The 44,967-nt window shown below is 54.2% G+C and carries 60 protein-coding genes; 21 read left to right on the forward strand and 39 right to left on the reverse strand.

The window, feature by feature from the left end; genetic code table 11:
- The coding region (locus tag VMC84_RS03840; RefSeq protein WP_325378312.1) for a DEAD/DEAH box helicase at window positions 1-989 on the forward strand (989 nt) is incomplete at its 5' end.
- A gap of 153 nt (window positions 990-1,142) precedes the next feature.
- Here VMC84_RS03840 and VMC84_RS03845 read toward each other — a convergent pair.
- From VMC84_RS03845 to VMC84_RS03865, 5 genes are read right to left on the reverse strand one after another with little or no spacing between them, the layout of a single operon-like run.
- Window positions 1,143-1,274 (reverse strand): hypothetical protein, encoded by a 132-nt coding sequence (locus VMC84_RS03845; RefSeq protein WP_325378314.1) that lies wholly within the window; start codon window positions 1,272-1,274, stop codon window positions 1,143-1,145.
- 40 nt (window positions 1,275-1,314) lie between these two features.
- Window positions 1,315-1,725 carry a GIY-YIG nuclease family protein gene (locus VMC84_RS03850; RefSeq protein ID WP_325378316.1) on the reverse strand — a complete coding sequence of 137 codons (411 nt, stop codon included), beginning with the start codon at window positions 1,723-1,725 and terminating at the stop codon, window positions 1,315-1,317.
- A gap of 12 nt (window positions 1,726-1,737) precedes the next feature.
- Window positions 1,738-2,235 (reverse strand): peptidase, encoded by a 498-nt coding sequence (locus VMC84_RS03855; RefSeq protein ID WP_325378318.1) that lies wholly within the window; start codon window positions 2,233-2,235, stop codon window positions 1,738-1,740.
- 57 nt (window positions 2,236-2,292) lie between these two features.
- Window positions 2,293-2,901: a protein-L-isoaspartate(D-aspartate) O-methyltransferase gene (locus VMC84_RS03860; RefSeq protein WP_349256738.1), complete on the reverse strand. Its 609-nt coding sequence runs from the start codon at window positions 2,899-2,901 to the stop codon at window positions 2,293-2,295.
- Window positions 2,898-3,557, reverse strand: coding sequence for an HVO_0476 family zinc finger protein (locus tag VMC84_RS03865; RefSeq protein WP_325378320.1), 660 nt, complete (start codon window positions 3,555-3,557; stop codon window positions 2,898-2,900). The genes VMC84_RS03860 and VMC84_RS03865 overlap by 4 nt, the downstream gene beginning before the upstream one ends.
- A 51-nt stretch (window positions 3,558-3,608) precedes the next feature.
- Between VMC84_RS03865 and VMC84_RS03870 the strand changes: the two genes are divergently transcribed.
- Together VMC84_RS03870 and VMC84_RS03875 are read left to right on the forward strand one after the other, a co-directional pair.
- Window positions 3,609-4,082 carry a DUF371 domain-containing protein gene (locus VMC84_RS03870; RefSeq protein WP_325378322.1) on the forward strand — a complete coding sequence of 158 codons (474 nt, stop codon included), beginning with the start codon at window positions 3,609-3,611 and terminating at the stop codon, window positions 4,080-4,082.
- Entirely contained in the window at window positions 4,076-4,477 is a 402-nt protein-coding gene (locus tag VMC84_RS03875; RefSeq protein WP_325378324.1) for a hypothetical protein, read from the forward strand. Before VMC84_RS03870 ends, VMC84_RS03875 begins: the two co-directional genes overlap by 7 nt.
- On the opposite strand, the gene VMC84_RS03880 is transcribed toward VMC84_RS03875, so the two are convergent.
- Window positions 4,458-5,882 (reverse strand): PAS domain-containing sensor histidine kinase, encoded by a 1,425-nt coding sequence (locus tag VMC84_RS03880; RefSeq protein WP_325378326.1) that lies wholly within the window; start codon window positions 5,880-5,882, stop codon window positions 4,458-4,460. The genes VMC84_RS03875 and VMC84_RS03880 overlap by 20 nt on opposite strands.
- Before the next feature lie 325 nt (window positions 5,883-6,207).
- Here VMC84_RS03880 and VMC84_RS03885 point away from each other — a divergent pair, with 325 nt between their 5' ends.
- On the forward strand, window positions 6,208-8,472 hold the full coding sequence (locus tag VMC84_RS03885) for a S8 family serine peptidase (protein WP_325378419.1): 2,265 nt from the start codon (window positions 6,208-6,210) through the stop codon (window positions 8,470-8,472).
- Window positions 8,473-8,563: 91 nt separating this feature from the next.
- Window positions 8,564-8,734 carry a hypothetical protein gene (locus VMC84_RS03890; RefSeq protein ID WP_325378328.1) on the forward strand — a complete coding sequence of 57 codons (171 nt, stop codon included), beginning with the start codon at window positions 8,564-8,566 and terminating at the stop codon, window positions 8,732-8,734.
- 6 nt (window positions 8,735-8,740) lie between these two features.
- Here VMC84_RS03890 and VMC84_RS03895 read toward each other — a convergent pair whose 3' ends face one another.
- The 5 genes from VMC84_RS03895 to VMC84_RS03915 all read right to left on the reverse strand — a co-directional run bounded on the left by VMC84_RS03895 (window position 8,741) and on the right by VMC84_RS03915 (window position 12,210).
- Complete coding sequence (locus VMC84_RS03895; RefSeq protein WP_325378330.1) at window positions 8,741-9,607, reverse strand: NAD(P)-dependent oxidoreductase; 867 nt, start codon at window positions 9,605-9,607, stop codon at window positions 8,741-8,743.
- A 163-nt stretch (window positions 9,608-9,770) separates the two neighbouring features.
- Window positions 9,771-10,079 carry a 50S ribosomal protein P1 gene (gene rpl12p, locus VMC84_RS03900; protein WP_325378332.1) on the reverse strand — a complete coding sequence of 103 codons (309 nt, stop codon included), beginning with the start codon at window positions 10,077-10,079 and terminating at the stop codon, window positions 9,771-9,773.
- 18 nt (window positions 10,080-10,097) lie between these two features.
- The gene (locus tag VMC84_RS03905) at window positions 10,098-11,009 is read right to left on the reverse strand and encodes a 50S ribosomal protein L10 (RefSeq protein ID WP_325378334.1); all 912 of its coding nucleotides are present in this window, start codon (window positions 11,007-11,009) and stop codon (window positions 10,098-10,100) included.
- A 2-nt stretch (window positions 11,010-11,011) separates the two neighbouring features.
- Complete coding sequence (locus VMC84_RS03910) at window positions 11,012-11,653, reverse strand: 50S ribosomal protein L1 (protein ID WP_325378336.1); 642 nt, start codon at window positions 11,651-11,653, stop codon at window positions 11,012-11,014.
- A 74-nt stretch (window positions 11,654-11,727) separates the two neighbouring features.
- Entirely contained in the window at window positions 11,728-12,210 is a 483-nt protein-coding gene (locus tag VMC84_RS03915; protein ID WP_325378338.1) for a 50S ribosomal protein L11, read from the reverse strand.
- A 684-nt stretch (window positions 12,211-12,894) separates the two neighbouring features.
- Here VMC84_RS03915 and VMC84_RS03920 point away from each other — a divergent pair.
- The 3 genes from VMC84_RS03920 to VMC84_RS03930 are packed head-to-tail and all read left to right on the forward strand — an operon-like array spanning window position 12,895 to window position 14,033.
- Window positions 12,895-13,251, forward strand: coding sequence for a hypothetical protein (locus VMC84_RS03920; RefSeq protein ID WP_325378340.1), 357 nt, complete (start codon window positions 12,895-12,897; stop codon window positions 13,249-13,251).
- Window positions 13,248-13,466: a hypothetical protein gene (locus tag VMC84_RS03925; protein WP_325378342.1), complete on the forward strand. Its 219-nt coding sequence runs from the start codon at window positions 13,248-13,250 to the stop codon at window positions 13,464-13,466. Before VMC84_RS03920 ends, VMC84_RS03925 begins: the two co-directional genes overlap by 4 nt.
- A gap of 60 nt (window positions 13,467-13,526) precedes the next feature.
- Window positions 13,527-14,033, forward strand: a complete 507-nt coding sequence (locus tag VMC84_RS03930; RefSeq protein ID WP_325378344.1) for a hypothetical protein — start codon at window positions 13,527-13,529, stop codon at window positions 14,031-14,033.
- Window positions 14,034-14,697: 664 nt separating this feature from the next.
- Here the strand turns inward: VMC84_RS03930 and VMC84_RS03935 are convergent.
- The 7 genes from VMC84_RS03935 to VMC84_RS03965 form a co-directional block, all read right to left on the reverse strand.
- Window positions 14,698-14,904, reverse strand: coding sequence for a hypothetical protein (locus VMC84_RS03935; RefSeq protein WP_325378346.1), 207 nt, complete (start codon window positions 14,902-14,904; stop codon window positions 14,698-14,700).
- A gap of 27 nt (window positions 14,905-14,931) precedes the next feature.
- Entirely contained in the window at window positions 14,932-15,279 is a 348-nt protein-coding gene (eif1A, locus tag VMC84_RS03940) for a translation initiation factor eIF-1A (protein WP_325378421.1), read from the reverse strand.
- A 109-nt stretch (window positions 15,280-15,388) separates the two neighbouring features.
- The gene (locus tag VMC84_RS03945; RefSeq protein WP_325378348.1) at window positions 15,389-15,559 is read right to left on the reverse strand and encodes a CxxC-x17-CxxC domain-containing protein; all 171 of its coding nucleotides are present in this window, start codon (window positions 15,557-15,559) and stop codon (window positions 15,389-15,391) included.
- A gap of 154 nt (window positions 15,560-15,713) precedes the next feature.
- Window positions 15,714-15,947, reverse strand: a complete 234-nt coding sequence (locus VMC84_RS03950; protein ID WP_325378350.1) for a hypothetical protein — start codon at window positions 15,945-15,947, stop codon at window positions 15,714-15,716.
- Window positions 15,948-16,234: 287 nt separating this feature from the next.
- Entirely contained in the window at window positions 16,235-16,753 is a 519-nt protein-coding gene (locus VMC84_RS03955) for a hypothetical protein (protein ID WP_325378352.1), read from the reverse strand.
- A gap of 211 nt (window positions 16,754-16,964) precedes the next feature.
- Window positions 16,965-17,486, reverse strand: a complete 522-nt coding sequence (locus VMC84_RS03960; protein ID WP_325378354.1) for a hypothetical protein — start codon at window positions 17,484-17,486, stop codon at window positions 16,965-16,967.
- Between the two features lie 158 nt (window positions 17,487-17,644).
- Window positions 17,645-18,316 carry a hypothetical protein gene (locus tag VMC84_RS03965; protein ID WP_325378356.1) on the reverse strand — a complete coding sequence of 224 codons (672 nt, stop codon included), beginning with the start codon at window positions 18,314-18,316 and terminating at the stop codon, window positions 17,645-17,647.
- A 479-nt stretch (window positions 18,317-18,795) separates the two neighbouring features.
- On the opposite strand from VMC84_RS03965, the gene VMC84_RS03970 reads away from it, so the two are divergent.
- Window positions 18,796-19,230, forward strand: coding sequence for a hypothetical protein (locus tag VMC84_RS03970; RefSeq protein ID WP_325378361.1), 435 nt, complete (start codon window positions 18,796-18,798; stop codon window positions 19,228-19,230).
- A gap of 74 nt (window positions 19,231-19,304) precedes the next feature.
- Here the strand turns inward: VMC84_RS03970 and VMC84_RS03975 are convergent, their stop codons facing one another.
- From VMC84_RS03975 to VMC84_RS03990, 4 genes are all read right to left on the reverse strand, one after another.
- Window positions 19,305-19,643: a hypothetical protein gene (locus VMC84_RS03975; RefSeq protein WP_325378363.1), complete on the reverse strand. Its 339-nt coding sequence runs from the start codon at window positions 19,641-19,643 to the stop codon at window positions 19,305-19,307.
- A 119-nt stretch (window positions 19,644-19,762) separates the two neighbouring features.
- Window positions 19,763-20,182, reverse strand: coding sequence for a ferritin-like domain-containing protein (locus VMC84_RS03980; RefSeq protein ID WP_325378365.1), 420 nt, complete (start codon window positions 20,180-20,182; stop codon window positions 19,763-19,765).
- 51 nt (window positions 20,183-20,233) lie between these two features.
- Window positions 20,234-20,878, reverse strand: a complete 645-nt coding sequence (locus VMC84_RS03985) for a heme-binding protein (protein WP_325378367.1) — start codon at window positions 20,876-20,878, stop codon at window positions 20,234-20,236.
- 276 nt (window positions 20,879-21,154) lie between these two features.
- On the reverse strand, window positions 21,155-21,709 hold the full coding sequence (locus tag VMC84_RS03990; RefSeq protein ID WP_325378369.1) for a peptidylprolyl isomerase: 555 nt from the start codon (window positions 21,707-21,709) through the stop codon (window positions 21,155-21,157).
- Between the two features lie 180 nt (window positions 21,710-21,889).
- Here VMC84_RS03990 and VMC84_RS03995 point away from each other — a divergent pair, with 180 nt between their 5' ends.
- Complete coding sequence (locus VMC84_RS03995; RefSeq protein ID WP_325378371.1) at window positions 21,890-22,441, forward strand: hypothetical protein; 552 nt, start codon at window positions 21,890-21,892, stop codon at window positions 22,439-22,441.
- 30 nt (window positions 22,442-22,471) lie between these two features.
- Here VMC84_RS03995 and VMC84_RS04000 read toward each other — a convergent pair whose 3' ends face one another.
- On the reverse strand, window positions 22,472-22,714 hold the full coding sequence (locus tag VMC84_RS04000) for a hypothetical protein (protein WP_325378373.1): 243 nt from the start codon (window positions 22,712-22,714) through the stop codon (window positions 22,472-22,474).
- 116 nt (window positions 22,715-22,830) lie between these two features.
- Window positions 22,831-23,661 (reverse strand): alpha/beta hydrolase, encoded by an 831-nt coding sequence (locus VMC84_RS04005; protein WP_325378375.1) that lies wholly within the window; start codon window positions 23,659-23,661, stop codon window positions 22,831-22,833.
- A gap of 178 nt (window positions 23,662-23,839) precedes the next feature.
- On the opposite strand from VMC84_RS04005, the gene VMC84_RS04010 reads away from it, so the two are divergent.
- The gene (locus VMC84_RS04010) at window positions 23,840-24,286 is read left to right on the forward strand and encodes a zinc ribbon domain-containing protein (RefSeq protein ID WP_325378377.1); all 447 of its coding nucleotides are present in this window, start codon (window positions 23,840-23,842) and stop codon (window positions 24,284-24,286) included.
- Between the two features lie 655 nt (window positions 24,287-24,941).
- On the opposite strand, the gene VMC84_RS04015 is transcribed toward VMC84_RS04010, so the two are convergent.
- From VMC84_RS04015 to VMC84_RS04025, 3 genes are read right to left on the reverse strand one after another with little or no spacing between them, the layout of a single operon-like run.
- On the reverse strand, window positions 24,942-25,313 hold the full coding sequence (locus tag VMC84_RS04015; protein ID WP_325378379.1) for a response regulator: 372 nt from the start codon (window positions 25,311-25,313) through the stop codon (window positions 24,942-24,944).
- A 54-nt stretch (window positions 25,314-25,367) separates the two neighbouring features.
- Window positions 25,368-25,739, reverse strand: a complete 372-nt coding sequence (locus tag VMC84_RS04020; RefSeq protein ID WP_325378381.1) for a response regulator — start codon at window positions 25,737-25,739, stop codon at window positions 25,368-25,370.
- Window positions 25,740-28,457 (reverse strand): PAS domain-containing protein, encoded by a 2,718-nt coding sequence (locus VMC84_RS04025; RefSeq protein WP_325378423.1) that lies wholly within the window; start codon window positions 28,455-28,457, stop codon window positions 25,740-25,742.
- Here VMC84_RS04025 and VMC84_RS04030 point away from each other — a divergent pair.
- Window positions 28,425-28,553: a hypothetical protein gene (locus VMC84_RS04030; protein WP_325378425.1), complete on the forward strand. Its 129-nt coding sequence runs from the start codon at window positions 28,425-28,427 to the stop codon at window positions 28,551-28,553. The two genes, VMC84_RS04025 and VMC84_RS04030, sit on opposite strands and share 33 nt — an antisense overlap.
- Before the next feature lie 229 nt (window positions 28,554-28,782).
- Here the strand turns inward: VMC84_RS04030 and VMC84_RS04035 are convergent, their stop codons facing one another.
- Window positions 28,783-28,965 carry a hypothetical protein gene (locus VMC84_RS04035; RefSeq protein WP_325378383.1) on the reverse strand — a complete coding sequence of 61 codons (183 nt, stop codon included), beginning with the start codon at window positions 28,963-28,965 and terminating at the stop codon, window positions 28,783-28,785.
- Between the two features lie 565 nt (window positions 28,966-29,530).
- On the opposite strand from VMC84_RS04035, the gene VMC84_RS04040 reads away from it, so the two are divergent.
- Window positions 29,531-29,953 (forward strand): hypothetical protein, encoded by a 423-nt coding sequence (locus VMC84_RS04040; RefSeq protein WP_325378385.1) that lies wholly within the window; start codon window positions 29,531-29,533, stop codon window positions 29,951-29,953.
- A 408-nt stretch (window positions 29,954-30,361) separates the two neighbouring features.
- On the opposite strand, the gene VMC84_RS04045 is transcribed toward VMC84_RS04040, so the two are convergent.
- Entirely contained in the window at window positions 30,362-31,045 is a 684-nt protein-coding gene (locus tag VMC84_RS04045; RefSeq protein WP_325378387.1) for a hypothetical protein, read from the reverse strand.
- A 111-nt stretch (window positions 31,046-31,156) separates the two neighbouring features.
- On the opposite strand from VMC84_RS04045, the gene VMC84_RS04050 reads away from it, so the two are divergent.
- From VMC84_RS04050 to VMC84_RS04065, 4 genes are all read left to right on the forward strand, one after another.
- Window positions 31,157-31,555, forward strand: a complete 399-nt coding sequence (locus tag VMC84_RS04050; RefSeq protein ID WP_325378389.1) for a zinc ribbon domain-containing protein — start codon at window positions 31,157-31,159, stop codon at window positions 31,553-31,555.
- A 292-nt stretch (window positions 31,556-31,847) separates the two neighbouring features.
- Window positions 31,848-32,054, forward strand: coding sequence for a hypothetical protein (locus VMC84_RS04055; protein ID WP_325378391.1), 207 nt, complete (start codon window positions 31,848-31,850; stop codon window positions 32,052-32,054).
- A 38-nt stretch (window positions 32,055-32,092) separates the two neighbouring features.
- Window positions 32,093-32,497: a ferritin-like domain-containing protein gene (locus VMC84_RS04060; protein WP_325378393.1), complete on the forward strand. Its 405-nt coding sequence runs from the start codon at window positions 32,093-32,095 to the stop codon at window positions 32,495-32,497.
- A 235-nt stretch (window positions 32,498-32,732) separates the two neighbouring features.
- Complete coding sequence (locus VMC84_RS04065; protein WP_325378395.1) at window positions 32,733-32,960, forward strand: hypothetical protein; 228 nt, start codon at window positions 32,733-32,735, stop codon at window positions 32,958-32,960.
- Between the two features lie 70 nt (window positions 32,961-33,030).
- Here the strand turns inward: VMC84_RS04065 and VMC84_RS04070 are convergent, their stop codons facing one another.
- A complete protein-coding gene (locus tag VMC84_RS04070) occupies window positions 33,031-33,705 on the reverse strand; it encodes a hypothetical protein (RefSeq protein WP_325378396.1) in 675 nt (224 codons plus the stop codon).
- Between the two features lie 77 nt (window positions 33,706-33,782).
- On the opposite strand from VMC84_RS04070, the gene VMC84_RS04075 reads away from it, so the two are divergent.
- Window positions 33,783-34,121 (forward strand): hypothetical protein, encoded by a 339-nt coding sequence (locus tag VMC84_RS04075; protein WP_325378397.1) that lies wholly within the window; start codon window positions 33,783-33,785, stop codon window positions 34,119-34,121.
- Here the strand turns inward: VMC84_RS04075 and VMC84_RS04080 are convergent.
- The 3 genes from VMC84_RS04080 to VMC84_RS04090 all read right to left on the reverse strand — a co-directional run bounded on the left by VMC84_RS04080 (window position 34,118) and on the right by VMC84_RS04090 (window position 38,180).
- Window positions 34,118-35,239, reverse strand: coding sequence for an aldo/keto reductase (locus VMC84_RS04080; RefSeq protein WP_325378399.1), 1,122 nt, complete (start codon window positions 35,237-35,239; stop codon window positions 34,118-34,120). The genes VMC84_RS04075 and VMC84_RS04080 overlap by 4 nt on opposite strands.
- Before the next feature lie 783 nt (window positions 35,240-36,022).
- Complete coding sequence (gene glmM, locus VMC84_RS04085) at window positions 36,023-37,360, reverse strand: phosphoglucosamine mutase (RefSeq protein WP_325378401.1); 1,338 nt, start codon at window positions 37,358-37,360, stop codon at window positions 36,023-36,025.
- Window positions 37,361-37,370: 10 nt separating this feature from the next.
- Window positions 37,371-38,180 carry a molybdopterin synthase gene (locus VMC84_RS04090; protein WP_325378402.1) on the reverse strand — a complete coding sequence of 270 codons (810 nt, stop codon included), beginning with the start codon at window positions 38,178-38,180 and terminating at the stop codon, window positions 37,371-37,373.
- Between the two features lie 111 nt (window positions 38,181-38,291).
- Here VMC84_RS04090 and VMC84_RS04095 point away from each other — a divergent pair, with 111 nt between their 5' ends.
- A complete protein-coding gene (locus VMC84_RS04095) occupies window positions 38,292-39,140 on the forward strand; it encodes a ribose-phosphate diphosphokinase (protein ID WP_349256739.1) in 849 nt (282 codons plus the stop codon).
- A 2-nt stretch (window positions 39,141-39,142) separates the two neighbouring features.
- Here the strand turns inward: VMC84_RS04095 and VMC84_RS04100 are convergent, their stop codons facing one another.
- From VMC84_RS04100 to VMC84_RS04115, 4 genes are all read right to left on the reverse strand, one after another.
- Window positions 39,143-39,574, reverse strand: a complete 432-nt coding sequence (locus VMC84_RS04100; RefSeq protein WP_325378406.1) for a hypothetical protein — start codon at window positions 39,572-39,574, stop codon at window positions 39,143-39,145.
- Window positions 39,575-39,662: 88 nt separating this feature from the next.
- Window positions 39,663-40,262 (reverse strand): LysE family transporter, encoded by a 600-nt coding sequence (locus tag VMC84_RS04105; RefSeq protein ID WP_325378407.1) that lies wholly within the window; start codon window positions 40,260-40,262, stop codon window positions 39,663-39,665.
- Window positions 40,263-40,411: 149 nt separating this feature from the next.
- A complete protein-coding gene (locus VMC84_RS04110; RefSeq protein ID WP_325378409.1) occupies window positions 40,412-41,698 on the reverse strand; it encodes a UDP-glucose/GDP-mannose dehydrogenase family protein in 1,287 nt (428 codons plus the stop codon).
- 42 nt (window positions 41,699-41,740) lie between these two features.
- Window positions 41,741-42,034, reverse strand: a complete 294-nt coding sequence (locus VMC84_RS04115) for a hypothetical protein (RefSeq protein WP_325378410.1) — start codon at window positions 42,032-42,034, stop codon at window positions 41,741-41,743.
- A gap of 75 nt (window positions 42,035-42,109) precedes the next feature.
- Here VMC84_RS04115 and VMC84_RS04120 point away from each other — a divergent pair, with 75 nt between their 5' ends.
- Window positions 42,110-42,496, forward strand: a complete 387-nt coding sequence (locus tag VMC84_RS04120; protein ID WP_325378411.1) for a NifB/NifX family molybdenum-iron cluster-binding protein — start codon at window positions 42,110-42,112, stop codon at window positions 42,494-42,496.
- A gap of 1 nt (window position 42,497) precedes the next feature.
- On the forward strand, window positions 42,498-42,851 hold the full coding sequence (locus VMC84_RS04125) for a NifB/NifX family molybdenum-iron cluster-binding protein (protein WP_325378413.1): 354 nt from the start codon (window positions 42,498-42,500) through the stop codon (window positions 42,849-42,851).
- A 711-nt stretch (window positions 42,852-43,562) separates the two neighbouring features.
- Here the strand turns inward: VMC84_RS04125 and frhB are convergent.
- A complete protein-coding gene (frhB, locus tag VMC84_RS04130) occupies window positions 43,563-44,465 on the reverse strand; it encodes a coenzyme F420 hydrogenase subunit beta (protein WP_325378415.1) in 903 nt (300 codons plus the stop codon).
- 13 nt (window positions 44,466-44,478) lie between these two features.
- On the reverse strand, window positions 44,479-44,967 hold a 489-nt coding region (locus VMC84_RS04135), incomplete at its 5' end, for a 4Fe-4S binding protein (protein ID WP_325378416.1).

Raw genomic sequence — 44,967 nt, forward strand, 5'->3', positions numbered from 1 at the left:
TTAAGAATATCAGGACCGTCGTGCTGGATGAGGCGGACGAGATGCTCGACATGGGCTTCATCGACGACATCGAGGAGATACTGGAGAGAACACCGGAAGGCCGGCAAACAATGCTCTTTTCTGCCACCATGCCCGCGCCTATCCAGAAGCTGGCAAAGCGCTTCATGAGGGACCCGCAGACCATCGGCATCAAATCGAAATCTATGACCGTCTCGGGCACCGAGCAGGCCTATTATGAAGTCCCCGAAAGACAAAAGTTCGAAGTACTCTGCCGCCTGCTGGACGTGCAGCTTCCGGCGCTCGCCATCGTGTTCGTCAGGACAAAACGGCGTGTGGACGAGCTGGCAAAAGCGCTGGACGAGCGCGGCTATCCGGCGGAGGGCATCCATGGGGACCTCGCGCAATCGAAGCGGGACAGCGTCATGCGCGGCTTCAAGGAGGGCACTACCGAGGTGCTCGTGGCCACCGACGTCGCGGCGAGAGGGCTGGACATCAGCGGCGTGACGCACGTCTATAACTTCGACATACCGCAGGACCCCGACAGCTACGTCCACCGCATAGGGCGGACCGGCCGGGCGGGCAAGAAAGGCGCAGCCATCACTTTCGTGACGCCGCGGGAGATGGGGCTTTTACGTTTCATCGAGCGTGTCACACGCCATAACATCGAGAGGAGGCCCGTACCGACGGCTGCCGAGGCCTTTGAGGGAAAACAGCAGGCGCTCGTGGAAAGCCTGTTAAGCGTGGCCGGCGGCAGCGATACCTCGAAGTACCGGGGCATAGCCCAGGATCTTTTGAATATGAACGATTCGGTGACTCTGCTTTCAGCGGCCCTGAAGATGCTGAGCCGGGAAAAGGACGAGCCGCCCGCGGCCGTTGAGCTGACCGAGGACAGGCCGATGCGCCAGCGGAAGGAGCGTAAGCCCGAGAGCCGGGACCGGCGGGAATTCGGCAGGCAGGATTACGAGTTCAGGAAACGGCGCTCTCGATAATAGCATTTTTATAGCCTGAAGCGACTCGAGGGTGACCCACTTCATAGGGCACCCTGTTTTCTCGACACGCACGATATACCTGCCGGCATACAGGTCCGCCTTTAGCCACAAATAAGCCGGTCGATGGCCATTGACCCAGTCCAGTCACCCATGTCACGCTTGCCGTCGCAGGAGATGCTCAAAACGGCGAAGCGATAACGTGGCGCCCAGCAGCACGATAGCGCCCGAAATAGCGAGCAGGATGGACAGGCGGTCGATGCTGCCGATAACGAATTGAAGGCCCATAGTAATAATGGAGTATGGGCTTACTAATAGATAATTGTTTTTATGTTACGTGATGCGCCTCTTGCACGACCTTTTTCATCTTCTCCAGGTCCTCGGCGTAGTGCAAATGCGTGGGGCAGCGGCAGTCGCTGCAGCCAAAGCCCGGCACCCGGGCCAGGAACTGGTCGATGGAGCCGGCGACGCTGCACTCAGGCCGGGGGGAGGTCACGACGTCGACGACCTCGACGTGCGGCAGCAGGTAGTCGATGTGCCACTGCTTCGTCCGGTTCTTCCCCGAGGCCACCGCCCTGTGTCGCTTTACCCGGACAAAGCCGCCGCTGCCGAGCGCCGAGCCCGTGTAGGCATAGTAGCCCTCGTTAAAATACAGCTCGCCGAGCGCCCCGATCTTCAGGCGCATCGGCTCTTTAAGGAACATGACCAGAGTGTACGTGCCCTTATCGATATCTTCCACCACTATCCCCAACTACAATAGGGGCCGGGGCTCAATTACCTTGCGGTTAAAGATCGCGCGGCACCTGGCGCACAGGGTAGCCGGCTTCTGCAGGGCGTCCTCGATGGAGCTGGAAAAGCGCATGACGCAGTCGTCCTTACAGTGGTCAAGCCCGAGCACGTGGCCCGCCTCGTGGGCGCACTCCTTGGCCACCATCTCCGCCGATTCCAGGCGGAACGTGGACACGACGCCCGCCAGGTGATACATGGCCAGGCCCATGACGAATGTCAGGTGGTCGTAATAGATGTCGCCGCCCACGACCCAGATGGCGTGCTCCGACGACATGTTCCGTATCAGGTAGTCGAGCAGCACCTGCGCGTCGAACTGGCCGTGCCTGATGTCATAGGCGCCCTCGTAGAGGTCAAGTACGCCCCGGTCAGCCGTGGAGACACCGTAGACCTCGACGAGCGTTCTCGCCACGATGTGCTTGAACTCGGCGGCATCTGCCGTATAAAAGAGATCGAATCGCATCCATACCTCAACACTGAATGGTATGGAGGTACATTATTATAATAATAACTTGAATAATTATTGAAAACCGTATTTTCCCACGAGCGGCACGAAGGCGACGCCGCCCTTATTATAGGTTTTCACCTGGCCGCCGGCCTTCTCCACGAGATAGAGGTCCTGATAGTAATGCCCGACCGGGATGACCATGCGGCCGCCGTCCTTTAGTTCGTCGATAAGCGGGCCGGGGATATCCGGTGCCGCCGCGGCGACGCTGATGCGGTCATAGGGCGCGTGCTCAGGGAAGCCTTCGCTGCCATCCCCGATGATCACATCGATATTGATCAAGCCCAGCTTTTTGTATATTTCCCGTGCTTTATAAGCCAGCTCAGGCTTTCTCTCGACCGTATAGACCATGCCGCTGCCGGCAAGGATGGACAGGATGGCCGCGTGGTATCCCAGTCCGGTGCCGACCTCTAAAACTTTATCCCCGTTCCTGACGTCGAGGAGATCGCACATGACCGCGACCATATTGGGCGCAGAAATAGTCTGGCCCTCGCCGATAGGCAGGGGCACGTCCTCGTAAGCATTTTCCAGGACGTTTTCTGGAACAAAAAGATGCCGGGGCACTCGCGCCATGGCGTCAAGTACCCGTTCGCTAATTCCCTGAAATCGTAAAAGCCTTATCAGGCTTTCCTGGCGTTTTCGCCACTTCTCTTCCTGGATGCTCTCAGCCCCTCGCCCACGGCACGCCGCTCCTGCGAGATGATCTTCGAGTAGATGCGCCGGACATCTTTGGCCTTGATCGCCTTGCCCGTTCGCTTGAAAATGCCGCCGTCCCTGACCTTGATGGAGCTGATGCGGACCTCATACCCCTTTAATTTCATAATGTCGCCGATGGCGAACTCGTAGTCGCCGTTGACCTTGTAGTCGAGCGACTGCGTCTCGCCCAGGCGCTGGACGGCGATCTTCACGACCACCTCATCGATGGCCCGGGCCCAGATGGTGCGTACGTCCTTTGCCTTCGCGCGCTCGGACCTTCCGCCGGTGAGCAGCTCCAGCGACTGGATGCGGACGCCGCTCACGTCCTCCCCGACGTCGATCACGAACTCGTCGCCCGCGTACAATTCCTCGTCCGCGTCGACCTCGAGCTGCTGCGCCGACGACGCGCCGCCGCGGCTCACGATGACCTTGATCTTGATCGCTTTCTTTTTCTCGTGGGGCAGGCGGTGAATGAATCCGCATTGCTCGCACTTTAATAAGTGACTTTTAACGACCGTATGCATGACTTCTTCTTCGGGGCTGCACTGGGGGCACGCGGCCTCGACTACATCTATCTTATCCACAAAACGACTCTCCGTGTGTTATATCAATGAACAGAGTAGATATAACTCCGTATGCTTAAAGAAGTTGTCCATGCCCGGGGCCACACGAACGTCACGGGCACGCACCGGAGCACATTCGAGGTGACGCGGGACGCGGAGATATCGGCGTCGGCCGATTGCATCATTGCCGTGGGCGCCGATAAAGGGGCGGCTTCTTTGAGCGAGCCATTTAAAAGGTCCGCGGCCCGGGACGACGCTTTTATCACCTGCGTGATCGAGGCGGGAGGCGTCAAAGATCGTGTCACCGGATGGGGGTCGAATGCAATGACATTCACGGTCGAGAACAGCATGGTCTTCCGCGTCAGCGATTACGTTTGCGGCAGGACCGTCCTGATACACGCGGATAAGCCCGCGGCCAGGCTCGACCGGAAGCTGATAAAGGCGCTGGCCGAAGGAAATCAAGCCATCATCGAGCTATGTGTAGAGCAGAGAGAAAAGCCTAAGCCTTCATTCGATCTATTATTCATGGAGCGACAGGCATGGTAGAGGATGAAAAGCCCGAAACAGCGGGCATAGAAGACCTCAAAAAAGAGCTCGCGAGCATCAAGAACGAAATGATGTGGAACGAGCTCGAGGATATTAAAAAAGAGAAGATGCGCGAAGAGCTCGAGGCAATTAAGGCCGAGCAGGCGGAAAAGCAGCAGCGGTATTATGTGCCGTACACGCCCCGGCTGTCCATCCTGACGGTGATCATGGCAATGGCCACGCTTCTGGCCGCCGGTTACCTGATCGGCACTCTGTACCAGTTCGGGCTCACGGACGAGGTCAGTAGATATCTGGCCGCGTATAGCATACCCATCAGTGCCTCGATCCTGCTGACGGTCGCCAGCGTCGTGCTTTTCTTCATCGGGCTGGGGCTTGTCACGATGGCGAAGAAGTGAGCGCCGGCAGCATCACCACGAACTTCGCCCCTTTCGAGGGCTCGTCCGGAACGCGGTCTTCGACCCACACTTTTCCCTTAAAATCATCGACCAGCTTTTTTACTAAATAGAGGCCAAGGCCCCGGCCCGTGACGCCTGTTTCGCCATGCTGGTGGCGCCCGAACAGCCTCTTCTTCAGCTCGTCGGGTATCCCGGGGCCGTTATCGCTGATGTCGACCCGGTAATATGTGATGTTATCCCGGGATACCGGTTCCAGCCGGATATCCACCGATACCGGACCCGTAGAATGCCTGATGGCGTTGCCCACGAGGTTGACGAACACGTCCTTCAGCAGCGGGTCGGCAAGCACGTAGCATTCGTTCGCCGATTCCAGGCGTATGGCCACGTCCCTGCCCGGCACATGCGAGAACTCGGACACCACGTCCCGGAGTATCAGGCACATGTCGACCTTCTCGTGCCTCAGGCCGCCTTCCTTGATCATCTGCAGCTTGCGGACGGTATCGATGAGCCGCGTGCTGTTCCTGAAAGCTTCGAGGGGCTTTTCCAGGTATATTTTTTCGTCGTCCTTGAGGCTTAAATTCGCGAGGCCGAGCTCGAGATAGCTCATGCCGATCTGGTTCATATTATTGATGTCATGGCCCATCAGGTCGACGTACAGCTCGGCCTGCCTCCGGGCATCCCTGACCCGCGATTCGGCGTCCTTTCTCTCCGTGATATCGACGAACGTGACCACAGCGCCTGTTATCTTTCCGTCCTCGCGTATCGGGTAAGACGAATACTCCACGGGGAAGGGCGTGCCGCCCTTTCGCCAGAATACATCGTCGCTGTCTCGGCAGCCGGTGCCTTCGCGTAAAGACTGGATCACGCAGCACTGCTCGCGCCGGCACGGCGTGCCGTCGCTCCGGGTATGGTGGATCAGGTCATGCGTATCCTTTCCCAGCGCCTCGCTCTTCGTGTAGCCCAGCTGCCGTAGCGCCGAGCGGTTGATGAACGTGCAGCGCCCCTGCACATCGACCCCGTAGATGCCCTCGTCGGTCGATTCGAGCAGCAGGCGGATATCTTTAAACAGATGGTCCTTATACTCGGACAACGTGCCCACGACGATGGCGACGACGATAAAGATAGACGCCCGGATCAATGTATCCGGGACGACATGCCCCATCGTAAAGTATCCGATGGCCATGTGAGCCATCCCGAGGAATATGGCGACATAGATGGCCTTTCGGTGATACCAGATGCCGGCCAGGATGATGGGGATATAGTAAAGGTGCGTATAGACGACATCGACGCCCATTACCAGGTTGACGTATACGGTAACGATGATACAGCCGACGATGATGGCCAACAGTAAAAGCTTATTATACCGTTCCCGGGCAGGGGCCGTAAGATCCGACATCTCGTCCATGAATGAAATCACGCGCCGTCACAATAATATTGTGTGTTATTTATAAAAATTAACTCAAATTTTTTACGCTATCGATATATTCGGCTGGTGCTCAAGGACCAGGTAAATATTTACAAAATATTCACTTAGTTTATGTCAATAATTCAAACTATTTACAAAAATAGCTAATTTATTTACAAAATTTGTCAATTTTAGTATAAAGTATATATAGCAAAAGTTCAACCTTGGGATAACTAGTATACAGGAAATGCTTTATTAGCAGCTCCTAACTTGCGGAGGGAACGACATTAAACTAAAAACCACGCTCGGCGTCGCTGTTTTGCTCATGGTACTGCTGTCCTCGATAGCGGTCGTAGGAGCATCGCAGCCCGCGGCAGATAATTCTACTGACATGGGGGCATCGACCGGATATTCGACGTACATCGTCGCTTTCAACGACGGGCCGTCCGTGCAGGCGGAAAGCCAGGTCACGGACCTCGTGAGCTCGCTCAACGGTAAAGTGATCGACCACTATGGCATCATCAACGGCATGTCGGTCACAATACCCGACAACATGGCGGGCAAACTTCAGTCGCTCGGCAACGTAAAGTACGTAGAGAAAGAGCAGACAGTCCAGGTATTGCTGGATAAGGCGGTGCCCCAGATCGGCGCCGACAAGGTCTGGGCTTCCGGCTACACGGGCAAAGGCGTCAAGGTCGCCGTTATCGATACGGGCGTCGACACGAACCACCCCGACCTGAACGGCAACAAGGTCGTCGCCTGGGTCGACTACGTCAACGGCAAGACCACGCCGTACGATGACCACGGCCACGGCACGCACGTGTCCAGCACCATCGCCGGCACGGGCAACGCCTCCAACGGCCAGTATAAAGGCGTAGCGCCCGAAGCCAGCCTGATGGTCGCGAAGGTCCTGTCGTCTTCCGGCTCGGGGAGCGACACGAACATCATCAAGGCCATCGACTGGGCCGTCAAGAACGGCGCACAGGTGATCTCCATGTCGCTGGGCAGTACGACACACTCCCAGGCCATGGATGATGCCGTGAACAACGCCGTAAAGGCAGGCGTCGTAGTCGTCATCGCGGCGGGAAATAGCGGCCCGAGCGCAAAAACGATCTGCTGCCCGGGCGACAGCCCGTATGTCATTACGGTCGGCGCATCGGACCGGAACGATGCCATCGCCTCGTTCAGCTCCAGGGGGCCGAACCGGGACGGCAGCGTCAAGCCCGACGTTACTAACATGGGCGTCGGCCTGGTGGCGGCAAAAGCCGGAGGCACGGCCTCGACCGGCTACTATAAGGCCATGAGCGGCACTTCGATGGCCACCCCGATGACCTCGGGCGTCGTCGCCCTGCTCCTCCAGGCGAACAAGACGCTGACACCGGAGCAGGTCAAGACCGTCCTGGAAAAGACGGCAAAGCCGCTGGGCGGCAGCGTGCCCAATAATGACTACGGCTACGGCCGTGTCGACGCCAAGGCGGCACTGGACTACGTGCTGACCGGCAAGGTGCCGGCACCTACGCCCACGCCGACCCCGTCGCCGGGCGTGAGCCCGACCCCGACCCCGACACCTCAGCCGGGAACCGGGTCATCGGTCGCCCTGACCAGCATGTTCGCCAAGTACAATAACCAGTACGGGCGCATGGAGCAGTTCCAGGTCAAGGCGGGCACGACTATCAGCCAGGGCATAATGATGTCGAATACCGGCGGATCGGCCGATTCGTATACCGTCTCCGTAAGCGGAATACCGGATGCGTGGTGGACTTTAACGGGCTATTCCGGGGACACCCTGCAGCCAAATGGCATGGCGTACCTGACTCTGGCGGTAACGCCGGCGGCCAGCACGGCGACCGGAACGTATACCATAACGGTGACTGCCACGTCCACATCGGACAGCAGCGTCAGGGCCACGAAGTCCTACACGCTCAACGTGGCGGGCGTGGCGGTTTCGCCGACCCCCAACCCGACTATATCGCCGACGCCTATACCTACCCCCGGAAAATCGTTCTCCGGGAGTGCATCGACGAGCCAGGAGTACTATGAGTACCTGACACCGTCGGCCGCAGGCCAGGTAACGGCGACGATAAACTGGGCGAGCAAGTACTCGGACCTGAACGCGTACCTGTATGACCCGTCCGGTAAGCTCGTAGCCAAGTCCGAAAACAGGTACACGACCACCGAAACGGTGCAGTATAACGCTCCGGCCGGCGGCTACTACCTGCTCAAGGTGACCGCTAACACGTACGCTGGCGTCGCTTTCACGGGCACGTCCAGCGCCGACACGGCGCCGGCATACGTGAAGACGGGGACCGTGGGAAGCACGCCGGTAACGTTCACGGTGAACGCTGATGGAGCGCTCCCTGTAAACGCGAGAGTCTCGTGGTCGTGGAGCTATAACACGATCGCGCTGTCGCTCGTCGACGGCAGCGGTAATACGATCGCGCAGGGCACGAAGGCGGCGGAAGGCTTAAGCGGCGCCTACGAGCAGATCGACTGCACTCCTGCGGCGGGCACGTACACGCTGCAGCTCGTCTCCGACAGCACCTCGATACGCGGACTGAGCTATAAGCTGGTAACTCCGTTCCAGCTTTAGGCTCCTTTTTTTATCTTTTTTCTTAATCCTCGTCTTTTGTATTATCAAACGTTTTGTACCTGCACATTGTGCCTACTTTTTGGTGATTCAAATGGGAGGCTTAAAGAAAGAGGTCGAGGGTGCAGTAAAAGAGGCCGCCGGCAAGGCCGAGAAGGAAGCGGGCCGGGCTATGGGCAAGCGTGACGTGGAAGCGAAGGGCAAGCTGCGGGAAGAAATCGGAAAAGCTGAAAAAGCACTGGGCAGGGCCCAGAGAAAGCTATAAGATATTTTATTTTGCGGGGGCCATGGAGCTCTTCATGGCCTCAAGCCCTTCGTCGATGCCGCGTATCTTCATCATCGCGGCGACCTTCGAGATGTCGAGAGACAGGTCCCGGGGCATCCTCACGGTTAGACCCATCTCTTCCATGCTCAGGGGCACCAGCAAGTCTTCATTAAGGCCGAATATCCTGGCGATCCGCAGGCCCATCTCATAATGGCTTATGCGCTCGGGCCCGGCCAGGTTATATGTGCCGCTCATGCTCTCCAGTGTCATGAGCCTTACTGCTCTGGCGGCGTCCTCGATGTGGATCGGCGAGAAATACATGTCCCTCGCCAGCTCGATCTTCTGGCCGTAGCCCAGGCTCGAGACCACGAAGCTCACAAAATTATCCGGATAATTACCATAAACGTCGCCCATCCTCACCGTCACGTGGTCGGCCGCCTTATCCACGGCCACCTCGCCCATGAGCTTGGTCTCGCCGTAGACGTTGATGGGGTTGACGTGGTCGTATTCTGTGTAAAGCCCGCCCGGCTTGCGGCCGTCGAACACATATGCCGACGAGAGATATATTATGCGGGCCCTCAGTTGGGCCGACGCTTCGACGAAGAACCGCGCGCCCCGCGTGTTGAATTCCATGGCGTCGAGCCGGTTCTTCTCGCAGTACTCGACACTGGATACCTCCTCGGTAAGGATCAGGCTTTCAGGCTTGAATTGCCTGACGACGCGCGCCACATCGGCGTTGTTCTTGACGTCGTAGCCGGCACATCCGGAGGCCGGGGACGGGTGCCCTTTATCGCACGCCCACGACACTTCACGGTCTTTAAGCGCTTCATGGATAGCGGTACCCATCGGGCCGCAGCCTAGGATCAGGATCATAATGTCTCCAAATAGTGAACGTACTAGTATATTCGCTTACTGCTGATATACTTTCCATTGAAGGATAGCAGCTAACGTTTATTCTTACCGTTGAAAAAGCCAAATATGCTGGTATATATCCAAAAACTAAAAAAATGAAAAAAGAAAAAGGTGTCCGGTATGCTTAACCGAACAGGGCGGAGAGACCTTCCATGCCGGTGGCCTCTTCCTCTTCCTTCTTCTTCTCTTCCTTGGGAGCCTCAGCTGCCGGGGCGCCTGCCGCCGGGGCCGCCGCTGCCGCGGCCGGAGCCGCCGCGAAGGCCGCCTTGGAGATGGCCTCGTCGATGTTGACGCCCTCGAGCGCCGCTACCAGCGCCTTGACACGGGCCTCGTTCACTTCGACACCAGCCGCCTTCAGGACGGTAGTGACGCCGGTCTCATCCACAGGCTTGCCAGCCTTGTGTAACAGTAAAGCTGCGTATACGTATTCCATTTTAATACACCTCAAATATCATACTTTTGACTTTAATTCTTCGTCTAACGCGTTGGCGTTCTTCGCCTTCGCTTCCTTTGCGACGGAGAGCATCTCGGCCTCCGCCTTAGAGAGTATCATGTCCATGGCGTCCTTCTCGAAGATGGGCGCGTTGACGGCGAGCGCCTTGGATTCCCGGACCGCCTTCTGGATGAGCGGCTCGATGGTCTCCTTGTTGGCGATGCCGGCCTCTAAGCTCAGGCTCAGGGCCTGGCCCGCGGCCTTTGCGAACATGTTCCTCAGCTCGTTCTCGTCCATCGAGAGGTCCGACGGCATATAAATGGTGTGGCCCTCGATGACTGCCTTTAAATTCAGGCCGATCTCCATGGGGAAGATCTCGAGCCTGCCGAGGATCTCCGCCTGCTTGGCGGTGAACTTTTCGCCCTTCTTCACGACGACCTTGTCGTTCTTGATGACGACCTTGCCGCCCTCGATGCCCGCCGGGATGCCGGCCTGCTGCATTTCTCCCACGATGGGGCCGGGCTTGAACGAGGTCGGGCCCTTCGTGACCGAGACATCGGCCGGTGCCGTGTCGCCGGACTTCGCCGGTGCCTTTGACTTCGTGGCCTCGAGCAGCTTGTAGAGCTTGAAGGGGTTTGAGTTCGTGTAGACGAGCACGATCTGGCCGTCGACGTACTTCGCCAGTTCCCGGGCTTTCTCGTCCTTGGGCAGCGAATCGAACGCGATGGTGGTCAGCGTGTTCCGGATCATCTTCATCGTCACGGTGCCCCGGAGCTTCTGCCTCATCTTCTGTAAGGCGTCGGCCGGGACTCCCCGGACGTCGACGATGCCCGTGACCTTGTGCGAGTGGACGTTATCGACGATCTCCTTGATCTCATCCATCTTCCACTGGGGAATGTGGACGCTGTGGTGAATCTCGGTAGCTTCCATCCTTACATCACCTTCACGGCGGGCCCCATCGTCGTCTTCACGTAGACGGAGCCGATGTTCATCTTGCCTTTCTCGAGCTTGCCCTCGATGCGGTTTAAGATAGCGTCGATGTTATCGGCGATCTGTTCCGGCTGCATCGTCTCGTTGCCGATGATCGTGTGGAACGTCATCCTGTCTTTCGAGCGCACTTTTATAGCCTTCTTGAGCCTGGTCACCATGTTGGTGACGTCCGCCTGGGGCGGTAACGGCGTCGGCATCTTGCCGCGCGGGCCCAGCACCTGGCCGAGCTTCTTACCGATGGCGGGCATGTAGGCGGTCTCAGCTATAAAGAAGTTGACCTCTTTCGCGAGCTTTTTAGCCCGAACCTTGTCCCCGCCCAGTTTATCAATTTCTTCAGGGGGGAAGACATAGTCGGCGCCAGCCTTTTCAGCATTGATGGCCACGTCGCCCTTTGCGAAGACGCAAACTTTGACGGGCTTGCCCCGGCCCGAGGGGAGAATTATTTCTTCATCCACACGGTTCTTGGGCTGGCTCAAATCTATGTTCTTCAGGTTTATGGCAAGGTCAACGCTTTCGGTGAAATTCCGCTTGGGCTTATCGGCCAAGGCCTTCTTGACCGCTTCGACCGTTTCTTTTCTTGCCATTAGTTTATTCCTCCGTAGTCTGCGACCACTGGTCGTTCCGACCAATTACGGTCTACTACGACAGAATAACAAAATCAGAGTGATCCTGCTAATTTGTCGTCGTACTGTCCCGCATTGATGTCTGCGTATATGTCCTTGGCCTTCTTGCCCTCGATGGTAATGCCCAGCGACACGCAGGTACCGATGACTTCCTTCGCCGCGTTCTTCTTGGTGTAAGAAAGGAATGCTCCCTTCTTCTTCGCGACGACGGCCAGTACCTGGTCCATGGTGACGTTACCTACCTGGACGGTGTTGGGTGTACCGGAGCCCTTCTCGATCTTGGCTTCGGCAAGAAGTAACGCAGATGTCGGTGGTGTGCCAACTTCAACTGTAAAGTTCTTGCTGGCGTCGACCTTGATCTTGACCGGGACGGTCATGCCGTTATACTCCGCGGTCTTCTTGTTGATCTCGTCGACCACTTTCTTTATGTTGATGCCTAAAGGACCAAGCGAGGGACCCAGCGGGGGACCCGGATTCGCCCTGCCTCCTGGCACCAAGACTTCTACTACATCTGCCATTTCAAATTCTCCTCTATTTTGTAGAGAATGTTGGTTCAATAGGGTGGTTGAGGTATATAAATGTTAAGGTCAGGTTCTTATGTTTAATATACAGCTGATATTAGGATATAAGTAAAATGAAGCCGGCATTTATTAATTCGCATTGAAATAGTTTTTTTCGAGAAATATTTGCTGCGTTGAATATTGATAGGTCATAGTTTAGCGAGCAGTCTTATTTTTATCGTTTGCATAATAGCCAAAATTTATTGACAGTTTCCGATTATCTTCTTCACTTTAATGAAAATTAACTAGCTTAGAAATCGTTTACTAATTAACAAAATTTGACTTATTCAATATGGCATTTATTTCCGGATTATGATTTTTCTCTGTACATCTCGTTTCACCCGAAGGCTATCTAATATTACTTTAGTCCCAATTCTGGATATTCTTAAATAATAGTTTATTAAACCTCAGGCACCCACACATGAAGACCTTCATCCTAGTCTATCCCACCTTCGTCCCGTCCGAAGTGATCCTCGCCATTATGTTTATGAAAACGGTCGGCTGAATCGTGACCGTCAGCATATTCTAAAAAAATATCTGCACTTGCTCTGCATCTTATTCAAGCTCGGCTAAAACTATGTTTAATCGGCGTATGGCCCGCATTGGATAAAGTTATTATATTTATAAAATAAATAATGTAACGTGCCCTTAAAGTTTGATACAATATTTTTCTCAAAAGGCGAGATTACTTACCGCCTGCATTTCCCCTACATACTGGGCGACGTCAGAAAGTCGATGCTGCTGAGCGACGATGACGGCAAGTTCTCGTCCGACACCAGGGAATATTTTATTAAGGGGTATACTTATGGCAGCGCCACATACGATATCCATGTTAAAGAGATTGGCGCAGACATCTTCCCCGGGCGGATTGATGCCTTGTTCACAAAAGGTGATAATATAGAGCCAATACCCCTCGACTTTCTGGAGAATATCCGGACCCGGAAAGAAGAGGCGACGCAGAACCGGATCGCTATCACGGTCAATGGCAAGCCAGTATGATAGGCTGGACGGCTACGATAATTAATTTTTCAAGCACTATCGAAAATGCGATCCTGGAAAAGGGCATCGGCCAGCCGGAAGCCATCGCATTATATGAAAATTCCAGGTATCGTCGCATCGATAACTACGGGCCGTATGCGAATGACCCTGAAAGTATCCATATGGCTAAAGAGTTATCGAAAAGTGACCTGACGCCCTGGTCCTGGTCATCATAATCCTCGCCTTACTGGCAAAGGATTTAGCCATAACCCGACATTACTATTTGGCGGGATATTATGCCCTTAAGCATAGGTTCCATTTTACACTGGGTCAGCCTGCGGCCGGGCAGACATTGCTACGAGCTGCGGGAAGGCGATAATACGCTGGCGGCACTCGAATGGAAAAGCCCCGGCGATCCTGAAGCGGAAGGCATGGCCGGCGAGAGGCGAATATCGTTCAGGCGCAGGGGATTCTTCTTCCGCCAGACCGTCATCTCCGAAGCGGATACGGGATTTGAGATCGCCACATTCAAGTTCTATGGCGGCGACAGGGGCACCCTGACGTTCAGTGACGGCTACCGGCTCAAGTGGAGGTTCGAGGGCATCCCTGAGTCAAAGTGGTTCTTTACGACGGATAAGGGCAGCGAGCTGCTTTGTTTCACCGTGCCCAGGCCAAAAAAGGGTGGCACCGTCCGGATCGCGGCCGATGTCGAGGTACTGCGCGAGATAGACGAAAAGTCGATCATCCTGCTGGCCGTGATCGGCTGGTATAACATCCATGGCATCCTGTCCATGTCAAAGTGAGGCTTATACTGGCGACTGACGCCGGGCAACGTCCTTTTGTAAAAGTCGGGAGACGTTTGTCCGGGAAGCCTGGCCTGGCCATCAGGCTCTGCCAGGACAGATGGAGACGCATCTGCCGCCTGAGTAGAAGTGGCCGGCCTCGTCACGAAGGTGCACCCATAGCAGCCGCTCGTTGATAAGAGCAGCATCAACATAACTATCATCAATAAATTTTTTCCTGCGATAATACGGGTATAAGAAATATATATCGCCTTACTATTATATATTTAATAGTAATTATTTAAGTAGCTATCAATTAATCATGCCAAATAATCCATATATTTTTTATATGGCAAGCGTCGGCAGCGCAAACCCACTCTTGATTCAGATGCTCTTATATACTCGAAGAATATGTATGAGTTGGAGTGATATAATTGACATGTACATATCAAGGACAATGCCCTATGGTTCCGCCGGCAATGATCGGCACGAGCATCGCGGCAGGCAAGTGCGAGCGCTGCGAGCATAACAGCACCGCCAAAAAGAATAAGCGTGGCGGAAGACGCAGATAAGATCGCGTTAGTGAATTTTGCCGAGATACCGGTCCCTTAAGATTCTCAGGGGCCGCGACATTCCCGGTATCAGGCCCTTTCTCAAAATGTCTGTTTAATAAATGTCCGGCCGGCTAAATGTCGTCTTCGTCCACGGCTTCGGTCTCTTCTAGAAAAATCACGGGCGTTTCGTTTGTATTGTCCGCTACGGCCGCGGGCACAATAATGTCGACCGCGCCCTGCCTCTGTTTTTTGGAATAGCAAAAATGGGCCGTGAAGACGTCCATGCCGTTGACTACGATCATCTCATTGTTATGGTATGCCAGGGAAATATATTTCATTGAATCCTTCAGAATTATCGGACGGACTTATGATGTTTCGGGCATGCTGTTCAGGAAGCCCTTACGCTCCAGCCAGCTTACCTGCGGCCCCGTGTATCTCCACGTAACGTCGCCCTTCTCGTCCTGGATCTCCCAGGGCACGACGATGACCACGTCGCCTTCACGGATCCACGTCCTCTTCTTCATCTTTCCCCGGATGCGGCACATGCGTGTCACGTTATCCAGGCACAGGACGGTCAGGTGAGAGGCGCCGAGCAGCTTTGTCACGGTACCTAATATTTCTCTATCGGCTTTTCTTGGGGTCCTTACCCTGGTGACTTCGGCACCGGCGGCGCTCGCCGGCTTTCTGCCACCCTTGTTATGCGGTTTATACAGTCTTACACCTTCATGAATAGAATGCTATCATACTATATAAAGTAATTATTTTTTTATAAATTATAAAAAATTAAAAAATGATAAGATCACTGGATGAGGCTTATCAATTTTAGTAACGGGGCTTCCTGTGCTTGGGGAAGCAATCCTGGCAATATACGGGCCGGTCTTCGCTGGGCTTGAACGGCACTTCACATTCTTTTTTACAATCGGCACAAATAGCCTTGTGCATCTCTCTCGGGCCTCCGAAGCTTCTTCGGCCCCTGAATCCACTGTCTCTCATGATAATTTCTCAGTCAGGGCATTATTCCCTGCAACCCCAATAAAACACGCATAGTATAAATACATGCCTAATTTATAAAAAATCAGTCTAAAAAAATGTGAGAAGCCCGCCAAAATGCGAACGGGATCTCGATCTTTTAATTGAGATGAGCGGCCTATTTATTAGCCGGTACTCGCAAATGCGCCAGGTGCAGCGTTTCCAGAAGTTCCTCGGCCTGAAGAGTGAAGTCCTGTTCCATGCTTTTGATCAATATGAGCTCTTCGAAGCCCGAATTCGGCGGCATCATAGCCGCTTCGTCGACCTCGGGAGTTGGATCCACGGCCATCTGTTCGATTCTGCGGAGTCTTTCATTCCAGCTTATAAGCTCATCTATTGGAATTCCGTTCATCTATGTCCCCCTTCTTAATATGTTATTCAGTTATGGTTTGAATCCTAATAAAGTATGCGATAATAATTCCAGAATAGTCTAATTTAATATTATTATAATAATGGTATATTGTATAATCCATTGCTTTTTAACGAGCATCGCGTTCCATATGCCGAAATTGTCGGGGGCCAGACGCCAGGCTGTGTGATGATGGATGCCGCCGGCCCCGGAAGATTACATCGACTTCGAAGTCATCCCGCTGCGGGCCTATCCGGGGGTTTCGCGCGGCTGTTCAAGGATAACGGCCACTAGTCCATATATGGTATCTCGCCATACTCGCTGCCGTATTTCTGGTTATAGATGTAGACGTTCCCGTTATACGTGTATTTGACCTTCTTGATGTCCTCACCGGACGTGGCCGTATTATTGACGACCCGGTTATACTCGTCGCTGCCCGGTGACAGATATGTCAGGTAGGCCCGGCCGGATTCAATGGACGCGTTCTCACGCTTGATAAACTCGGTCGTGAGGCCGTCTATCATCCCGAGCCATGACTGGAATTCGGCCCGGGTCATCTCAGTGCTCGTCTTCGCGGCGTAGTACATGTCGAGGCGCTGGGTCTGCTCCTTTACCAGCTCGAGATCGTAGTTATACTCGCTCTGGGCGCTGACAGCCTGGTCGCGCGCCTGGCTGTCCTGGCCCATGCTATGGGCGATCCCGGTGATAGCACTGTAGGCATAAAAAAAGATCAGAGCGACGGCTACGGATACGACGACAACGACCGTGGCCATGCCGATGAGCTTAAGTAGATCGTCTACGGTGGTCATGCCTGAAAGTGTTTTATTTACATATAATTATATATATGCTTGCGTTTGTAAAATAGCCTAAATCGCTTTAAAAGTAAACTTTTAGCAATCTTTTTATTGCCACATATCCCAGTAATCTAGTAATGAAGACCATCGACTGGCTCTATGATAATTGGGCTAAGATGTACAGTCGTTTATGCGAAGCGGCAGCTCAATAAGAATAAATAATGCATTACTTCGGATTACGCTCATGTTCCATGACGAATGCCCGGATCTGGCCGATGCGCGTGTCGATATCGCCGTTCACCTTGTCCATGCCCGTATCAGAAAAATGCTGCAGGGCGCTCATCATGGATATCACGGGAAGCATGGCCAGGCGGATCATCAGGTACATCCGCGTCTCGTCGATATCCTCGATGAGATCGTTCGGCTCGCCAGTTACCTTGAGCTTGGCGTCGATGTGCTGGTTGATCTCGTCGATGGTGTTGTTGATGATGAACATGGCGTGGAGGTCGTGCTCGTAGATCGTTTCGGCCGCCAGCGTCGATAGCACCGTCAGCGAATCCAGTGCCCGCTGCTTATCTGCGTACTTGATGGCCTCGATGACCTCGAGCTTTGCCTTGAGCACCCTCGCCCTGAACACGGGGCTCTGCCCCGGCTTCTTCGACTTTTCCCGTACTACGGGTGACGTTTCCTCCCCTGGAGGAGTGACACCGCCTTTCCCCTCGGCCTTCTTGAAGAGGTTGAACATCATATCGTTCTCTCAAAGTAAAATATTATAGTACTATAAGCGGCTGAATAATAAGCTTTGTCGGTGCCAATAAAAACATAAATACGCCTAAGATTTTAAAAAAATGAGTTAGTTCCGGCTTTTTAATACATATATGACCCATGGCGGGCCTTATCCGGCTTTCAGTTAAATTTACGTTTCGTCCGGCCGGTTGTCCTGCCATAGGCGGCATTTTTCCCCACCAGGTGCAATAGCTCGTCCTGGTTTGCCAGGATCTTGTTATTCTGTGAGATGATCGTGTCAAGCTTATTGTCCAGATGGGATGCCCAGTTATGGCTCTTCTTCTTTGTGGCCGCCTTATTCTTTTCAGCGCCCACCACCAGGTGAGAGAGGCCCAGGTTATCGAGGATCTCGCCGCCGTTATCCTTAATGTTCGACTCGACCTGCCGGATGTAGTCGTGATACTGCTCGACGTCTTCGGGCAGGCCTTTCAGGCCCGCGCTCCACCACGGCCCGAGCTTAAGCAGTTCCCATTCCTGGCTGGCCGCAGGCCTGCCGACCATCTCCGCCAGGTCAAATCCCTCCATTTCTCTGCCGAGCAGGCCGGCTTCGCCGTTGATCGGCGGCGGGCTGCCCAGGTGCCATTCGCCGCCATAAAAGCCGGCCGCTACGGGGCTACGGTCCGCAAACTTTTTCCGGAAGTAGTCGGCCTGGCCATCATCGATGAAGACGGGTATGACCTCGCCCTGGATCTTCACGAGCACTTTCGTCTTTTTAAGAAATGGATTCCATTTCTTACAAAAGCCCGTGATCTCGCCTACGGCTATCTTACCGGCAACCTCTTCGTCCGCCATCTGCCCCTCTGTATGGAGTAACGGTACTCAGAAGACCGCCACCTTTCTACTATCACTCACGAATTGTCCCCCGGGTGATCGAGTAACGATAAAAAGGATCATCGATCAGGATAGTTATTGTAAATAAAATCTAAAGTATCCTGATACTTGCCCCCATGATTAGCGTCCCCCAATAGATTCCCTGATATATTATTAAACGTTTCTTAAATATAAGCTTGCCTCAAGAGAACCTGTGATAGAGCAGGGCGAGATTAAAAATGCAAAACAGGCATATTTTGCCCGCGGGACGTGAGCCCTTACTTTCCGGACCGGTAATTCGGGCACAACAGGGCAAGCCATTCTAATATCTCCTTTTTTACTACAAAGATTTTAACTGTTCATGCCTTACAAAGTTAATCTGACGTCATTATGTACGGATGAAATCGTAGCTTAGAGAAGCCTTATTACCGATTATCCTGTACTACAGACTGGTGAGAAAAATGGATAAAACGCTAATCGTTCTAGGAGTTCTCGTGCTCGCGGCCGCGGGCCTGACCGCGGCAATGGTCATGACATCGCCCGCCCCTGAATCGCCGATCACCGTACCTCCGGCTCCCGGTAACCCGGTCCATCCCGGCGATCCGAAGGTGATGCAAAATGACGACCTCACGCTCGCGAAGCAGTTCGTGATGGACGACGCCACGTTCCAGTTCGATGGCATAGCCGACACTGTTACAGGTACGATAGACGAGAGCAATGGCATCGCCAGGGTCGAGTTCACCTCCCGCTACGCGGGCTATGGTAACAGGACCGGCATGATACTCGCCGCAGTCCTCACCTCCCACCAGGCTGTTATTAAGATATCCAATGGCCAGGTCGTCTCAGCCATCATGGACGGGACCTGGGATATGATTGGGCAGAAAACAATCGCTTAATAAGGCCAACTTTTTCTTTTATCGGCAGAACGTATTATTAAAAAATATTGATGGTGTGCCCGGAATATAAGGGCTTACCACCATCCACTGCTGCCCCACCAATTGCTGCACCAGTTGTTCCACCAGCCGCACTGGTTCCACCAGGGCCACCAGTTGCCGCCCCAGCCGCCCCAGCCGCCCCAGCCGCCCCAGCCGCCCCAGCCGTGACCGCGCCAGCCGCCCCAGCCGCCCCAGCCGTGGCCGCCCCAGCCGCCCCAGCCGTGGCCGCCCCAGCCGCCCCAGCCGTGGCCCATACCCATGCCGTGGCCCATGCCGAAGCCCCGGGCGCTCGCGATCATGCTAAACGCCGGCACAAGCATCAGTAGCACGAGAGCAACTGCAAGTAACTTTGCGTTGAGATTCGTTTTTTTCACCCCTGTTCAATGAAACGGCGAGAATAAAAAAGTCTGATTGCCTATTATAGCATCGAGCGGCGTGATTTGTCATATTTTTCGCCGTTCGCCCGGTTAATTGAAAAATAGATCAGGCGCTCTCAGGATTTTTTATTAAGTCCCGTGAATGTGCGCTGGTGCTCCTCTTCCTGCATCAGGATTTCGATGAAGATGTGGGCCGTCGTCAGGTCCCCCTCCTTTTCGGCCATTGGGATGATCTCCTTGTACATCTTAATGGCCTCGTCCTCCGATTTAATGTCGCCATCGAGCATCTCTTTCAGGGTCGTGCCGACGCTGATGACGTCGGGCCTTGTCGTGGGGATGCCGCCCAGATAGAACAGTCTTTCGGCGATCTTTTCGGCGTGTTTCATCTCGGCTATGCCGATCTTCTTGAGCTCGTCGTGGGCCGCATAGCCGTGTATGCCCATCCACTGGGCGTGCTGCCACATGTACTGGATGGAAACTTGCAGCTCCCGGGCGATGGCCCGGTTCATCATGTCCATTAGCTTTTTCGAAGCCATCGTTAATTCCTCGCCTTATCGAACGAAAGAACGATAGCCGTATTTAAAAGGCTATGGAGCGTTTTCTATGCTCACGATGACCTCGTTCCGGCGCATGAAACCGGGTATCCAGGGCGGATTATACTGGGCCAGGAGATAATCCCCGGCAGGCTTTAGGCCGCTTTTTGCCATCCACTCGTTCAGTTCCCGAGTCTTCTTATCGGCCAGCTCTGCATTCATCCTTCCGGAGAACCGTATCGATGCCGCCCTGTGGGCCGGCACCTGCCGGAACGTTATGCTTTTATCGTCGGGCACGGGAAGTGTTTCCAGTGTATAGTTCGCCGGCATGATAAAAGATACGACATAATTATTCCCCGACCTCTCCGATGTCACGGGCGCGGTCATCGGTATCTTTTCCGATGTCGCGGCCTGCTCCTCGGTCACCGGCACCGTCATGCGTATTTTCGACCGGCCCGTGTTCTTGCCCGAGATATAGTTGAACAGCCTCATGAAGCCGGAGTACAGGGCGCCGTTAAAGTCGCCGCCAGCCTCCGCCTGTGCCATGATATAGGGCTCGTATTCCCTCACCTGCATATTCCCGTCGTCTTTGATCACCCGGTAAGCCGGCTCGTTGGGCTCCCGGGCGGTTGCCAGGGGCGAGAAAATAAGCAGGCCCAGTATCACGGCAGCTATGCCGATATGCCTGAAGTATACCATTTGCATCCCCGAACATCAATGGACGCCGAACGATAAAAAATGAAGTGATGCTTTTAGGGAACTCCCGCTCAATATTCCTTGAATATTTTAATGTACGTAAAAAATTTGCTGTGCTGAATAACTGTGCTGAATAACCTTCTTATTTTTGTTGTCTAAGCCCGTGAGAGCATATAAGTTCGCGAAGCGGACTTAGCAAGCTTCGCGGGCTTAAAACGGGTCATCCCGAAAGATAACAGCTATTATTCAACACAGAAGAAACATTAAAAAAGAAAAAGCTCAACTGGCGCTGGGCGGTGTTATGGACAGCACCGTGAGCTTGAAGTGCAGCGTCTTCCCGGCGAGCGGGTGGTTGAAGTCGATCATCACCGTCGTGTTATTCGGTATGCTGTAGATAGTCACGGGATTCGTGCCGTAATAGAGCGTTTCGTTGACATACGGCGTGATGTTGTTCTCCAGGAGGTCTGACGTGTTCACCGGCTGGATGAGAGATGCGTCGTAATCCCCGTACGCCTCGTCCGGAGTGAGCGTGATGTTCCGGGACTCGTTGACCTTGAGGCCCACGACCCCGTTGTCGAAGCCCGTTATGACCTCGCCCGAGCCCACGACGAAGGTGATCGGCTCGTAAGTTATGTTCTCGTCGTAGATACCCGCCTCTTTCGCGAGGGTCGCGTTCGAGGTGTCGAAGACTGTGCCGTTATCGAGCCAGCCGATATAGTCCACGGAAACGGTATCGTTCTTTGCGACGGTCTGCTCCGATTGTGAGGTACATCCCGCTATCAGCGCTATCGACAGGACCAGTAAAACGGCCCCGATGAATTGTTTTCCTTCCATAATTGTCACTGTACCGTTGTTAGACAAATGCCGCCTACGCTATATATTCTTTCTCGCCGGGTTCTCCAACCGGAGCATGCGCCGGGAAACGAACTTTAAGCGTTCTGAAAAACTGAGATTCCGCCCTTAATGCAGGCAATACTTTTCGTCTCCCTGCGTATAGGCTTAAACGGGAGATGGATGATGAAAGTAGTCAGTATATTTTTAGCGGCAGCATTAGTGCTGCTCTCCGTATCGGTGGTTGCGGCACCGGCGTTCGCGTGGCTGCCATGGATGGCCGGCGGCTTCGGGCCCTGGGGCGGCTTCGGGCCCTGGGGCGGCTTCGGATTCCCGGGCATCGGCGCATGCGGCGGCTTCCCCGTCGCAGGATGCGGTGTACCATACGCCGGAGGATGCGGTGGCGTACCATACGCCGGAGGATGCGGAATACCCGGGGCAGGCTTATGCAGTGCACCGGGATATAGCACCGGATATCCCGGCATCGGAGGCTATGGCGTCCCGGGCTTTGGCGCAAACGCCGGCGCGAACGCCGCGTACCAGATGCCCCTGACCAACTCTGCATACGGTAACGTGCCCTATAAGAGCCCTGGCAACGGAGGCTTTGGCGTCCCGGGCATTGGCGCGAACGCCGCGTACCAGATGCCCCTGACCAACTCTGCATACGGTAACCTGCCCTATAAGAGCCCGTATATCGGGAACGTGGGGAAAGCTACCGGATTGAGCGGCTATTAAAACTAGACGTTAAAAAAATTTTAACTTTTTTTACTCGACGTTTCCATGCTTCGGCGCTTTTATCTTTGGCCGTAGATAGGATAGGTTGAAAATGTCCAGGAGTTTCTCGGCCTCATCCCGGAAATCGTTCTCCATCGCCTTGATCATGGCCACTTCATCTTCTGCCTGCCGCTGTTCTTCGCCCTTCACAGGCGGATAAAATTTATGGCGCTCGCCGTTCTGGTCGTGCTCGCTTAGTTCTTTAAGGACTACCGTGATAGGTATGCCAGTCATAGATCATTATGCCCCCTTGTTTCGTTTTTTAAATTAAGCCCTGTTGATATCTAGACTTATCGCTTATATAAATACCTTTTGATATCGGCAGACAGGAGCCATATAAAAATAGCGGCCTAGGGTGAATTTTGGAAATATTCTTCGACCCGGTCCAGCCACTCGCCAGCCAGGGCGTTGAACAGGCCCTCCTGCTCGACCTCGAGCCCGTGCCCGGCCCGGTCGAGGACGGCGAACGTGCTTCTGGAATAAATGTCGATGAGCTGCAGGGCGTCCCTGTAGCCGACGGACGCGTCCTGGCGGCCGGCGAGTATCAGGGACGGCCTATCGAACGGCTGCGGGAGCTTATCGACGTCGAAGGAGCACTCGTACCCGTGCTTTTTCAGGCGCTCAAGGAAAACCTTATCCTCGTTGTGGCGGCCGGGGAGGATATCCTGCTGGAACCGCTCCCACCGCCGCCTATCCTGCAGCAGCAGCATCCGCTCGAAAAATTTCCGGTCTTCGGGGTCGATAGCCGCCAGTAATTTATCGTCCCGGACAAATACCGTCCTGGGAGGAAGCTGGCGCTTCTCGCGCTCGCCGACCATGACCGGGCAGATCAGCAACAGGCCTGCGATGCTTGAAGGCATCCGGTTCACCATCCCCCGGGCGATGTACCCGCCATAGGATTCTCCGGCCAGTAAAAAGCTGCCCTTGATGGCTTTTTCACTGAACTTCATGACCAGGTCAAGCACCTGGTCAGAGTTGCCCAGCCAGTCGGGCGCCTTTGACTGCCCCATGCCTGGCAGGTCGATGTAGATGCGCCGGTAGCCAGGGCGGCCTTCGAATACAGGCTCCATGCAGCCGATCATTACGTTATGATCGATGCCGTAGCCGTGGAGCATCAATACGGGAAAGCCCTCGCCGCGGGCTTCATAGTAGATGCTGACCCCGCCGACCTCGCAGAACATGAATGGAATATTGGGGCATCGGGATAATAAGTATTGGCATCAGCCGGCATTTATGGCAGGCCGACGCTGACGCCCAAATTGTCAGTGTTCCGGTATAAAATATCCGGATGGCACCAACGATTCTTTTTTAGAGTGCCTGCTTAAGCGTTATAATCATTTGTTATTTTAATCATGGCATATGGCGGATAGTCTATCGTGGTTTGAGATGGCGGAACTATTAGCAAAGGTGGATATGGTAGCGCATTCCATAGAGCTTTACGAGGACGAGCTGCGTGTACAGCTACCGCTTGCGCCGAAGTTCAGGATAACGCTCACGGATATCGTCGACCTGGAGTTTCGCCGGGCATGGTTCTTCCTATCCGGGAAGCTGGTCATAATCTTCAAAGAGAACGATACCCTTCAAAAAATGTACATGCCCTTCAACTTTTTAATGGGCGAGCCTATCGAGGCGCTGGTGGCGACCATGATCGACCGGATGGCGAACGTGTATCATATGAAAGATGCCATCGATTTTCTGGCGTTGGCCGATAAGACGGCCGACGCTGTGCAGTGCCCTTATTGCTCGTCGATCATTAAGCCCGGCGTGGTCATTTGCCCGGGCTGCGGAACCCCCAGGATTGAATAGACTCGATAAACTTTTTTTACTTTAGCGCTCGGAGTTTTTTAACAGTCCCCTATTTTAATAGACTATAGCAGAGTAATTCCGTATTTCTGGTAATGCTTTTCTAAATAAATCCAAATTAATGCTTATTTTAATACCCATCGGAGGTAATGTTTATACTAATACTCAATGACCATTAATTTTCCTATGGAGTGGAATGTTATTAAGAATAATTTTACAACATATCACAAACTGCCTTCCTCCTTTATATGATTTAAATGTTGATTATATCTTTAATAACATAACATCAAATCGGCGACGGTAGAGGCCGTAAAATCTTTTTTGCGGCCCGATGAACACTCGGTTGACCTTTTCCATCGCTCCTAAAGATTCATGTTCTTATGAGCGCCTTAACTATAAAAATAATTATCATAATTCATTAAGTGTATATGAGAAAAAGGCTAGATTCCGACACTTACAATCGATGCTTATGCAGCAAGCAATATAAATATTATTGCCAATTTGGGCAAATTACTAACCTTTAAGTCTTTTCACGAATTATACTGCACTCGTCGTATTTAGCAAATCGCTGCTCTGCGGCCTTATGAAATAAACATATGATAAGGTTCGTCATTTCTCCACCGCCGGCAGCATGACCACGAACCTGGTGTCAGCCATATCATAGGTCGATAAGCCTAGTCACGGTATCTGTTATTGTCTTAATACTTGCGGGCTTCTTCATGAAGACCGTGGCGCCAGCATCCAAGGACTCCTGTCTGCTACTCTCGTCGCCGCTGATGAAGACGATCCGTGTGCGGGGCTCGATAGCCAATATTCTCTTCATGACATCGAGGCCGCTCATCGAAGGCAACCGGTAATCGATGATCTCGACCCCGGGCCTAGGGTCAGCATTTTTAAACTTCTCGATGGCTTCAGGACCATCGGGGGCGATGAAACATACGGATGCGCCCATTGTTTGGAAGACATTTGTCAGTAACGCACATATATCCAATTCGTCATCCACTATAGCGATGGAGGGCTTACCGTTCATTAAAATCTCCGATTTATGTATTTGCCGAGGCACATTGCAACTATGAAGATAGCATTAGCTGTTTATCAGGGCATTGATGGTCTCAGTGATCATTTTGATATCGGCTGGCTTTTTCAAGAAGACCGTCGCGCCGGCATCCATGGCGTCTTGTCGGACGGTGTCGTCGCCGCTGATGAAAACGATCTTCGTGCCCGACCGCAGCGCTAAGACCTCCTTCATCAAGTCGAGGCCGTCCATGTCCGGCAGCCGGTAATCGATGATGACCACGCCCGGCTTATCAACGGTATTATTGAACCTTTCGATGGCACTGTGGCCGTCGTAAGCCACGAAAGCCAGCCGGATGCCACGACGCTTGAACAACAACTCGTAGGTCCGCACCAGGTCCCGCTCGTCATCAACGATCGCCACGCTCACATCATTAATCATCTAATTTTTCGCCCCCCCCCCGTCTGCGGGTATAAGGAGAACGAACCTCGCACCCTTCGTATGATCTCCGGGAACCCGATCCTCCACCTTTACCGAGCCACCGAAGCCCTCCACCAGCGTTTTAACGATGTACAGGCCCAGGCCAGTGCCCCTCGCCTTCGTCTCGCCCCGCTTCAACCGGTTAAAAATCTCGGCTTTCTTATCGTCCGGGATACCATGACCATTATCCTCGACCGCAACCTCATATAGGCGACAACCATTACCGTCGACAGCGTTTACGGCCACATGGATCTTGACCGGGTCATCGCAGTGCTTAACCGCGTTGTCCAGCAGGTTGTTAAAAACATCCTTGATCAACTGGTTAGCCGTAATAAAGAAGCCGTGAACAGAATTATAGTCGATAGATATATCCCGTCCCGGAAGGCCTATATATCCTTTTACCGCCTCGTCGAGCACTTCGCCCAGGTCAATACGTTCAAGCTTAACATTATCCGCCCTCAACTTCTGCAAGTTACGAACGTTATCGATCAGCCGGATGCTCCGCTGCAACGTCCTAAGACTGGTATCTATCATCTCTTTGTCCTCGCGTCCCAGCTTACCGTCCAGATCGATGACCTCCTGCGCCAACCCCAGATGACCAACGATGATCTGGTGCATATTAGAGATATCGTGGCCCATCAAATCGAGATATAATTCAGACTGCATCTTGGCATCTTTTAACTCATCCTCGACCCGCATGCGCTCGGTAATATCCGTATTAGTGCCGAACCACCTCCGGATCTTACCGTGTTCATCTTTTATGGGTGTGGCTCGGGAAAGGAACCAGCGGTAGTTACCGTCTTTGCCACGCAGAGGGAACGTATCCTCCCATAGCTCACCCGCTTTGATAGATGCGGACCACTCTTCCATCACCGACTTGATATGGTCCGGGTGGTGGACCTTCTGCCAGCCCCATCCCTGCATCTCCTCCAGCGTCGTGCCCGTGTAATCGTACCACTGCTTGTTATACCAGAAGATCCAGCCGTCGGCATTCGCCATCCAGGCCAGGTTGGGAATGTTATCGGCGAGGGCACGGAACCGCTCATCGCTCTCCCGTAATGCCTCCTCGGCCCGCTTAATATTGCTGATGTCGAGGTTGATGCCGGCCCAATAGATAACATTCCCCTGTTCGTCCTTTACCGGCACGCCACGCGCCAGGATGGGGTGATACAAACTATCCGCTCCGCGGTAGCGGTGCTCGATATCCCAGTTGCCGCCGGTGCGCACGCACTCTTTCCACGCGGCTAATGTACGCTCGGCATCGTCCGGGTGCAACACGCCCCCCCAGCCGAAATCCGAGCACTGCTGCTGGGTCATCCCCACGAGCTTGAGGAACGACTCGCTGGCATAGATATTGCGCCCGTCCGGGGCACATACCCAGACACCGTAGTCGATTGACTCCCCGATGGCCCGGTACAGGCGCTCACTATTACGCAACGCCTCCTCGGCCCGCTTGCGCTCCGAAATATCAGTGGAAATTCCAGCTACCGCGTATATCCTCCCCTGGGTGTCGCGGAGTGGAAACTTTGTCGTAAGCCATGTAATCGAGCGGCCTTTGAGCTGACTGTACTCCTCGAACTCCAGCGCCTTGCCCGCCTCGATCGCCTGGCGATCGTTTGCCTCATGCCAGTCTGCGTTCTCCCTAGGCATGAACTCGTGACGTCTCTTCCCGATAATCTGTTCCCGCGTGGAGTTAAGCAACTCTGCGCAGGCAGTATTTACTAACACAAAGCGCTCCTCCAGATCGAAAGCATAGACCAAAGCCGGTGTGTTGTCAATAATGCTCTGGAACTGCCTGTAAGCTGCGGCCAGCGCCTCCTCGGCCCGCTTACGCTCTGTGACGTCGCGGAAGTAGACGGACAAGCCCTCTACGCCGGGATAGCAATGGCACTCCAGCCACTTGTTTATCGGCTCAGGGTAGTACTCTTCGAAATGCGTGGGCTGTCCGGTCTCGACGGCCCGGTGATACTCCTTATAGAACAATGAGTCCCGGGAGTATGGGAATAGCTCCCAGACGCACCCCCCGATAAGATCCTCACGGCGCATACCGATCAACTTTGCGCCAACCTCGCTGAAATACGTGTAGCGCCAGTTGTGGTCAAGGATAAGCAAGCCGTCCGTAATGCTATCGAGAGTCGCCTGAAGCTTATCGTGGGCCTGTCGCAGCATCTCCTCGGCCCGCTTGCGCTCATCGATCTGGGTAAACAGATTGTCATTAGACCGTTTAAGTTTGAGAGTCCTTTCCTGCACCCGTTGCTCAAGCTCGTTCCAGGCCTTAAGCAGCGCATCCTCTGCCCGCTTCCGACCGGTGATATTATGGACCAATTCGATGGCGCCGATGATTTTCCCATCACTATCCCTTACGGGAGCCGCGCGAACCAGCCAGGAGCCTTGGTCGACAGGCCAGTGCGGCTGGTTTTCGGGTGTCATCTCACCCTCTTGCGGTTCCCCGGTCCGAATCGCACGGGCGACCGGACAGTTCAGGCAGAGCCGATCCACCCCCCAACAGGCGTAACACTTGCGGCCTTTTAGTTCCGACATCGGCACGCCCACGTAATCCATGTAGGTCTTATTCGCCCAAACAAAGTTGTTCTCGGCGTCGTGAAAAGCAATCGCAGCGTTGATATTGTCTAAGATCAGCTTCTCATGCACCCCCAGTTCAAACTCGTCCCCGGCCATACGCAGCGCATCCTTACGCTCGGTAACGACAGTAGAACTGGCATCTTCCTGCTTAAACCGGAGTTCATTTTCCAGAACAGCAATACGATCTTTTAGCTCGGTGATAAGCTGGTCTTTATCTCCGGCATCTACTCTACGACAAGAACCGCCGGTATTTTCCATAGATCTACTTTTTCCCGCCATGCCGCCCCAACATTAACACTAAACGCCAGATATGTTATCGCTTAGAGATTAAATTAATTTACTATGAAATAAAACCTCTACATACTATTATAAATAGTTTATAATATAGTAACCGCTAACGAATTATACACGATCCTTAACATTATACGATTTTAGCCTTCGCCTTATCATATAACATGACCTTCTTGCCGTCGCACAGATTCTTCGGGATATACCACAACGTCGACTTGTTAATGCCTAGCTCTTTCCGCTGTTCGGGCGTCATGTTCAGGATATGGTCCCTGGTCTTGTTATCGTCGTTCCACTTAATGGGGACGCCGGGCACGTTGACGTATAGTTCGTGATTTAAAAAAGGCCTGCTATTCAATATAATTACAAATTAGGCGGCATTCGTTCTTACTATAGAATTGGCATGCTCTGGCTATGCGATATAAATGGATATGAGATCTTTCGTCCTATTTGTGAAAATCAACTAATTGTGACCACTCAACAATCAAAGCGAAATATTTTATCTTTAACCTTTAATCGAGTTAAAGGTTAATATAGTAATGCAGCGACGTAATACGATATATTACAAAACGCCATGAACCACTAACCTATAATGGTAAAATTATAGCTTTTGAATATGTAAACTTTGGTTAGTAAGCGATTATTTTAGACACCCTATAAAGAATAATCTGACCTGATGATGTATAATATCATCGTATTTTAGATATTTATCATTACAAATCGCCTTTACAGATCGGCTAACTGCAATAATACAGACTATCATTATAAAATGGATATTAATATTAAGCCAATAGATATATTAGTGCCGATAGAAAATTCCGTATTTCCCCATGACAACCTATTTATTTTGTTCCACAAGAAGCTGGAATAGGGGTGGATTTATGGAAATGGCAAGAAAAGCGTTAGTGACTGCTTTGAGTATAGGCCTTTTACTTCTCGTATCGGCGCCCTCCATGGCGAACTTCTACGGCCCGGGCTTCGGGCTTAACGGCCTCGTGAGCGGCTGGGGCATCCCGTCGAAGGCGCTCGCGGCGCCCGCCGGATTCGGCCCTGTCTGCGGCTCCGGCCTGCTGAGTACCGGGGTCGCCCCGTTCGGCTGCGGCACTATACCGAGCTGCGCCATCGCCGGGTCTTCCTATGCGGGCTCTCCGGGCGTTTACTGTTCCGGCTTCGGCGGTGCTGCCGTGCCCGTCCCGGTGCCGGCGGCAGTGCATATTCCCGCATGCCTGCCTGCATCTTCGTGCGTGAGCGCTCCCGTGTGCGCCGCGCCGGCTATTGCGCCCATCGGCGGCATCGCGAAGTAAGTAGTAAAAGATTATTCAGCATCTGAAGGCGGCTTCTGGCATGAATAAGGTGGGGACGTGCAGGAGGCCGCCTGTTCAATATACCTGCCAAGCCCCTCTAAAAAATAATAAGTTGCTCAAAGACTTTTCAGCCACGAAACGACGCAAAGCTGGCTCAAAGTTGCTCTAAGAAATTTAATTATATTTTGTGCCGCCTGGTGTGGGGTGAAACTCTTGTGCTAGTAAGCGGCACCAAGTTTACACCAGGCTGCACGGAATTTTTGTTCAATCACCAGGCGGCACTAAGATTACATCAGGCTGCACCAACGATTTTTAAAATATTGAAATATCTTAGTGCAGCTTCAGGCCCACTTAGCGTAACTTCGTGGCTGAAAAGTCTTTGAGCGTTCTTGAAAAGTTTAGAGTGGCTTAAATGGTCGTATTGATGACTTCCGCGTAGTTGCCGTTCACCCAGGACGACGCGATGAGGTGAGCCGGAGCCCGCAGGTTCGGGTCGGTAATCATGGCGGACCAGCTTTCGCCAAGGGGCTTATCGACCGCGACAAGCTCAGGGGTTGTGATATATGGGCTCTTTACATAGAATCCCCGGATACCCGTAGCCCCGCCGAAACTCGTCAGGCGTACCTCGACCGTCGTCGGCCCGGTGCGCACGACTTCAAAGTGAGGCATGTTCGCCGGTATCTGGCTCGCTATAACGGTCACGCTCGGTACCGTATAATCGGGTATGATTATCTCGATAGACGTCGTCGAGTCATTGAAGCGCCGGTCAACCGTGCCCTGGTGGCCCTGGATGTCCGCGGTGATCTGGTAATGGGCGGGGGTGAGGTTCGTGAAATTAAACAGGCCTTTTTCGTCCGTGTACTGGATGCTGCCGGGCGCATCCACGAGATGGTCGCCCTGCCATAGGGCGACCCGGGCGTCGTATACGGGAGCGCCTCGCGGGTCGATCACCGCGCCGCCAATGTATATCAAGGGCGTCGGAGCGGGAGCCGACGTCGGGGCCGGAGTCGCCGAAGGCGACGCCCCGGTAATACATCCGCATATGGAGAGCGCGATAACGACGATGAACAATAGTGCCTTAACCTTCCCCATAAACACTACCTGCTATTTATGATATTGGGCACGGCATATTTTTAGGCTTTTCTCCCGGCGAAGGGAACCTTTAAACCAAGATATGCGCTATATAAAGCTCGCGGTGGAAAAATGCCCGAACTTCTGTACAGGGTTGAAAACATGGCCCAGTTCATTGAGCTCTACGATGACCGGGTCCACGTCCAGATGCCGCTGGCCCTGATGCGCGTCATACCACTGAAGGATATCGTGGATATCGAGTTCCGGCGGGCGAACTTTTTCGTGAGCGGTAAGCTGGTCATCAAGTACCGCGAGAACGGCGTCAACGAGAGCGTCTATTATCCCTTTAACTTCATGTTCAACGACGGTATGCTCGGCCTCATGGCGAAGATGAACGGGCTCCGGCAGGCTGAAGAACAAAAGTCCGACGTCGTCATTAAGGAAGTCATCAAGGTCCGGTGTCCCTATTGCGGCGGCCTCATGGACGAGAACGCGGCCCTGTGCCCGGTCTGCGGCCGGCCGCAGGCTTAGCTCATTCGTCCCGATGTCGAGCTCGCCCAGGTTCCCGTTGAGCCTTTCCGTCTCCGGGCTCCCGAAGCTGCGCGCCAGGTCGTTGCCCTGCCTTATCATATCTTTTAACAGTTCCACGTCCTTACCGCCCGAGATATCGGAAACGAACCCTTTCGATAAGGTGACCAGCTTCAAAAGCGGTTTGGGGGGCAGGTCTAGCACTTATATACTAAAAGCGCTAAATAAGATTCGAGTCATTGGGGGCATTAAGACGGATCTATCGATAATAGTATTTTTAACGGCGTTATTCATTATGCTGACTTCGGCCATCACGACGGAGATGATCCGGAGCAAGAAGGGCAATTCGATAATAAACTATGCCGGCTTCCTGAACGCGCTGGTCTTTCTCGGTGCTCTCGCTTTATTCATCAGGGACCGGAATCCGCTCTACATGGTGGTCGGCATGCTCTTCTCGATTGGCCTGCTGGCCCTGACTTACTTTAAATATACTGATTTCTAAAGCTAAATATATCTGCGCGTCCGGCGATAATTCATAATATGGATAATACAGAGATCATACGGTTACTCAATGCGGCGTTCGTCCATGAGATAGAGAACTCGCTTACATATGTCCGTAATTCTTTTGTCATGTGGGACTGTGACCCCAGCCGCGTCACTGAGGCCATCGCCGTCGACGAGATGCGCCACATGTGGTGGCTGGCCGACCTGATCACGAAGCGGGGAGGCGAGCCGATAATGGAGCACCGTGCGCTCGAATTCGGGGGACGGGACCTTAAGAGTCAGCTCGAGCGGCAGATCGTGCTCGAGACTGAGGCCATTGACATTTATAAGCACATCATCAATGTGGCCGGCGACCCGGAAGTCGTGGGCGTTGCGCAGCATATCCTGGACGAGGAGCGCCGCCACCGGAAAGAGTTTAAGGAAAGGCTTGCCCGTATTTAGCCGTTTATTCCCGCCACTATTTTTAATAATCGGCGGATGGAAGTGTCTATTGGTTGGGGTTGTGCATGAACTTTAGGCTATTTCAACGACTTCTGGCGGGCCGTGATGCTCCGGGGAGTCGTGTCCCTGCTTTTGGCCATCTTCAACATCATCTTCGGCACCCTGCTTCTCCTGCTGGCGCCCGGCGTGCTGGTGGCGAAGAGCACGAGGCCGGCGGCTATATAGGAGGAATAATATGGGAGTAAAAGATGGCATGAGTAAAGTGCTTTCGAAGCTCTGGGAGATCGCAGTCATTACAGTCCTGCTGGCGGCGGGCGTCGGCATCGGCTCTCTGCTGACGCAATACGTACAAAAGACGCCCCTGGACTACACGCTGACCGCCCAGCTGATGGTCATCTTCGGCGCCATCATCGCGCTCGGGGGCATCATATTCTCTATGATGTCCCGCCGGGTACCTGGCTGATCATTCGACGATGGCCAGGAAGTAAACCGGCATATCCAGCACAGAAACATCAATAACAGAGAAGCGGTCTCTATGAGGCCGAGCCGTACTCTTTAAGGGATATGTCGTTCGCCGGCGTGTAGGACGTGCCGCTCGCAAAATTCGGCTCCAGCGTGGCCATGTACAGGTCCAGGGACCCGCCGTTCCAGTTAGCGGTTATCGTGAGGTTGGCCGTGAGCATCGCGCCATAAATGGGCGACTCAATGGTGACATCCCTGTAGTCTCCCGGGTTAAGCGTATCCAGGGATGCATTTTTACTCTGGTGAGTCATGGTGCTGAATTCCTGGCCGTTGACGATGGTGGTCATGGGCGTGGCCACGTCATAGACGATCACCAGGTTCTTCAATGTCGCGTTGCCCGTGTTCGTGACCGTGAAGGTCGCCGTGTCCTGCCGTGCGGCATACTGGGCGTTCACGGGCTGTGCCTGGCTGGGGTCCTGAGTCCACTCCTTCGCATCGCCGTTTATCTTTACCTGGAGGTTGAAATCGGACAGCGTTAACGCCGGCGGTACCGGTGTCGGGGTGGGCGTCCAGGTGGGGCCCACGGTGGGCTCGGGAGGCTCCGTCGGGACAGGTGTCGGATCGCCGATGGTCGCGACTACCTTCGGCTGTGTCGTGGCCGAATTACTGCCGGAAGAAGAGACGCACCCGGCGAGCGCCAGGGCGGCGATCAGGAGTATGAGTATGAGCGTTTTCCTGTGATCCATATAGAGTCCTCACTGTCACGTATGATTTAAGGCTTATAGGCTATATAGATTATATTATTACCGGTTAATTATCGGGAATGAAAGCTATGGATGTCGGCATTATAGCGGGCCCCCGGGGCGAGGCCTTCGTTGGCGGCAGGCTGGTAGCCCGTATCGGGCAGTGGGAAGTAAGGTCCTTTCCCGGCGGCGACTGGGATGGCTCCTTCGACTGCGAATGGTACGCTGGCAGCGACCCGGATGCTTTCGGCCTCCTCAAAGGGTCAAGCATCGAGGTCTCTCTCCGGCTAAAGGACTATAACGAGATCGTCCACGAGGGTGTCGCCATGGCGGCACCGGCCGGCGAAATAAAGATGCTGGGAGACGTCGCCCTGCTCGAGCTCAAGATCTCGGGTTCCGGCCCCATTTGGCGCGCTTAGCTTTCCAATATCGCCCTGACTTCTTTCAGCTTTTCCGGTATCGGTATTCCCTGGGGGCAGCGCTCCTCGCACTGGCCGCAGTCCTCGCATTTCGAGGCCTTGCCCTCGCCGACGAACTGGTACCGGATCTTAGAGGAAGCCACGTCCTCGTACATGCATGCAGTGTTGTAGTTCTCGAAACAGGCCGGTATGTCGACGCCGTTGGGGCAGGGCGTACAGTAGCCGCACCCGGTGCAGGGGACAGCCATGCGCGAGCGGAACATTTTCCTGACTTTGCCGACCATGGCCAGGTCTTTTTTTGTGAGAGATCCTGGAAGGCCTTTTTCTGCGACGACGAGGTTCTCTTCTACCTGCTCCATGCTGCTCATGCCGCTCAGGACGACGGAGACCTCCGGGTGGTCCCAGACCCAGCGCAGTCCCCATTCCGCCGGGCTTCGCTTTTCATCGGCTTTGGCCCAGATGTCGATGGCGGCGGGCACATGTTTCGCCAGCAGGCCGCCCCTCAGCGGCTCCATGATGACGACTCCCAGGCCCTTCTTCGCCGCATAGCGGAGCCCCGCGGTGCCGGCCTGGTACTTTTCGTCCATATAGTTATACTGTATCTGGCAGAACGTCCAGTCATAGGCGTCCACGGTCTTCTTGAACGCCGCATACCGGTCGTGGAACGAAAACCCTGCGTGGCCGATGCGCCCGTCGGCCAGCGCGTCGTCGAGGAAATCCTTTACGCCGAGCGATTCAATATTCTCCCAGCCTTCACCCGTGAGAGAGTGTATAAGGTAAAAGTCGATGCGATCCGTCTGGAGCTTTTTCATCTGCTGGTCGAGGAATTTGTCCATGTCCTCCCGCTTTTCGACGAGCCACGTAGGCAGCTTGGTTGCGAGGCTGACCCTTTCCCGGTACCCGTCCCTGAGCGCCCGGCCGACGACGGGCTCGCTCTCGCCATTGTGGTATGGCCAGGCGGTATCCACGTAGTTCACTCCATTGTCGATGGCGTAGCGGATCATCCGGGTCGCTTCGGGCTCGTTGACGTGTCCGTCCGGGAGCACCGGCAGGCGCATGCAGCCAAACCCGAGAATTGAGAGGTCTTTGCCGGCTTTCTTCATTGTCCTGTAGAGCATTATGGGGCCTTCTATCGAGTGTTTATAAAGACTATGTTAACCGTTGGCGGCTCATATGCTTTTCGAAAGAAAATGCTGGGATAGTTCAGTTTCTCGTCCCATAGGCCGGCGGCACGGAATTTCACAGACAGCAGTTATGTGCTTATAGTAGAGGCGCCTGCTTGCTCGCCTTAAAATTTTATTCTGGTTTTAAGCTTTTAAAGAGCATGAGGGCACTATTTTCACCACAGGGGGCAGTGGTTCCGTGTTTGTTTTGTGATCGTTTGTCCTTTGTTCGTGTGGTTCGCTGATTTGTTCGGTTTTTCAACACTAAAGCACGAAAGACTTTTTAGTCTCACGTAAGGGGCACGAACCGCACTAAAGTGGATGCTTTGGCGTCAAAACACCAAACAACTTCCCGAATGCGCGAACCTCGCTAAATTAACTTGAAACACTAGAGAAAGCATATTAAATAAAGCATAAGGAGCATGCGGTCCTCGTGGTTCAATCCTTTAGTGTTTTCGTGCCATTCGGGAGGTTGTTTAGTGTTTTAAGCGCCAGGCATGAGCCTTAGTGATTATCGAGACTTACGTGGGATATAAAAGAATTCGTGTTTTCGTGTTGAAAAACCGGGGGGCTGTACGAAAGTGGAAAAAATGGCAAATGGACACTAAACAAACACGAAGCTACTGAAGGCCCGATGGCACTATGGTTCACTAATTTTTTTACATGTAAGTTACAAAGCTACAAAGCCCGGTTCATTGGCAATATCCAAAAGGAAAATGAAATATTATGCCCGGCTAATCAATTATTAAATTGGTTAACAAGGCCCACGCCATAGTCAGCGAGCTTTTTCGCCCCGCCGGCGGACCTCGACTCGGCGAACACCCGGACAATGGGCTCCGTGCCGGACATCCGGATGAGCACCCACCCCTCGGGCCGGTAGATCTTTAGCCCGTCAGTGCTATCGACATTCTCGCCCTTCGTATGGGCCTCGATCCTGCGGATGACCATCTCCTTATCCTGGCACTTTATCTTGTCCTTGACGCTGTGGTACGCGGGCATGGCGTCGATGATCTCGGAAAGCTTCTTGCCCGTATGCGCCAGCATCTCCAGCATCGAGGCGGCGGACATTCCCCCATCCCGGCAATACTGGAACTTCGGGAAGATGAGGCCCCCGTTGCCCTCGCCGCCGAACACGGCGCCCGTAGCCATCATGGTCCGGGCCACGTGGATACTGCCCACCTGGGTCCAGATGACTTTCGCATCGTACTTATCGGCGATGTCCTGGATGAGCGAGGACGAGCTTACCGGCGTGACGATGGTGGCGCCGGGGCTCTTTTTCAGGATGTGCTCCGTCATGATGGCGAGCAGGACGTCCTCGTTGACGAACCGGCCCTTCTCGTCCACGAACACGGCCCGGTCGGCGTCGCAGTCGTGGGCTACGCCCAGGTCGGCGCCCGCCGCGACGACGGCTGCCTTCAGATCGTTGATCTCGCTGCCCGTAGGCTCCGGGTTCCTGCCCGGGAAGGTCCCGTCTACCTGGGCGTTTAGCGTGACGACCTTACAGCCCAGCTTACGCAATAAAAACGGGGTTGTAAGGCTGGCCGCCCCGGACCCCGGGTCAGCGACGACCTTGAATTTTTTATTTCTGATCGCCTCCGCGTTTACCGTGGCGACAATGCCGTCGATGTAGAGCGGCTTTGGGTCGGCGTAGCTCAGGCCCCCTGTACGGCTCCACGGCGCCCTGGCGAACTCGTGAGAATTATAGAGCTTCTCGACGACCGCCTCGTCCTCGTGGGAATACTCGGTGCCGTCTCGGGCGATGCCCTTGATGCCGTTGTACTCCGGCGGATTATGCGATGCCGTGACCATGATGCCGCCATCCATGTCACATCTCTTCACGTAATTCTGGACGGCCGGGATGGGGGCGATGCCCAGGTCGACGACCCTGCAGCCCGTGGAAAGCAGCCCTGAGATGACGGCCCCTTTGAGCATGTCCCCTGACTCCCTGGTGTCCCGTCCCACCGCGATAGTGCCCTGCCTGAAAGTGCCGAAGCTCTTCGCCAGGCTCATCGCCATTTCGGTCGTCAATTCCACATTCGCTATGCCCCTCACGCCATTCGTCCCGAATAATCCCATAACAATAACCTCAGTGCACGTCGTGTACCCAGAAATCGCCGGATACGGTCTTTTCTTTCTTCCATATGGGCACTTCCGCCTTGACCCGCTCGATGGCGTCGCTCAAGGCGGGGAATAGTTCCTGCCTGTGCCCGGATAATATAACGATGAATACGATGTCTTCGCCGGCCTCTATGCGGCCGGTCTTATGATATATGATGACCTCGAGTATGCCCTTTCGCATTTTAAGGTCATCTTCTATGGCCTTTATGCGCTCTTTCGCTACGGCGTCGAAACTCTCGAATTCCAGAGCCTCCGTCCTTTCGTTGTCGGCCATCTCGCGGACGACGCCCGTGAAGGTGCCGATGGCGCCCGCCTCCCTGTACCTGGGGCTTCTCTTTATTTTTGCTACAAGGCTGTCCAGCGTCACGTATTCGGGCTGCTCCATTACGATCTTTACAAGTTCATCGGCTGGGGCGTTGATGTCCACGCGGGCTACCACGTTCTTAGCCTCGACGTCCCCGATGCCAATTTTGGGCAGATCGCTCTGCTTGAACCCCTCCACCACGGCGAAATCCATGCCCTCGCCGGCCAGCCGGTCCAGCGCCTTATCGACGTCCGTGCTCCTGACGATCTCGATGCTCCTCGTCGCGGTGACCCCGATCGTGACCGCTGCGCCGGCGTTCAGGTGGCGCTCCGTATCCCCGGAAAGCGGCAGGATCTCCTCGCGGGTGTGCTTGATCGTGCCCACGCGGCCCATCTTCGAGAGCTCCCCCACGAGGCGTTCCACGAGGGTCGTTTTGCCCGCCTTATGGTAGCCGACGATGGAAATGACCTTCATAGCGGCTTAAAATATGATGCGTATGTACATTAAATGTTATGCCGGCCATAGATTTAATATGCTTTAGCGACCTAAAAGCGGTTAAGGCAGGACAGTGGTCTTATCATGGGCGTGAGGATCGTGGCGGGGCCGGCATCGCAGCTTCTGGCGACCCGCGTGGCATCGCTGTTAGATTGCGGCGTGGACCTGACGGAGTATAAGCATTTTCCCGACGGAGAAGTATATTGCCGTGTCACCGGTGACATAAAAAATAACGATATCGTCATCATCCAGAGCACTTTCCAGGCTTCCGACCTCATCTTTTTGCTGGAATTGATCGACGCCTGCGACGAGGCGAAGAGCGTCACGGCCGTCATGCCGTACTTCGGCTACGCCCGCCAGGACAAGCGCTTCAGGCCCGGCGAGCCGATCACTGCCAGGGCGCTGGCAAAGTGTATCAAGGCCGACCGCGTTTTCACGATCAACATTCACGACCGTTCCGTTTTGAAATATTTCCCGTGCCCCGCCGTCGACCTGAACGCCGCGCCCGAGCTGGGCAACTACATCGATGGCATGGAGCTTAGGGATACGACCATTCTCGCTCCCGATGACGGCGCGCTGAATCTCGTTCGTTCCGCGGCGGAGCCCAGGAACTTACATTACGATTATCTCGAGAAGACCAGGCTTTCGGGCGAAGAGGTCAAGATCGCCCCGAAGAACCTGGATATCAAGGGCAGGGATGTGGTGCTGATGGACGACATCATCAGCACGGGCGGCACCATCGCCGAAGCCATAAAATTATTAAAGGCCCAGGGTGTCAGGGACGTATATGTGGCGTGCGTCCACGGCGTCTTCGTGAACAATGCGTACCTGAAGCTGCACGATGCCGGCGTCAAGGACATCCTGACGACCGATACGCTGGAAAAGGCCATCAGCAAGGTCAGCGTTGCTTCGGTCATCGCAGATGCCATTAAAAAATAAACCTATTTTCCCGGGCTTTTCCACATCCGCCTGATGACCACGTAGGCGGCGGACATGAGCGCCGAGACGGCGACCATGACGATAAGCAGGAAAAGCATCTTCAGCGCGAGCACGACCCACCCGGTCTCAGAGCCGCTATACAGGGCGATAATGATGAACACGACGGCCACGGGAATGGCCTCGGTTATGACGCCGGCGATAAAGCCGGGCATTACAAGGTCCCTGTCCCTTTTTATGTGGGCGATCGAAAAGACGCCGGACAGGATGCCCGCGACCACCATGGCGGCGACGTTTATCGCCAGGTAGAGATAGTAGAACCATGTGAACTGCTCTCTCTGTGCGAGCCAGCCGTAAGCGAGTACCGCGACGCCCAGGCACATGATGATAGCGCCTATGATGCCGGCGTTGACGCTCGCTTTTTCCAGGTTATCCATAGATCTGCCCCGCATGCTATGTTTAGAAAAAGCGATATAAATGATTTCTCTAACGGATAAAATGTATATTCTCCAGGCTAATTGCCATTTAAAAAATGGCTTGCAGGCCGTTATATATTAAAACAGCCCCGAAGAACAAGAGCGCTACGCCACTTATGATTATGACTGCGGGGTAGATCCACTGCGCTTTGGACTTCGCGTAATGGAGCGTAACGGAGAAGGACGTGACCCAGAGAATGACGCCGATGAAAAAGCCCGCGATGCCGGCGATGTCGGTGCTGGCGATAAGGACCGCGCCCGCAGTGATCCACCACAGGATCGCCGCCGGGTTCGTGAAGCCTATGGCTACGCCCGTAAGATAGTAGTTCTTGATGTCCTTTTTACCGCTTTCTTGTATGGGCTTCCTGAAGTCTTTTAGTATCCCGAGCGCCATATAGGCGAGGATGACGCCCCCGATCAGCGATACGACCGTCTTTACCGTCTCGTTGTTAAAGAAGATGGCCACGCCGATGAGCGCGATGACGAGGAACGTGGCGTCCGCCGTTAGCGCGCCCAGCCCCACCTTGATGCCGTTGACGTAGGAGTCCTTGACCGACTCGGCTGCGATGACCGCGTTTACAGGGCCCGGCGGCACGGCTAGCGACAGGCCGATGAGAATGCCAGAGGCCAGGTGATACACGTCGAGCATCGCAAACACAAAAGCGGCTGATACCAAAAATGTTATGCTATACGGTTATTTGTATCGTTACAAACGTGGAACTGCTGGCCTTTGTGGTGAAAAATAGTGCCCCTGTGTAAGCTTTGTGGCGATAAAAAATAATAAAAGAGAAGAGGGCCCTACCAGCAAATGCCCTCGTAGATGATGTTCTTGCCCTTCGGGTCGATCATCTTCCGGCCGTCGATGACGACGGGCTTCCGCATCTTATCGAAGCTGTTCAGCTTTCGAAACTCGGCCCACTCCGTGGCCACGATGCAGGCGTCCGCGTCCACGAGAGCCTCGTCGGCCGTTTTCGCGTACTCGATGTTAGGGTACACCCGCTTCATATGTCCTGTTGCCATGGGGTCATAGGCCACGACATGGGCGCCCTCGGCGAGCAGGGAGCCTATCACGGGAATAGCCCTCGACTCGCGGATGTCGTCCGTATCGTTCTTGAAGGCCAGGCCAAGCACGGCGACTCTCTTGCCCCTCAGGTCGGGGACGTGGATCTTTAGCAGCCTCAGCAGCATCTGAGGCTGGTGTTCGTTCACAAGCAGGACCGTCTTCAACAGCTCAGGCTCGTAGTCGACTTCCGCCGCCTTGCCGATGAGCGCCTTCACATCCTTCGGGAAGCAGCTGCCGCCGAACCCCAGGCCCGAGCTGAGGAAGTAGGGCGATATGCGGGCGTCCAGGCCCACGCCTTCCATCACTTTGTAAGTATCGATCCCTAAACGCTTACAGATGTTGCCGACCTCGTTGGAGAACGAGATCTTCGTGGCCAGGAACGAGTTGGAGACGTACTTGATCATCTCGGCGGTCTTCGTGTCGACCTCCAGGATCGGGCACTTATAGCCTTTATAGAGGCTTTTTATGATGCCCTGCGCCTTCGGGTCGTCGCCACCGATGACGATTCGGTCAGGGTGCATGAAATCGTGGACCGCCTTGCCTTCCCTTAAAAATTCGGGGTTCATGCCCACGCCGAAGTCGATGCCGGCTTTCTTGCCCGACGCCTCCTCCAGGATGGGCGTAATGGCGGACTGGGTCGTCTGGGGCACCACCGTGCTCTTTACGACGACCACGTGGTACGAATTCTTCTTCTTGAGACGCTGCCCGATGCTCCGGCTTGCCTCCTTAACGAAGCGCAGGTCGATCTTACCGCTCTCGTCGGTCGGCGTCGGGACGCAGATGAAGGAAATGTCCGAATTGGCGATCGCCTCGTCATAGTCCAGCGTCGCCTTCAGGTTCTTACCGGCATGGGCCTTGAGCAGCTCTTCCAGGCCCTCCTCGTAGATGGGCGGGATGCCCGCGTTCATTGACTCGACACGCTTAGAGTCCACGTCGACGCAGATCACGTCATTGCCGAGATGAGCGAAGCATGTGCCCGTGACCGTGCCGACATAGCCGGTGCCAATGATGCTGATCCTCATGAAAATCATTTACTTCACTGTCCTGAACGGCCATATAGCTTACTATGGCTCGAAGGCTCCGGCGAGCACCGATTCCAGCTCGGCCATGGCCGCCCGGGCATCTCCCACGTCGACGACTTTCCGGATATCGATGCGGCCGCTCCTGTATAAAATAAGCGTCCAGCCCTTGAAATCGCACCGGGCGACGCCAAGGCTCTCGGAGCACTTCGCCCCGTCGATCGCCCTTAGTAAAGCGCACAGCCTGCCCATATTGAACTTCCTGCCGAACGAGGACTCGGCTATAAAGCGCCCTGGGGCGTCGGTGCAGGGCTTCGTGATTACGATATCGTAGGCCACAATGCGAGAATATCTCCGCCCGCACATATATTTTATGATGCTGAAAGCTTTTATCCGAAGCAGGCCATATTATCCATGGTACATATGAAGATCGCCATCCCTATCAACGATGAAAAAGGGCTTAACTCGCCGGTCGCGGACAATTATTCGAAGTGCAAGTTTTTCCTGCTCGCGGAATCCGACGGCAATAAGATAACGGCTCTCGAAGCCATGCCCAGCGCAGTCCCCGAGGAGGCGAAGGGCGTGAAGGGCGCAATGGCTTTCGTGCTTGCCGGAAAGGGCGTCCAGGCCGTCATCCTGGGGAAAATAGCCGAAAAGGAGCGGCTCTCGCTCGTCGGTAACAACATCCGCGTTTTCCTCGGGGCCTCCGGCACCGCCAGGGACGCAATAAAACAGTACGCCGGCGGCCACCTCACCGAGAGCTCGGATTGCAAGAAAGACGGGTCCTGCGAGTGCTGCTAACATGAAGCTGGGAATCCCCGTCGTGGCAGTGAATGGCACGGCCTCCGAAATAAACGAGCACTTCGGGATGAGCGAGCACTTCGCTATACTGGACGTCGAAGGCGACAAAATAGTGAAGATAGACTTTGTCTCTGACCGAGCCGACCTGAGGGAGCATAAGACTCCGGCCGCGCTGCTGGGCGAGAAGGGCGTCAATATCGTCCTCGCCGGCGGCATCGGCCCGCACATGATCAAGGAGCTCCTGGACGCCGGCTTGCTGATCTACCGGGGAGCCGTCGGTGACGTGGAGCAGGCCTTCGAGGACTACAAGGCCGGGATGCTCACCGAAGTTCGCACCGCGGGCGATATGGAATAACTGCTTAATTAGTCGCATTACAAGCTACGCTAAAATAATAAAGCCGACTCGAAGATTTTTCAGCCACGAAGCTACACGAAGCTGGCCTGAAGCTACACTAAGACATTATTAAATATTTTAAAATAAGTTGGTGCCGCCTGGTGATATAAAATAATATTGGTGCAACCTGGTGTAAACTTGGTGGAGTTGAAACCATATGCTTACAAGTGGCACCAAGGTTACACCAGGCCTCACGGAATTTTTATTTAATCACCAGGCGGCACCAACGATTTTTAATAAGTCTTAGAGAACTTAGAGCCGGCTTCGAGCCACTTAGAGGCTGAAAACGTCTTTTAGAGCATTCTTATTCTATTTTCGAGTGTCTTGATAAAAACAAACAACTGCATTTCAATATTTCAATTTTAAAGCGTCTATAAGGAGAATAGGATGCCTTCATCGGCCACCTCAGGCATCCCGCCACACTTCATACATCCCACCGATGGCCTGATAGAGGCGAATTAAGCAGGCCCGGATCGACATATGACCATAAAGCTCCCCGTAACTGCACGATATATTGCTTTGCCTCCGGCCGTGGGTGAAGGCATGATTAAGCTATAACAATATTTAATTTAATAATTAAGCTTAAATCTTTTTATAAATATTCCAATCTTATGAAATTAAAACTAGCACTAAAAAAATAGAAAAGCAAGCCCGAAGGCTTGCAACTGACTCTCAGTATACGATTTCGGGGGTCACGAACAGGCCGAGGGCCTTGCGCTCGTCGAAGGTCTTCTTTGCCTTGTCCTTCTTCTGCTTGTCCATCTGCTCCAGCAGGTCGAGGCCGGTCTTTATCGGCTTCTTGCCCGGAGCGGGCGGAGTCGTGGGCGACTTGAACTCGTCCATGGACTTCTTCTCGAACAGGCCGTCTGCCATTGCCTTCGCGAGTAAGTCCTTACCCTTAGTGGACCGGGTGAAGACCGTCGACCAGCCGTCCGGCGTGCCGATGGAGCCGGTGCTGATGTCGGCGAACTCTGCGGTCAGGTCGCTGCAAACGTGGCAGCCTTCCTGCTCGTACTTGTGGGTCTCCTTGATGGGTATTGCGACTTCCTTGCCTGCCTTGACCTTGAACTTGCCTCCGCCGATCTCCATCTTGGTAACGGAGTCGATGGGCACCTTGCAGTGGTCCTCGATGATGGTCCTGAGGCCTGCGTAGGAGAAGTTCTCAGTGCAGAAGATGCCTAATGTCAGGGCGATCTTGTCGGGCACATGCCTTGCGCCGACTCCGTAAAGCCTCATCTTCTGGATAGCGTATATCTGGCACGGGGTACCGACGACCGCGATCTTATCGAGGCCGTACTCACGGGCCGCGTCCTTGACAACGGCCACGACCGGGCTGATGGTATACTTCGTGCCGGCCGACGCTATGATCTCTTCCTTGGTGGTAGCGACTATGGGCTTGGGCAGCCACGGGGTTTCCTTGTCGCCCTTGCCCGCGACGAGGGCGCCGTCGATGACTCCCTTGTCCATCGCGTAGCAGAGCAGCGCGGTCACGACGCCGCCGTCCTGGGAGACGCCGGCGATCTTTCCGTCCTTGGCCTTGAGGGCCATTACTTCCTTGTATGTTCCGAATGGCATTATTGTAACCTCCTCACACCAGCAGACTCTTGATCTTGTTCACCGGCAAGAAGCTCCTCGGGCACGCGAACGAGCAGGCGCCGCACTTGATGCAGCGGATGTTGTTAAAGCTCGGCCTTCCATAGACCATCTCGATGGCCCTGGTCGGACAGGATGCAGCACAGGTGCCGCAGCCTATACAGAGAGCGTTCTCTATGACCCGGGTGTTCAGGTCGCAGCCGCAGTGGTAGCCGCCGGCCTCGCTGGCCATGAATGGCTTCAGGTACTCCGTGTCACCGGTCACTGCCGCAATGCAGAAGTTGTATATTACTTCTGGCGACGGCGGGCAGCCGGGTATGTATGCGTCGACCTTGACGAGCCGGTTGATGGGCACGTATGACTCGTGCTGGGGCTGGTTCCACTGGCCGCCGCGCGCGAAGTTCAACACGTTGCCTGTAGCCGCGCAGCCGCCGTATGCGACTACGAGGCCGGCCTTCTCTCTGGTCTCCTTAATCAATTTTAC

The organism is Methanocella sp. (genome assembly GCF_035506375.1).
Classification (GTDB): domain Archaea; phylum Halobacteriota; class Methanocellia; order Methanocellales; family Methanocellaceae; genus Methanocella.

What these genes read in the sequence shown, in the direction of transcription:
- VMC84_RS03845 (WP_325378314.1), bottom strand. Translation starts at nt 1,274, where the DNA reads ATGGGCCTTCAATTCGTTATCGGCAGCATCGACCGCCTGTCCATCCTG.
- VMC84_RS03855 (WP_325378318.1), bottom strand. Translation starts at nt 2,235, where the DNA reads ATGCGATTCGATCTCTTTTATACGGCAGATGCCGCCGAGTTCAAGCAC.
- VMC84_RS03870 (WP_325378322.1), top strand. Translation starts at nt 3,609, where the DNA reads ATGCTTAAAGAAGTTGTCCATGCCCGGGGCCACACGAACGTCACGGGC.
- VMC84_RS03875 (WP_325378324.1), top strand. Translation starts at nt 4,076, where the DNA reads ATGGTAGAGGATGAAAAGCCCGAAACAGCGGGCATAGAAGACCTCAAA.
- VMC84_RS03880 (WP_325378326.1), bottom strand. Translation starts at nt 5,882, where the DNA reads ATGGACGAGATGTCGGATCTTACGGCCCCTGCCCGGGAACGGTATAAT.
- VMC84_RS03885 (WP_325378419.1), top strand. Translation starts at nt 6,208, where the DNA reads ATGGTACTGCTGTCCTCGATAGCGGTCGTAGGAGCATCGCAGCCCGCG.
- VMC84_RS03890 (WP_325378328.1), top strand. Translation starts at nt 8,564, where the DNA reads ATGGGAGGCTTAAAGAAAGAGGTCGAGGGTGCAGTAAAAGAGGCCGCC.
- VMC84_RS03895 (WP_325378330.1), bottom strand. Translation starts at nt 9,607, where the DNA reads ATGATCCTGATCCTAGGCTGCGGCCCGATGGGTACCGCTATCCATGAA.
- rpl12p (WP_325378332.1), bottom strand. Translation starts at nt 10,079, where the DNA reads ATGGAATACGTATACGCAGCTTTACTGTTACACAAGGCTGGCAAGCCT.
- VMC84_RS03905 (WP_325378334.1), bottom strand. Translation starts at nt 11,009, where the DNA reads ATGGAAGCTACCGAGATTCACCACAGCGTCCACATTCCCCAGTGGAAG.
- VMC84_RS03910 (WP_325378336.1), bottom strand. Translation starts at nt 11,653, where the DNA reads ATGGCAAGAAAAGAAACGGTCGAAGCGGTCAAGAAGGCCTTGGCCGAT.
- VMC84_RS03915 (WP_325378338.1), bottom strand. Translation starts at nt 12,210, where the DNA reads ATGGCAGATGTAGTAGAAGTCTTGGTGCCAGGAGGCAGGGCGAATCCG.
- VMC84_RS03925 (WP_325378342.1), top strand. Translation starts at nt 13,248, where the DNA reads ATGATAGGCTGGACGGCTACGATAATTAATTTTTCAAGCACTATCGAA.
- VMC84_RS03930 (WP_325378344.1), top strand. Translation starts at nt 13,527, where the DNA reads ATGCCCTTAAGCATAGGTTCCATTTTACACTGGGTCAGCCTGCGGCCG.
- VMC84_RS03935 (WP_325378346.1), bottom strand. Translation starts at nt 14,904, where the DNA reads ATGAAATATATTTCCCTGGCATACCATAACAATGAGATGATCGTAGTC.
- VMC84_RS03945 (WP_325378348.1), bottom strand. Translation starts at nt 15,559, where the DNA reads ATGAGAGACAGTGGATTCAGGGGCCGAAGAAGCTTCGGAGGCCCGAGA.
- VMC84_RS03950 (WP_325378350.1), bottom strand. Translation starts at nt 15,947, where the DNA reads ATGAACGGAATTCCAATAGATGAGCTTATAAGCTGGAATGAAAGACTC.
- VMC84_RS03955 (WP_325378352.1), bottom strand. Translation starts at nt 16,753, where the DNA reads ATGACCACCGTAGACGATCTACTTAAGCTCATCGGCATGGCCACGGTC.
- VMC84_RS03960 (WP_325378354.1), bottom strand. Translation starts at nt 17,486, where the DNA reads ATGATGTTCAACCTCTTCAAGAAGGCCGAGGGGAAAGGCGGTGTCACT.
- VMC84_RS03965 (WP_325378356.1), bottom strand. Translation starts at nt 18,316, where the DNA reads ATGGCGGACGAAGAGGTTGCCGGTAAGATAGCCGTAGGCGAGATCACG.
- VMC84_RS03970 (WP_325378361.1), top strand. Translation starts at nt 18,796, where the DNA reads ATGGATAAAACGCTAATCGTTCTAGGAGTTCTCGTGCTCGCGGCCGCG.
- VMC84_RS03980 (WP_325378365.1), bottom strand. Translation starts at nt 20,182, where the DNA reads ATGGCTTCGAAAAAGCTAATGGACATGATGAACCGGGCCATCGCCCGG.
- VMC84_RS03985 (WP_325378367.1), bottom strand. Translation starts at nt 20,878, where the DNA reads ATGGTATACTTCAGGCATATCGGCATAGCTGCCGTGATACTGGGCCTG.
- VMC84_RS03990 (WP_325378369.1), bottom strand. Translation starts at nt 21,709, where the DNA reads ATGGAAGGAAAACAATTCATCGGGGCCGTTTTACTGGTCCTGTCGATA.
- VMC84_RS03995 (WP_325378371.1), top strand. Translation starts at nt 21,890, where the DNA reads ATGATGAAAGTAGTCAGTATATTTTTAGCGGCAGCATTAGTGCTGCTC.
- VMC84_RS04000 (WP_325378373.1), bottom strand. Translation starts at nt 22,714, where the DNA reads ATGACTGGCATACCTATCACGGTAGTCCTTAAAGAACTAAGCGAGCAC.
- VMC84_RS04005 (WP_325378375.1), bottom strand. Translation starts at nt 23,661, where the DNA reads ATGTTCTGCGAGGTCGGCGGGGTCAGCATCTACTATGAAGCCCGCGGC.
- VMC84_RS04010 (WP_325378377.1), top strand. Translation starts at nt 23,840, where the DNA reads ATGGCGGATAGTCTATCGTGGTTTGAGATGGCGGAACTATTAGCAAAG.
- VMC84_RS04015 (WP_325378379.1), bottom strand. Translation starts at nt 25,313, where the DNA reads ATGAACGGTAAGCCCTCCATCGCTATAGTGGATGACGAATTGGATATA.
- VMC84_RS04020 (WP_325378381.1), bottom strand. Translation starts at nt 25,739, where the DNA reads ATGATTAATGATGTGAGCGTGGCGATCGTTGATGACGAGCGGGACCTG.
- VMC84_RS04030 (WP_325378425.1), top strand. Translation starts at nt 28,425, where the DNA reads ATGCACCCCCAGTTCAAACTCGTCCCCGGCCATACGCAGCGCATCCTT.
- VMC84_RS04025 (WP_325378423.1), bottom strand. Translation starts at nt 28,457, where the DNA reads ATGGCCGGGGACGAGTTTGAACTGGGGGTGCATGAGAAGCTGATCTTA.
- VMC84_RS04040 (WP_325378385.1), top strand. Translation starts at nt 29,531, where the DNA reads ATGGAAATGGCAAGAAAAGCGTTAGTGACTGCTTTGAGTATAGGCCTT.
- VMC84_RS04045 (WP_325378387.1), bottom strand. Translation starts at nt 31,045, where the DNA reads ATGGGGAAGGTTAAGGCACTATTGTTCATCGTCGTTATCGCGCTCTCC.
- VMC84_RS04050 (WP_325378389.1), top strand. Translation starts at nt 31,157, where the DNA reads ATGCCCGAACTTCTGTACAGGGTTGAAAACATGGCCCAGTTCATTGAG.
- VMC84_RS04055 (WP_325378391.1), top strand. Translation starts at nt 31,848, where the DNA reads ATGCTGACTTCGGCCATCACGACGGAGATGATCCGGAGCAAGAAGGGC.
- VMC84_RS04060 (WP_325378393.1), top strand. Translation starts at nt 32,093, where the DNA reads ATGGATAATACAGAGATCATACGGTTACTCAATGCGGCGTTCGTCCAT.
- VMC84_RS04065 (WP_325378395.1), top strand. Translation starts at nt 32,733, where the DNA reads ATGGGAGTAAAAGATGGCATGAGTAAAGTGCTTTCGAAGCTCTGGGAG.
- VMC84_RS04070 (WP_325378396.1), bottom strand. Translation starts at nt 33,705, where the DNA reads ATGGATCACAGGAAAACGCTCATACTCATACTCCTGATCGCCGCCCTG.
- VMC84_RS04075 (WP_325378397.1), top strand. Translation starts at nt 33,783, where the DNA reads ATGAAAGCTATGGATGTCGGCATTATAGCGGGCCCCCGGGGCGAGGCC.
- VMC84_RS04080 (WP_325378399.1), bottom strand. Translation starts at nt 35,239, where the DNA reads ATGCTCTACAGGACAATGAAGAAAGCCGGCAAAGACCTCTCAATTCTC.
- glmM (WP_325378401.1), bottom strand. Translation starts at nt 37,360, where the DNA reads ATGGGATTATTCGGGACGAATGGCGTGAGGGGCATAGCGAATGTGGAA.
- VMC84_RS04090 (WP_325378402.1), bottom strand. Translation starts at nt 38,180, where the DNA reads ATGAAGGTCATTTCCATCGTCGGCTACCATAAGGCGGGCAAAACGACC.
- VMC84_RS04100 (WP_325378406.1), bottom strand. Translation starts at nt 39,574, where the DNA reads ATGGATAACCTGGAAAAAGCGAGCGTCAACGCCGGCATCATAGGCGCT.
- VMC84_RS04105 (WP_325378407.1), bottom strand. Translation starts at nt 40,262, where the DNA reads ATGCTCGACGTGTATCACCTGGCCTCTGGCATTCTCATCGGCCTGTCG.
- VMC84_RS04110 (WP_325378409.1), bottom strand. Translation starts at nt 41,698, where the DNA reads ATGAGGATCAGCATCATTGGCACCGGCTATGTCGGCACGGTCACGGGC.
- VMC84_RS04120 (WP_325378411.1), top strand. Translation starts at nt 42,110, where the DNA reads ATGGTACATATGAAGATCGCCATCCCTATCAACGATGAAAAAGGGCTT.
- VMC84_RS04125 (WP_325378413.1), top strand. Translation starts at nt 42,498, where the DNA reads ATGAAGCTGGGAATCCCCGTCGTGGCAGTGAATGGCACGGCCTCCGAA.
- frhB (WP_325378415.1), bottom strand. Translation starts at nt 44,465, where the DNA reads ATGCCATTCGGAACATACAAGGAAGTAATGGCCCTCAAGGCCAAGGAC.